Below are 56,232 nucleotides of genomic sequence, written 5' to 3'. Positions count from 1 at the left end.
GTCCCTGACGCCCCTTCTCGTGCCCACCTTTAGCCAGATGTTGACGACGCTTTCGGCCTGGCTCGACAAGGCGCAGGCACAATTGCCCGCCGACGAAGCACAGGCGCTGCTCTCCGCCCGCCTGGCGCCCGACATGTTTCCCCTGGCGACCCAGATCCGCTTCGCCTGCGTCCAGGCGCAGGAAGCCATCGCGCGGCTGCGCGGGGAGGCGTTCCCGGCGTCGCGCGATCTCTTGCTTGAAGAAGGCCGCAATGCCGGTGAACAGCCCGGCTCGCTGGCGGATGCCCAGGCGCGGATCGCGCAGACCGTGGCGCTGCTGGATGCGCTCGCGCCCGACGCGCTCGATGCCGCTGCCGGGTCATCGATCGCGCATGAACTGCCTAACGGCATGGTCTTTGACCTGACCGCGGAGCAATATGCGCGGGACTGGACGTTGCCCCAATTTTATTTTCACCTGATGACCGCCTATGCGATCTTGCGGGCGCACAAGGTGGACCTTGGCAAGGCCGATTATGTGTCGCACATGTTTGCCTATCTGCGGCCAGGGACGATGCCTCAGGGTTGACCCTGCGGCCCTGTATTGATCGAATAAGCGTCGCGCAGCGCTTGTGGCACGATGGCCGCGAGACTAGATGTGCGGCGACGCAGCATGGAAGGCCAACAGCGTGCTAGAACTTCTTAACGCCCTCAACGGCATCGTTTATATCGTGCTGGAAGCGGTGTGGTGGATCATCATCGTGCAGGCGGTGCTGAGTTGGCTGATCGCCTTCAACGTCATCAACACGTCCAACGAATATGTGCGCAACGGCCTCTATGCGCTCGATCGCATGACCGAGCCGCTCTACCGCCCGGTGCGCAAGATACTGCCGGACCTCGGCGCGCTCGACCTGTCGCCCATGGTCGTTCTGCTCGCGGTCATCATCCTGCAGGGGCCGGTGCGCGAAAATCTGTTCGGCGCGCTGATGCGCGCGGCGGCCTGACCGCGGTCTGGTCGCAGGCGGGCGACGATCTGCTGCTCGCCATCCGGCTGACGCCGGGCGCGGCGAAGGACGCGATCGGCGGATGCTGGACCGACGAAAAGGGCGCGGCCTGGCTATCGGCCCGGGTGCGCGCCGTACCCGAAAAGGGCCGTGCCAATAGCGCGCTGATCGCGCTGCTGGCCAAGGCGCTCGATTGGCCCAAAGGCGCGATTTTACTGGAATCGGGCGACACCAACCGGCTAAAGCGGCTGCGGATACGGGATGGGGCGCACGCTGCGGCGCGCCTCACCACCATCATCGACATATGGGTGCAAGCGACATGACCATCGGCAAGATCATCGACGGCAAGGCTTATGCGGCGGGGCTGCGCGACACGGTGGCCGACGGCGTCGCCGCCTTCTTGGCGCAGACGGGGCGCAAGCCCGGCCTCGCCGTCGTGCTGGTGGGCGAAGACCCGGCCAGCAGCGTCTATGTCCGGTCCAAGGGCAAGATGACCGTCGCGGTCGGCATGGAAAGCTATGAATTCAAACGCCCGGTCACCATCGGCCAGGACGACCTGCTCGACCTGATCGCGGAACTCAATCAGGACGACCGTATCGACGGCATCCTGGTTCAGTTGCCGCTCCCTGATCATATCGACGAAGCCAGCGTCATCGCCGCGATCAATCCGGCCAAGGATGTCGACGGCTTCCATGTCGTCAATGCCGGCCGTCTTGCGACCGGGCAGGAGGCGCTGGTCCCCTGCACGCCGATGGGCTGCATCATGCTCCTGAAGGATGAACTGGGCGACCTGTCGGGGCTGGAGGCGGTCGTGGTCGGCCGCTCCAATATCGTCGGCAAGCCGATGGCGCAGTTGCTGCTCGCTGAAAGCTGCACCGTGACGATCGCGCACAGCCGCACCCGCGACCTTGCCAGCATCGTCCATCGCGCCGACATCGTCGTCGCCGCCGTGGGCCGGGCCGAAATGGTCAAGGGCGAATGGATCAAGCCCGGCGCGACCGTGATCGACGTCGGCATCAACCGCGTAACCGATACCGAGGATGGCAAGAGCCGGATCGTCGGCGACGTCGCCACCGCCGAAGCGCTCGCCCATGTCCGCGCGATCACGCCTGTCCCCGGCGGCGTCGGCCCGATGACGATCGCGGTGCTGCTGCGCAATACGCTGGTCGCCGCCCATGCCCGCGCTGGGCTGGCCAAGCCGGAGGGGTTGTGAGGGCGCGCGTCGCCCTCCTGACGCTCAGCCTGCTGGCGCTGGTCGCGGCCCCTGTGTCGGCCCGCCCGCCGCTGCGCTTCCAGCCCGACCCCAGCTCGGTCATCGCGACCGAAATCGCCTTCAACCGGCTGGCAAAGCAGAAGGGGCAGTGGACCGCCTTTCGCGACACCGCCGCCGATGACGCGGTGATGGTCGTCCCGCAACGGGTGCTGGCAAAGGATTGGCTGAAAGGCCGGGACGATCCGCCCGCGCCGATGAACTGGTCGCCTTCGATCGTCTATGTCGGCTGCGACGGCAATCTCGCTGCCAGCACCGGCAACTGGACCGCCACGGACGGATCAGTCGGCTATTTCACCACCATCTGGCGGCGCGACAAGAAGGGGCGGTGGAAATGGATCTTCGATCATCGTGCCCCACTGGCCAGCCCCCGCGCCGCACCCGAATTTCTGACCGGCAAGGTCGCGACCTGCAAGCGGCCGCCCCGGCCCGATGGACCGCCACCTGGGAATAACGACCTGCCGCCACCGCCCGACGACAGCCTGCTCTGGAGCGCTGACGTCGCCGCCGACGGCAGCCGCACCGTCAACGTGCAACTATGGAATGGCAGCGGCTATGATGCCGTCATCACAGACAGGGTAGGGGCCGGATCATGATCGAATTATTCCTGTCGGCCTTCGTCACGCTGTTCGTGGTGATCGACCCGCCGGGCTGCGCGCCCATCTATGCCAGCCTGACCGGCGAGGCGAGCAAGTCCGAACGGCGCGCCATGGCGATCCGCGCGGTCGGCATCGCGGCGGCCATCCTGCTGGTCTTCGCTTTGTGGGGCAAGCAGCTGCTGGGCGTGCTGGGCATCGAGCTCGATAGTTTCCGCATCGCGGGCGGCATCATGCTGTTCATGATCGCGATGGACATGGTCTTCGAAAAACGCACCCAACGCCGCGAGGACCGGGCGCAAAAGCTCACCGACGAAGAGCCCCATGTCGAGGATGTCTCGGTCTTCCCGATGGCGATGCCGATGATCGCCGGGCCGGGATCGATCGCCACGGTGATGCTGCTCATGTCGCGCGCGCACGACCTGACCGAGCGTATGGTCGTGCTGGGCGCGGTGGTGCTGACGCTGGCGCTGATGCTGGGCGCGCTGCTCGCGGCAGGCCCGCTGATGGCGCTGCTCGGCCGCAAGATCGAAGCGGTGATCACCCGGCTCCTGGGCGTCCTGCTCGCCGCCCTGGCCGCCCAATTCGTAATCGACGGCCTGAAAGCGAGTTTCTAGCCACCGATAGAAATACGTCATCCCAGCGAACGCTGGGATCTCCCTTCTTCTGTCGCACATAAGTCGAGAAAAGAGAGATCCCAGCTTCCACTGGGATGACGATGACGCTTTAGCTCCGAACGTCAGCCTCGGTCACCGGCGAAATCTTGATTTCGACGCGGCGGTTGGCGGCTTTGCCTTCTTCGGTCGCGTTCGACGCGATCGGCTGGGTTTCGCCGAAGCCGCGCGTGCCTATGCGAGCGGACTGGACGCCACGGCTCACCAGATAGCTCGACACCGCCTGGGCGCGGCGTTCGGACAGCGTCTGGTTATAGGCGTCGGCACCATCGCTGTCGGTATGGCCGAACACGTCGATATAGGTTTTGGGATATTGCGCCAGCACGGATGCGACGTCGTTCAGCGTCGGCTGGAACTGGGGCTGCACATCGGCGCGGTCGTAGGCGAAGGTGATGCCCGATGGCATGCGCAGCAGCAGATCGTCGCCATCGCGAATCACATCGACGCCGGTGCCTGCGGTCTCTTCGCGCAGCTTGCGTTCCTGCGCATCCATATAGGCGCCGATGCCTGCACCAGCGACCGCGCCAATGCCCGCGCCCAGAATCTTCTCGGTCCGATCGCTCCGTCCGCCGACCAGGTCGCCCAGCAGATAGCCACCCAGCGCGCCGCCGATGCCACCGATCGCGGCCTTCGAAATGGTGCGCTGGCCCGTGGTCGGGTCGGTGGTGCAGGCGGTGGTGGCGAGCATGGCGGCCAGACCGGCAGCGCCGATGATGCGATGTGAAATCCTCATGAAACTATTCCCTTATCTTATTCGCCCTGTGGAGCGGATGCCCCCAAAATCATTGAGCTGGCATCTTTGTTCCACAAGCGAACTGAACTGGTGATGATGGGACGGTTGTGCAAATGAAAGAATAGAGGGTATAGCCTTCTCCCGACCACCATGGCCACGATCCCTCTCCCCAATCCGACGCCCTTTCCCTGGGCCGATCTTGTCATTATCCTCGCGCTGGTGGCGTTGAACGGCGTCTTTGCGATGTCCGAGCTTGCCATTGTGTCCGCGCGCAAGCCCCGGCTGCAGGGCTTGGAGAAGGCCGGGCGCAAGGGCGCGACGACGGCGATCGCGCTGGCCAGCGATCCGGGCAAGTTTCTTTCCACGGTTCAGATCGGCATCACCCTCATCGGCATCATCGCCGGTGCCTATTCCGGCGCGAGCCTGGGCGGGCCGGTGGGCGAGCGGTTGCAGTGGGTCGGCTTGTCGGCCGAAGCCTCGCAGACGTTGGGCTTCGCGGTCGTGATCGGCCTGACGACCTATGCGTCATTGATCATCGGCGAACTGGTGCCCAAACAATTCGCCCTGCGCGCGCCAGAGCCGATCGCGGTGTTGGTTGCAACGCCGATGCTGTGGCTGTCGAAGATCACCGCGCCGGTCGTCTGGATACTCGACGGGTCAAGCAGCCTGATCTTCAAGCTTTTGCGGATGGACCGCGAATCGGAAAGCCATGTCACGGCCGAGGAACTGCATCTGATCGTCGCTGAAGCCAGCAAGTCGGGCGTGATCGAGGAAAGCGAGCGGGCGATCATTTCGGGCGTCGTGCGCTTGGCCGACCGCCCGGTGCGCGAAGTGATGACCCAGCGGATGGACGTCGACTGGATCGACATCGCCGCCGACGAAGACACGATTCGCGCCCGCTTGCTTGAAACGCCGCATACGCGCTTGCCGGTCGGGCGCGGATCGGTGGAGGATATTATCGGCATCGTCCAGGCCCGCGACATCATGAGTGCGCTGTTCCGGGGCGAAGCACTCAATGTTGGCGCGCTGATGCGCAAGGCGGAGGTCGTGCCCGATCAGGTCGATGCCATGGACGCGCTGGAAGTGCTGCGCCGCTCCGACGTGCCGATGGTCATGGTCCATGACGAATATGGCCATTTCGAAGGAATCGTGACCCCGGCCGACCTGCTGTCGGCGATCGCCGGTCATTTCGCGTCGGACCGCGATGCGTTCGACGAACCCGATCTGGTCGAACGCGAGGATGGCAGCCTGTTGGTATCGGGACAGATGGCCATGGACCAATTGGCCGAACGCATCTGCATCGACCTGTCCGAAGACCGCGACTATGCCACCGTCGCGGGCCATGTCCTGTGGCTGATGAAACGCCTGCCCGAAGTCGGCGACTATATCGACGATCAGGCTGGCGGTTCGAGATCGTCGACATGGACGGCCGCAAGATCGACAAATTGCTGGTCGCCGAGCGCTAAGCAAGATTGCGTTCCTCCCCACGAAGCAGCCATGTCCCTTGCCCTCTCCCGTCTTCACGGGAGAGGCTACGGAGACTTGGCAGCTTGCTGCCTAGTCGATGTCGGTGAGGGTCTTTTCTTCCAGATGCCAGTAAGACCCTCACCCTCCCACGCCTGCGGCGCTCGCCCCTCCTTCTCCATTGAAGACGGGAGAGGTGTAAACTGGTTGCCACCTTCCGCCACGCCCACACCACCAACGAAACGGGCGCGACAACCAGTGCCGCGCCCGTCAAATCCGCAATGCGGATCGTGTCACCTATGCCGGATTATTCCGCAGCGTTGGCCGCGTTCTCGTCCGGGGCTTCCGCAGCGTTGGCGGCATTGTCTGCCTCTGCGGCCGGTTCGGCGTCGGCGGCGGGCAGGGGCAGGTTCGACCCCTGCGTATTGAGCCAGGCGATCAGGTTGGCGCGATCGACCGGGTTGCCAAGGCCAGCGAAGGTCATCTTGGTGCCCGGCGCATATTCGCGCGGGCTCTTGAGCCACTTGTCCATCGCTTCGAACGTCCAGTCGCCCGGAACCGACTTGAGCGCTTCGGAATAAGCGAAACCGGCGACATGGCCATGCGCCTTGCCGACCGTGGCCCACAGATTGGGGCCGATGCCGTTCGCGCCACCCTGGTTGACGGTGTGGCAGGCGGCGCACTTGGCGAACACCTTCTGACCCGCTGCGACGTCCGCGCTGGCCAGCAGGGTGTTGAGGCTGGGACCGGCAACGCCGCCTTCGCCCTCGGCTTCGACGCCCTCGATCGCATAGCCCATGGTTTCGGGCCGCGCGTCATGGAAAACTTTGGAACTGACGATCGCGCCGCCAAGCGCGATAATGCCCGCGAACAGTGCCCAGCCCGCTACGGTATTGAAACGATCGCCCATTTCGCTCGATTTCCCTTGCGTATCTTATCGGGCGGCTATCTTCCGCGCCCCCTCTTGTGCGCTGCCATAATGGCGGACACGCCAAGGTGCAACCCGGGTTGACGCGGGAAATATGTCAGTAGTGTTCACTGCCGCCCCGCCGATGCTTGCGCAGGCGCAAGCAAATGCATAAGCGCGCAGCCACCGATGGAAAATTACCCCGCCCCCGCCCGCATCATCGTCGCTGACCTTGCTGCCAAGGCCGCCGCCGATCCGGCCCGCGCCGTCGCCTATCAGGCGCGCCGGGCGCCAATTCGCATCTGGCCGCGCTTGGCTATGCGCCGGACTGCGTGCCCTTGCCCTGCTTTGCGTTCGAAGATGCCATCGACGCCGTGCGTAATGGGCTTGCGGCGCGCGCGATCATTCCGATCGAAAACAGCCTGCACGGTCGCGTGGCGGACATGCATTTCCTGCTGCCCGAATCGGGGCTGTCCATCGTCGATGAATATTTCCTGCGCATCCGCCATTGCCTGATGGCACCCGACGCCAGCCCGGTGAAAAGCGCGATCAGCCATCCCCAGGCGCTCGGCCAGTGCCGCCATTATCTGCGCGAACGCGGCATTCAGCCGGTCGCCTATGCCGATACGGCGGGCGCGGCCGCGCTCGTGGCGGAACGCAAGACGCCCGGCGAAGGCGCGATCGCGCCCTATCTGGCGGCCGAACTCTATGGCCTGCGCCTGATCGCCGAGAATATCGAGGATAGCGACGATAATATGACGCGCTTCCTGGTGCTGGCGCGCGAACCCAAGATGCCGGTGGCCAATGTCGGCCCGGTCATGACCACTTTCCTGTTCGAAGTGAAAAATGTGCCCGCCGCGCTCTACAAGGCGATGGGCGGCTTTGCGACCAACGGGGTCAATATGACCAAGCTGGAAAGCTATCAGCGCGGGGCGAGCTTCGCTGCGACCGAGTTTTTCTGCGATATCGAAGGGATGCCGGGCGATCCGGCGATCGACCGGGCGCTCGCCGAACTGGAGTTCCACACCAAATGGGTGCGGGTGCTCGGCAGCTATCGGCAGGCACGCCCCCGCACTTAAGTGCAGGCTCCCGCTTTCGCAGGCGCGTAATCCCGCCTATAGGCGCTTCATGGTCGCAGCTATTCTTTTGTCCGCCCTGGCGATGAGCGCCATTGTCGGCGTGCGGTATCTGCTGGCGAGCGGCGGATTCGCGCTCGCGACGCGGATTCGCCAGCCGGGCCTGTATCGCGGCCTGGAAAAGCAGATGGGGCGAGAGATCGCCTGGTCGCTCGCCTCCGCGCTCATCTATGGCGTACCTGCGGGCGTGGTCGCCTGGGGCTGGCAGGCGCACGGCTGGACGCGTATCTATACCGACGTTGCGGCGATGCCGCTCTGGTATCTGCCGGTGTCGGTGCTGCTTTATCTCGCCGCCCATGACACCTGGTTCTACTGGACCCATCGCTGGATGCATCAACCCAAGCTGTTTCGCGTCGCCCATGCGGTGCATCATGCCAGCCGCCCGCCGACAGCCTGGGCGGCGATGAGCTTTCATCCCTGGGAAGCGCTGACCGGCGCGGTGGTGATCCCCGCCCTGGTGTTCCTCATTCCCATCCATGTCGGCGCGCTCGGCGTCGTGCTGACGATCATGACCGTGATGGGGGTCAGCAATCATATGGGGTGGGAGATGTTCCCGCGCTGGATGGTGCGCGGGCCGATCGGCGGCTGGCTGATCACCGCGACCCATCATCAGCGGCATCATGACCGCTATAATTGCAATTATGGCCTCTATTTTCGCTTCTGGGATCGGCTGTGCGGCACCGATCAGGGGCTGGGCAATTTCACGACGAAGGCGCGCGCATGATCGCGCGGTCGGCAATGGCAATCCTGGCGCTGGCGGGGTTGAGCGGGGCGGCGCCGCTGGATCAGCCCCAGTCGGTCAGCATGGCGCTGGAAGGCCTGCGATCTGACAAGGGGCAAATCCTGGTGTGCGTCACGCGGATGCCGCAATATTTCCCCGACTGCACCCAGGATCCCGACAAGCGCCATTTCGCGGTGGCGGCGCAGGGCGGGGCGGTAACCTTGGGCGCGATGGCACCGGGCCGCTATGCCATCGCCATCATCCATGACGAAAACGCCAATGGCAAATTGGACACCTTTGCCGGGATACCGCGCGAAGGGGTGGGCTTCTCGCGCAACCCGGCGTTGCGCTTTGGCGCGCCCAGCTTTCAGGCGGCGAGCTTTCCGGTGGCCGGTGCCCCGGTCGAGCAGGACATAAAGCTCAAATATTTCCTGTGACCTGATCGGTTGGTCGCATCGATGGGAACCTGCCACCCGCCCGAAACATTCAGAACCCTGAACGCACGTTAAAAAACAACAGGGTCATTCATGCCATTTTTCCGCTGCTCGCTGGCCGCGACCGTTGTCGCGACCCTTTCCCTTGCCGCCCCTGCGCTGGCGCAGGAAGAGGAACAGCATAGTACGCTGACCATCGGTGCCGGTGCCGCCATGATCCCCAGCTATGAAGGGTCGGACGAATATCGCGTCCTGCCGATCGCGCAGGCGCGCGGCAAGGTGAACGATATCGCCTTCTGGACGCGCGGTACCGCCCTCTATGTCGATGCCATCGCTGATCCGACGGGGCCGGGTGTCGATGTCGAGCTTGGGCCGGTGGTCAATCTGCGCTTTGACCGGACCAGCCGAAAGGCGATCAAGGATGACGCGGTGCGCCTGCTCGGCAAGCGGGACTTTGCGTTGGAAGTCGGCGGCTTTGCCGGCATCGGCAAGACCGGCGTGATCACCAGCGATTATGATAATCTGGCAGCACGGGTCGCCGTGACCAAGGATGTCGCAGGCGCGCATGGCAGCTACGTCATTACGCCATCGGTCGAATATTTCACGCCGCTGTCGATGACGACCTTCGTCGGGCTGGGCGTGTCGGCCGAATATGTCGGCAAGAAATATGGCCGCTATTATTTCGACATCACGCCGCAGGACAGCTTGGCCAGCGGCTTGGCCACCTACGACCGGGCCGGGCGCGGCTCCGGTTTCCGGCGGATGAACGTCAACCTGTCGGCGGGCAAGTCTTTGTCGGGTGATCTGCGCACAGGCTGGGCGATCTTCGGCGTGGCGGGCTACACGCGCTTGCTCGGCAAATATGCCGATTCGCCGATCGTATCCGATGTCGGCTCGCGCAACCAGTTCATCGGCGCGGTCGGCGTTGGCTACACCTTCTGACAGCCGATCTTGCGCCGAAAGGGTGACGCGCCCCATATGGCGATATATGGAGGCGGCGACACACCGCATTGGCAGGAGATGAAAGCGTGGCAACCCTGGGACTGAGCGAAGCCGACAAGGCGGCGATTGAGGCATTCCGCCAGGATGTGGTGGAGCCGTCGCGCACCCAGTTGGTGATCGTCGATTTTTGGGCCGAATGGTGCGGCCCCTGCAAGCAACTGACCCCGATCATCGAAAAGGTCTGCGCCGACTATGCGGCCAAGGGCGTCAAGCTGGTCAAGGTCAATGTCGATGAGAATGGCTTCATCGCCAGCCAGTTCCGGGTCCAGTCCATCCCGACCGTCTATGCCGTGTTCCAGGGTCAGCCCGTCGCGGACCTGACCCAGGCGCGGACCGAAGGCGCACTCAAACAATATCTCGACCAATTGCTCTCGCAACTGCCGATCGAATCCGAAGAAAAGTCGCAAGTCGAGGAAGTCGCGCCGCTGATCGCCATGGGCGAGGAATTGCTGGCCGAGGGCGATGCCGAGCGGGCGCTGTCCATATTCACCCAGATTGCGCAAATGGCCCCTGACATGGCCGAAGTGGTCGCTGGGCAAGCGCGCGCGCTGGTGATGCTGGGCCAGCTGGACGAGGCGGAAGCGGTATTGGCGGCCTTGCCCGCTGAGATCGCCCGCCACGGCGCGGTCGATCAGGCGCGCGCGGCGATCGCGCTGGCGCGCGACGTGAAGCCGTTGGCAGACCTCTCGGCGGTCGAGGCGAAGGTCGCGGCCGATCCCGATGATCATGAGGCCCGGTTCGAACTGGCGGGCGGGCTGATGGCGAATGGCGATCGCGACAGTGCGGCTGATGCGTTGCTGGAAATCGTGCGGCGCGACCGGACCTGGAACGACGGCGCGGCGCGCGCGCAACTCGTCACCATCTTCGAAGCCGTGGGACTCGAAGATCCCTGGGTATCCGCGCAGCGCCGCAAGCTGTCGCAAATTCTCTTCGCCTGATGCCCCTCGCGCGCGTCTCGATCTTTCCGCTCTCCGGCGCATTGCTGCTGCCGGGCATGGACCTGCCGCTGCATATTTTCGAACCGCGCTACCGGGCGCTCATCCATGACGCGATGGCGCGCGACCGGCGGATCGGCATGATCCAGCCGCGCGAAGGCGGGCCGGTACCTGCGCTGTTCGACATGGGGTGCCTGGGCCATGTCAGCCATATCGAGGCGATGGAGGATGGGCGTTTCAACATCATCCTGACCGGCCTCGCCCGGTTCCGCTTGGTGCGCGAATTGCCGGTGGCGACGCAGTTCCGCCAGATTGAGGCGGACATCGAGCAGGCCCCACAGGAAGACGAGGTGCTGCACGCAGTCGAACGCGCCGCGCTGGAGCAGGAATCGCGGCGCTTTGCCGATGCGCTCGGCTATGTCGTGGACTGGACGGCGGTATCGCGGCTGGACGACACCGCGCTGGTCAACGGCATCGCCCAGATCGCGCCGTTCGACCCGGCCGCCAAGCAGACCTTGCTGGAGGCCGACACCCTGTCTGAACGGTCGGAACGCATCATTCAGTTGATGCAGATCGTCGGCCGCGCCGACCGCGATGGCGGCGCCACGATGCAATGAGCGACGATGCAGAGAGCGACACCGCCCCGATCGACCCCTGGCTGCTCGCCAAGCTGGTATGCCCGGTAACCCGCACGCCCTTACGTTGGGACGCGGCGCGGGGCGCGCTGGTGTCCGATGCAGCAGGCCTGGCCTACCCGGTCCGCGATGGCGTCCCAGTGCTGTTGCGGCGCGAGGCTGCGCCCATCGCATGATGCCTTTCACAGTCCCCCGTTCGTCCTGAGCTTGTCGAAGGACGCGCACAGCGATGGCCTTCCACGCCTATCTTCTTCGATGCAGCGACGGCAGCTTCTATGCCGGGCATATTGATGACCTGGAGAGCAGGATTGCGGCGCACCAGATGGGTGCGATCCCTGGCTATACTTCTGCGCGAAGACCGCTCTACTTGGTTTGGTCCGAAAGTTTSGCACCCGCGACGAAGCCTTGACAGCTGAGCGACGGATCAAGGGCTGGAGCCGTGCGAAGAAACAGGCGCTGATTGATGGTGACTGGGCGCGTTTGAGCCTGTTGGCACGCAATCGACAGGATCAGGGATAGGTTGGCGCGCGTCCTTCGACAGGCTCAGGACGAACGGCAGTTGGTGAAGTATAAGCCGCGATACATTCCACTTCCAGCGGCGCGCCGAGCGCAAGGCCGTCCGCGCCGAAAGCGCTACGGGTGGGCAGGCGTTTCCCCGCGAAATAGGGCGTATAGGCGGCGTTGAAGCGGGGCCAGTCGGCCATGTCGTCCAGCATGACCGTGCATTTGACGACGTCGCCAAAATCGAGACCATTATCCTTGAGGATGCCGCCGATCGCATCCATCGCCCCCCTGACGGCCGCGTCGAATCCCTCCTTATGCGCGTCCAAGCCTTCCGGCACCTGGCCGATCTGCCCCGACATATAGAGAATGTCGCCCACCCGGATGGCGGGGGAGAAGGGCAGGCTGGCGGGCATGGGCTGCGGCGCGGGGGCGGGTTGCGCCCATGCAGGCGAGGCGGCGAGCAGCAGGGCGGCGGGGATCAGGCGGACCATCAGTCTCTCCAAATATCAGGCGCGGGGCAGGGCGGCGAGCAGCCGTTCGACATCTGTCGCATCGTTGAACACCGATGGCGAGACGCGCAGATGATGATCGTGCAGCGACACACGCACCCCCGCCTTGGCCAGCGGGTCCGACAGCCGCGCTTTGGCACCGGGCAGCAGCGCGCTCAGCAGCGGGGTTGTAGTGCCCGGCGGGGTGACGATCGCATAGCCCTTGGCGCGCAGGCCGTCGCGCAAGGGGGCAATCAACTGTTGGGCGTGCGCCTGGATGGCGGGCACCGACAGGCGGCCGATATAGTCGAGCGAATGGTCGAGCGCGGCAACGATCGCCTGCGCGTAGGTGCCGGTCGCAAAATGGCCGAGCGCGCCTGTGCGGATGGCATAGCTGACCGGCGCGTTGCCCGGCGGATCGAGCGGATAGGCATGGGTCTGCGGCGGCGAAAGCCCAATGCCCGGCGGAGCGTCGGGTGCGGCAAAGCCATAATAGCCATATTCGGTACGGGGCAGTTGGTCCCACACGCCGCGCCGCGCGTAGAGGAAGCCAAGCCCGAAATCCCCCATCAGCCATTTATAGCTGGCGCAGGCGGCGAAATCGACGCCGCTGGCGTGGAGATCGAGCGGGACGGCCCCCGCCGCATGGATGATGTCGGCATAGACCAGCGCGCCGACCTTGTGCGCCAGGTCGCACACCGCCTTCAGGTCATGCTGGAAGCCATTATAGGTCGACACGAGCGAAAGGCTGACGAGTCGGGTGCCGGGCGTGATGGCGCGCGCCATATCGTCCAATTCGATACGCCCCGCGCGCGCCTTGACCCAGGCGACATCGACGCCCTGTTTGGCCATTTCCAGATACATGGGGAAGGCGGCGTAGAAATGCAGCGTGTCGGTGACCACGCGGCCCTTGTTGGCGGGAAAGCCGAGCGCGCGCAGCACCGCCTGCTCGCCCATGGTGGTGGATTCGACCCAGGTGATTTCGTCCGCGTCGGCGTTCACAAGGCGCGCGAATTTGGCGATGACTCCGGCCCGATCTACCGGCTTGCGGGCGGCGGCGGTGGGGTCGAGCGTGCGGGTCGCGACATAGGCGTCCATCGCCGCGCGCGCGCCCAGGCTGATCGGATGGGTCGAGGCACTGTCGAGATAGGCGACCGGCGTGGCGGCAAAGCCGGCCTTATCGGGCAAGGTCGGCGTGGCCGCGCGCGCTGCCTGCACAGCCAACGGCAGCGCCACCGCCGCACCCAGCGCCTCGCGACGGCTAAGGCTCATGCCAGCGCTTTGAGCAGCGCAGCCTTGAATGCCTGCATTTCGGCCGGTGTGCCGAACGAGACGCGGACCCAGTCGTCCATATATTTGCGCGGGCCGCCAATATAGATTTTCTGCGCTGCGAGCGTGGCAGTCACATCGGCACCGGGGCGGCCGACATGGATCATCGCGAAGCTCGCCTGCGAGGGGAGGTAGCGCAGCCCCTGCGCGTCGAGCCAGCGGTAGAGATCCTCGCGCACCGCCTTGTTCTCGGCCTTGCGCGCGGGCAGCAGCGTGGGGTCGAGCAGGCTCGCCTCCGCCGCGATCACGGCGGGCATGGGGGTAATGTTGGTGCCATAGCGGGCCATGCCGTCGAGCAGATCCTTGCGCCCTGCGATCAGGCCGCAGCGCAAGCCCGCAAGGCCGTAAATCTTGGAAAAGGTCCGCGTCACCAGCACGTCCGCGCCACTCGCGACCAGATCGAGGCAGGTCCGGGCATCGCTGAAATCGATATAGGCTTCATCGATCAGCAGGATCGCGCCTTTGGGCTTGTTGGCGAGCAGCCAATCGATGTCGGCCCGCGCCGTGACGAGGCCCGTCGGGTTATTGGGATTGCACAGATAATAGACGCCCGCATTCGGTGCAGCGGCGAGCAATTTGCGTGGGTCTGCGGCGAAATCGCCCGACAGCGGCACGGCGACCGATCGCGTCACGCTCTGGTTGCCAAGCCCCAGGAAACCTTGGTCGAAGGTCGGCTCGAAATAGGCGATGGGGCGATCGGTCGAGGAATAGGTGAGCGCGACCGAGCGGAGCGGCATGAAGGAGCCGGGATGGACCTGCACCTGTTCGGGGGACAAGCCATTCTGCCGCGCGAACAGGCTTTCCAGCTTGGCGGCGAACGCCATGCCATAGCGCCCCGACAAAGGCGGCAGCTTGGCCAGTGCGGCAAGCGCCGCAGCGCCGGGGCCGACGGGATGTTCATTGCTGTTGAGGAAGATGCCATCGGTCAGGCTCGCGACCATAGCGGCCGGATCGTCGGGCAGATCGACCTTGCGCCCGCGCTGGGCCAGGGCAGGGGCGGCGGTGGTCAGGGCAGTGGCCCCAACCGCGCCGCGCATCAACATGCGGCGGGACAGGCTGTCGGACGATCCGGTCATGCAGGCACCCTCCATAGGAAAAGGGCCGGTTCGTTCCCGAACCGGCCCTCCTTCGTGACGTGATTTAGAATTTGAAGTCGATGCGTGCGTAGTAATAGCCGCCCGCCGTGCCGTAAGCACCATGGCCATAGGGGCTGTTATAGGAACCCGCACCATTTTGGTAAGGCGACACGCCCGGATTGACGACTACGCCAGCGCCCGTCACCATCTTGGGTACTTCAGGCACCTTGTCGAACAGGTTGTTCGCACCGAGCGAGAAGGTCACATTGTCGGTGAAGTCATAGCCGACTTCGAGATCGGTGATGACCGCCGCCTTGACCACGCCATTGAAATACAACTGGTTCGCGTTCACGCCATTGACCAGAGCACCATCGGCGATCAGGAAGCCGCCTTCCGGCACTACGCCGCTGCCTACACCCGGCCGAACCAGGACGCTCGTCTTGGCATAGAGGGTTTCGCGCAGGTTGACGCTCAACTTGCCCGCCTTGAGCAGAGCGCCGAAGCCGACCTTATATTTCGGCGTCGTATCTTCGATGTTGCTTTCCGACGCCGCGTTGAACAGCGGATAGCCGACCTTGTTGTTGGTGATCTTCGTCTTGTTGTAGTTGCCGTTGAGCGACAGGGCTAGCGAGCCGAAGTCCAGCGCCACCGGGTAGCTGATCGAGAAATCGACGCCAGTCGTCCGGGTATCGATACCGTTGGTGAAGCTCTGAACGCCCACAGTCTGCAAAGCGGTATCAAGGACGATGCCTGCTGCTGCAAGCGCGTCGAAGATCGCAGCAGCGCCTGGCTGGACGACGCCACCCTGGACAGCGTTACGCGATGCCGTGGCGGCAATGCGATCCTTGATCTTGATCATATAGGCATCGACCGTGATGGCCAGTTTGGGCACAGGCCGCAGCACGATGCCCGCCGAGAAGTTTTTGGACTTTTCAGGGCCAAGCGAGTCGAAGCCAAGCAAAGCCGCCGCCGGGCTGCCCGCAGGCAACTGGGCCACGGCGCTGGTTGGCCCCACGTTGATCGTCGAATATTTCTGTTCGGCGAGCGACGGTGCGCGGAAGCCGGTGCTGGCGGTGCCGCGGATGGCGATGGCGTCCGAGAAGTCGTAGCGCGTGGTGATCTTGCCGATCAGAGTGTCGCCAAAGTCGGTATAATCTTCATAGCGGCCGGCCAGATCGACCGTCCAGCCTTCGACCGGCTGGGCGATGAAGTTGACATAGCCGGCACGCGAACTGCGCTTGAAACGACCAGCGTCGGTCGCCTTGTAGCCGGGGAAGGACTGCACGCCCGTCTTGTAGGTCGAATAGAAATCGCCCTGGACGATTTCATAGGTGTCTTTGCGATATTCACCACCAAAGGCAAAGGTCAGTGGCGCGGCCATGCCGACTTCGAATTCCTTGCGGATGTCGGCGGTCACGGTGGTCTGGCTCAGACGGAAGCCGCCATCATAGGCCTTGTCGGGCGTGTTGGGGGTACCGATCCCGGCCAGCGATGCGGCATAGCTTTCCTGCCATACCTCGCGATGGGCGGAATTTTCGGTCCAGATATCATTCTTCTGATTGGCGTAAGTGGTGCTGAGGTCATAGTTCCAGCCGCCGCCAAATTCGCCCCTGGCACCGACCGTGAAGCTATATTCATCTTCGATCACATGCTGCAGCGGGACCATGCCGTTAACGCCGGTGTCACTGTAGCAGATGCTGGGGTCGTAGGCCGCCGGGGTCACGCCGCCGCCCAGGTTTCCGGCCTCGTAACAGATGCGCTTGGGATGACGGTAGCCCTGCTTGGCCCAGCCTTCGCGACGGGAAAGATCGCCAAAGCTATACACTTCGACGCCGCCGAAATCATAGCCAGCATTGTAGAACAGCAGGTTCAGTTCGGTCTTGGGTTGACCGCCATTGATATTGGCGAGCGCGTCACCGGCCAGATTGGCCCATTGCGCAGGCGCATTGGGTTGAAGCGTGCCGTCCGGCTTCGTCACCTGGACCTGGCCCTCACCCAGGGTCGTATAATCCTGGCGGCGGTGGAACAGGCTTACGTTGAGAAAGCCATCTTCGCCCAGTTTGACGCCATAATTGCCCGAGACCGAGAACAACTCGCCCTGGCTGTCATAATATTGACCACCGGTGACCTTGAAAGAGCCGCCTTCGGCTTCGTCCTTGAGGATGAAGTTGATGACGCCCGCAATCGCGTCCGTACCATAGACGGCGGCCGCGCCTTCCTGGAAGACTTCGACCTGCGATACGGCATCTGGCGGAATGAGGTCGATGCTAGGTGCGGCCGAACCGGAGAAGGCGCCGAGAACCTGCAGAATGGCGTTACCGTGACGGCGCTTGCCGTTGACCAGAACCAGCGTGTGGTTCGGGCTGAGGCGCGCAGGCGAGCGGACAGCGAGAAGCTGGAAAGATCGGTGCCCTGTGTCTGCGCCGTGAAGCTCGGGACGATCTGGGTCAGAACTTGGTTGAGGTTCGGTTGGCCGACCCGTGCGATCGCATCCTGACCTAACACCTGGATCGGCGCAGCACTATCTGTGGCCTGCATGCCCACGGCGCGCGTGCCGGTGACGATGATGGCGCTGCCCTCATCGACCTGTGGTTCCTGCGGTGCTTCCTGAGCCAGCGCGCAAGCGGACCAAGACGAAGCGAGAATCAATGAAAGTTTAAGCGCTGACAAGCGTGTCATTCATGCCCCCTGTTATTGCATTGTTGATGACAGGGGGTTTGACGATTGGTCTAGGCAAAGCCTCTACTGCGCCGCACAATTTTTTAAGTAAAAGTGCAATATTTGCTGTCGCTTGTCCGAACGGCGAATCATCAGAGTAATTGTCTTCTACGATTTTCGGCAATTGCCAATTTTGCATTGTAGATAATGCACTTTGCATGCAACTGGCATGGTGGATTATGTCGATCCGTTCGTTCTAGCGCCGCTTTACTGTTTGCGTTCAGGAGCCATGGCGGCGTCGATCAGCGCCTTGGCTTCGGCCCCTTCCCAGTCCATCGCGCCGATCACCCGGACCATTTCCTTGCCCTGCGCGTCATAGAGGACGGTAGTGGGCAACAGGCCGGTGGCATAGTCGAAGCCGAACTGATTGTCGGGGTCGGCCCAGCCCTTGAGATGGGGCAGGTCATGCTTGGCGAAAAAGGGCTTTACCGCCTTTTCGCCCTGATTGTCCTGCGAGATGGTGAGGACGGCTAGCCCCTTGGGACCATAGGTGGCCGCGATCCGGTCGAGCGTCGGCATTTCCGCGACGCACGGCGTGCACCAGGTCGCCCATAAATTGACCAGCATCGGCCGTCCGGCAAAATCCTGCAGCGTCGCCTCGCCGCCATCGGGGTTCTGGAAGGCAAAGGTCGGCGCGGCCGTCCCCGCCTTGCTGCGATCGAGCCGATAGTTGAACGCTTCGCTGTCCGTCGTCGCATTCCCGGATGCGGGAACCTCGCCGCTCATGCTTGCATTGGCTTGCCCAGCGGGCGGCGATTGCCTATCGCAAGCCGCCAGACCGGCAGCCAGGAGCAGTATCATTAGCGCGCGCGAAACAGGTTCCAAGGGAGAAGGCTCCAACAGCATGTGGGGTGGCCGGTTCGCGGCCGGCCCCGCTTCGATCATGCGCGAGATAAATGCCTCCATCCCTTTCGACAAGCGTTTGTGGCAACAAGATATCGCCGGGTCCAAGGCGCATGTCGCGATGCTGGCCCAGCAGGGCATCGTCGAGGGCGAGGATGCACAGGCGATTACCGAAGGTCTGAACCGGATCGCGGCGGAATATGAAGCCGATGGCGTGCCCGTCGACCTCGACCTCGAAGACATTCATATGGTCACGGAGTCGCGGTTGGCGCAGCTGATCGGGCCGATTGCCGGGCGCTTGCACACCGCGCGCAGCCGCAATGATCAGGTGGCGACCGATTTCCGCCTGTGGGTGCGCGATGCGATCGACGAAGTGGAGGCGGGCCTGCTTGGTCTCCAGCGCGCCCTGCTCGCACGGGCCGACGAGCATGCCGATGCGGTGATGCCGGGCTTCACCCATCTGCAATCGGCGCAGCCGGTGACGCTCGGCCATCATCTGATGGCCTATTATGAAATGGTGCGGCGCGACCGCAGCCGCTTTGCCGATGCGCGGGCGCGCGCCGATGAATGTCCGCTGGGTGCAGCGGCGCTTGCCGGCACCGGCTTTCCCATCGATCGCCAGGCGACGGCGGAGGCTCTGGGCTTTGCCCGGCCGACCGATAACAGCCTGGACAGCGTATCCGACCGCGACTTCGCGCTCGATTACCTGATGGCGGCGACGCAGGCATCGCTGCATCTGTCCCGGCTGGCGGAGGAGTTCATCATCTGGGCAAGCCAGCCCTTCGGCTTCGTCAAGTTGCCCGATGCCTATTCGACCGGCAGTTCGATCATGCCGCAAAAGCGCAATCCCGATGCGGCCGAACTGGTGCGCGGCCATGCCGGGCGGATCATGGGCTGCATGACCGCACTCTGCGTGACGATGAAGGGCCTCCCGCTCGCTTATTCGAAGGATATGCAGGACGACAAGCCGCCGGTGTTCGAGGCGCATGACCTGCTCGGCCTGTCGATCGCGGCGATGACCGGCATGATCGAAACGGTGACGTTCCGCACCGACCGGATGCGCGGCCTGGCCGAAAGCGGTTTCGCCACCGCGACGGACCTTGCTGACTGGCTGGTGCGCGAGGGCGGCATTCCGTTCCGCGAGGCGCATCATATCACCGGGCGCGCGGTGGCGGCGGCGGAGGCAGCGGGCGTGCCGCTGGACCAGCTGCCGATCGCGACACTCACGCAGATCGACGCGCGGATCGACGCGCGCGTCTATGCCGTGCTGACGGTCGATGCGTCGGTCGCGAGCCGGACGAGCCATGGCGGAACGGCACCCGCTCAGGTGCGCGCGCGGATCGCGCAGGCGAGAGAGGAACTGGGATCATGAGGATGCGGACGCTCGCCGCACTGTCCATCGCAGCGCTGGTGTTGACGGCCTGCGGCGGTCGCACGGCACTCAAACCGATCAAGGACCAGCAACGGCCCGCCGTGCCGGTGGGCGCGGCGACGGCCCCCACCAGCGGCGAGCTGATGACCCCGTCGATCCAGGCGCGGCCGGAGCGCAACGTCGAATTGCTGACCCAATCGCGCCAGCGGGGCGACGACCCGTTCGACCTGCCGCCTGAAAAACAGCCGCAATAAGCCTGTAAGGATCCGAAATTGGACCATTTCGACTATGTAGACGGCACCATGCATGTGGAGCAGGTGCCGATGGCAGCGATTGCCGATGCCGTCGGTACGCCTGTCTATGTCTATTCGACCGCGACGCTGGAGCGCCATGTCGACGTATTCCGCGCCGGGCTGGCCGCGCTCGACAATCCGCTGATCGCCTTTGCGGTCAAGGCCAACCCCAATGCCGCCGTGCTGGCGACGCTGGCGAAGCTGGGTCTGGGCGCGGACGTGGTGTCGGGCGGCGAGTTGCTGCGCGCGGTGGCGGCGGGCATCCCGGCCGACCGCATCGTCTTTTCGGGCGTGGGCAAGACCGCCGAGGAAATGCGGCTGGCGCTGGAGCATGGCATTTTCCAATTCAACCTGGAGAGCGAACCGGAAGCCGAAATGCTGTCGGAGGTCGCGCTGTCGATGGGCAAGCGGGCACCTGTCGCCTATCGCATCAATCCTGATGTCGATGCGGGCACCCATGCCAAGATTTCCACCGGCAAGTCGGAAAATAAGTTCGGCATCCCCTATGACCGGGCGATCGCCAGCTATGCCGCCGCGCGCGACCTGCCGGGGTTGGATGTGCAGGGCGTCGCCGTCCATATCGGCAGCCAGTTGACCGATCTTGCGCCTCTGGAGGCCGCCTTCACTAAGGTTGGCGCGCTCATCACGGCGCTGCGCGAAGCAGGCCATGATATTCGCACCGGCGACTTGGGCGGTGGCCTGGGTGTTCCCTATGATCCGTCCCAGCCGTTGCCGCCCAGCCCCGCCGATTATGGCGCCATGGTGTGCCGCGTAACGCAGGGGTGGCCGGTGCGTCTGATGTTCGAACCCGGCCGTGTGATCGTGGGCAATGCGGGCGCGCTGCTGTCGCGCGTGGTACGGGTGAAGCAGGGGGCCAAGGCACCCTTCGTCATCGTCGATGCCGCGATGAACGACCTGTTGCGCCCTAGCCTTTATGACGCCTGGCATGATATTCGCGCGGTTGCGCCATCGGGCCAACTGGCGGCGGCCAATGTCGTGGGGCCGGTGTGCGAGACGGGCGATACCTTCGCCATGGGCCGCGATATGGACGTGGTGGAGGCGGGCGATCTGGTCGCCTTCATGACCGCAGGCGCCTATGGCGCGACGATGGCGGGCACCTATAATAGCCGCCCGCTGACGCCCGAAGTCCTGGTGTCGGGTGACCGGTGGGCCGTGGTGCGCGCACGGCCGCCGATCGAGACGTTGATCGAGGGCGATTCGATTCCCGACTGGCTGGCCGACTGATGCACAGCCTGCCGGTCTTTCTGCGCCTGACGGGCAGGGCCGTGATCCTGACCGGAGAGGGCGAGGCGGCCGACGCCAAGCGCCGTCTGTTGGAGCGCGCGGGCGCGCGGATCGTCGGCGAAGAGGATGGCGAGGCGCGGATTGCGATCGTGTCGGATGGCGACGCTGTCACCGCCCAGCGGCTGCGCGCGCGCGGGGTGCTGGTCAATGCGACCGACAATCCCGATCTGTGCGACTTCACGCTGCCCGCGATCGTGGATCGCGATCCGGTGCTGATTGCGATCGGCACGGGGGGCGCATCGGCGGGATTGGCAAAGGCGTTGCGGCAAAGGCTGGAGACGCTGATGCCTGCGGGTCTTGGCGCTTTGGCGAGCACATTGTCGGCAGCGCGGGCAGCGATCCGCGCGCGCTGGCCCGATGGCGGCGATCGACGCCGGGCGATCGATGCGGGGCTGGCGGCGGGCGGGATGATCGATCCCCTGCGTGCCGGTGCGGCGGACGCCGTGCCCCGCTGGATCGAAGGGCAGGGCGATGCGGATGCGACTCGGCTGGAGCCGATCATCCTGCTATCCAACGATCCCGACGACCTGACGCTGCGGGTCGCGCGGCTGTTGGGTGAGGCTGACCGGGTCTATCACCAGCCACAGGTCGCACCTGCGATCCTGGACCGGGCGCGGGCCGATGCGGTGCGGATCATGGTGAATGCGCCGCCCGTGCAGCCGGGCGAGGGACTGTCGCTCTGGCTGGCCCTGGGCTGACGCTTACCCCCGTCGGGCGGTCACCCGTTCGAGTTCGTCGTGCAAAGCCTGGATCGAAGAGACGAGCCGGGCGCGATCGACCTGCAATTCGCGCAAGGTTTCGCGGGTTTCGCCCAGTTCCACGGCACGGCGCGCGATCCGCGCGTCGAGTTCGGCATTGTGGCGGGTCAGCGCCCCAATCTGTTCGGCGCGTTGGCACAGATGGCGCAAACGGGCATCGAATATGTCGAAATCAAAGGGTTTGACGACATAGTCGTCCGCGCCTGCGTCCAGCGCCTCGACCGTTGACTGGCTGTCCATCCGCCCGGCGATCATGACGAAGCAGGCGGCACCGGCAAGGTTGGCGGCGCGGATCTTCTTCATGGTGGCAATTGCGGGCAGCATTGTCAGCCCCATGTCGATGAGGATGATGTCGGCTCGATGTGTCAGCAGCAGGTTGAGCGCGCTGAACCCGTTTTCAGCCAGTGCGACGTCGTAATTGAGGTGCGACAGGCGGCGCGCGACGACGGCGCGCGCCGTAGGGTTTTCGTCGATCAGCAGGACGCGCAGACGGCGCTGGGATCGCAGGCGACCGCTCTCGTCGGTCCCATTGATCCGCCGGGTCTCGTTGCGCTTGAAAAATGGCATCGTGCGTCCCTTTTATCTTGGCAGAAGCATAGGAAGACTGGACAAACAAATGGTTAACATATTGCCCGGTCAGCGCGCCATTATGGCGCGGATGCCGGCGATGCCGCGTCGGGCGCATAAGCGCGCAGGAACAGATCGACGCCAAGCGACACGTCGGCCTGTATCTGGGCGGGCACGGGTTCGGTAATCTGACCGATCATCAACTGTTGATGGGTGCCCGCCATGATCAGCGCCAACAGCATGCGGGCCGCGTCAGCCGCATCGGCCTGTCGCAACTGGCCGCGATCCATGGCGTTCTGGATGAAGCCCGCGAGCAGGGCGCGGGTATGCCGGGGGGCGAGTTCGAAGAAGATGCGGCTGAGTTCGGGAAGTCGCGCACTTTCGGCATGGATCAATCGGTGCAGCGCGATCGCTTCGGCCGAGCAGACCCGGTCGAGCAGGCTTTCACAGGCGCGGATCAATGTGGGTTCCAGCACGCCGCAGGGATTGAGGACTTGCGAAAGCTGGGCGCGATAGGCCGTGGCCACCCGGTCGATGACGGCGGAGAAAAGCGCTTCCTTCGATGGAAAATGGTTCCATAACGTGCCCTTGGACCCGCCCAGGGCAGCGGCGATGCCGGACATGGTGGTCCCGGCATAGCCATGTTCCAGGAAATACGTCTCCGCGACCGTCAGAATGGCATCGCGCCGGTCGAGACGGCGGGCTTCCCTTCGGCTGGGGGGCTGGGCAGTGTAAGTAGCTGTCATGAAACCGTACCATAGAGTATGATAAAAATCTTGACAAGGCGGTGTCGCGACGCCAGATGCGATTTGCATACTAGATGGTACGGTTTTTCATGTTGGTGAGTCGCCTTTCCCTGCCTGTTCGCCCGCTGCTTCTCGCTGCGACATTGTCGTTGTTGGCGGGATGCGCGGCGGTGCCTGACCTGGGTGCCAAGCCTGAAATCCGCGCGGCAGAAACGATTGCCGCGCAGGCAAGCCTGGCAGCACCGCAGGCGGCCTGGCCAGCGGCGGATTGGTGGCGCGCTTATGGCGATCCGCAATTGACCGCGCTGATCGAGGAAGGCTTGCGCAACGCACCCGACATGGCGATCGCCGCCGCCCGGTTCCGGCAGGCGCAGGGCATGGCGCAGCAATCGGGCGCCGCATTGCTGCCCTCGGCCAATCTCGACGCCAGCGCGGCCGCTACCAAGCAAAGCTATAATATGGGGTTGCCTAAGGAATTTGTGCCGCAGGGCTGGCTTGGCACCGGGCGGCTCGCGTTGGACTTGGGGCTTGATCTCGACCTGTGGGGCAAGAACCGCGCGGCGCTAGCGGGGGCGACGTCGCAGGCGCGCGCAGCCGAACTCGACGCGCAACAAGCGCAGCTGGCGCTGACCACCGGCATCGCCGACGCTTATGCCGACCTCGCCCGGCTATATGACGAGGCGGACATCCAGCAGCGCACGCTCGACATCCGCATGGCCAGCCAGAAATTGGTTGCGGATCGGCGGCAGAACGGACTGGAAACGCGCGGCAGCGTGCGGCAGGCCGACGCCACGGTCGCATCCGCACGGGCGCAACTGGCTGGCGCGCGCATGGCGATCGAACTGCGCCAGCATCAGATCGCGGCACTGATCGGCGCGGGGCCGGACCGGGGGGCAGCGATTACGCGGCCCACGCCCGGCGCGCTGGCACCGCTTGGGCTTCCTGCCGACGTTACCACCAATCTGGTCGCACGCCGTCCCGACATTGCGGCGGCCCTCGCCCGTACCGAGGCGGCGGCCAAGCGGATCAAGGTCGCGCGCGCCGATTTCTTCCCCGCCGTGCGGCTGAGCGCGCTGATCGGCCTGCAGTCGCTGGGCTATAACACGGTCTTCGCCAATGGCGGCGCGATCGGATCGGCCCAGCCCTTCACCAATAACCTGTTCCAGAAGGACTCGATCTTCGGCAATGCCGGGCCAGCGATCAGCCTGCCAATCTTCCACGGCGGCGCGCTGCAGGGCCAATATCGCGGTGCGCGCGCGACCTATGACGAAGCGGTGGCAAGCTATGACAAGGCCGTGCTGACGGCTTATCAGGAAGTGGCCGACGCCGTCACCAGCCGCCGCACGCTGGACGCGCGCTTGGTCGATGCCCGTGCGGCTGTCGCTGCGTCGCAGGATGCCTACGGCATTGCCAAGAAACGCTATGATGGCGGCCTGTCCACCTATCTGGACGTGCTGAATGTCGAGGATCAACTCCTCGCCGCGCAGCGTACCGTTTCCGCGCTGGAGGCCAGTGCCTTTTCGCTCGATATCGCTCTGATCCGGGCGCTGGGGGGTGGTTTCACCCCCGGCGCTGCAATGCCCAAGGACGCACCCCATGGCTGACGCCACTCCCGAATTTTCCGCCACCACCGACGAAGGCCAGGCCGACCGCAGCAGTGCGCGCAAGACCTGGCTGACCCGGCTGGCGCTCGCGGTGATCGTCGCCGGTCTGTTATGGACAGCATGGTATTTCCTGGTCGGTCGCAACTATGTCAGCACAGACAATGCCTATGTGAATGCCGAGATGGCGCAGGTAACCCCGCTTATCTCCGCGCAGGTGTCGCACGTCCTGGTCAGCGACACCCAGACGGTGAAACGCGGCGACATATTGGTGAAGCTCGACCCCACCAACGCCCGCATCGCGATCGCGCAGGCGCAGGCGGATCTGGCAGAGGCGCAGCGCCGCTTCCGCCAGACATCGGCCACCAGCGGCGCGCTGTCGGCACAGGTTGATGCGCGCGGCGCGGATATCGTGCAGGCGCGGGCACAACTCGCCAGCGCGCAGGCCGATGTCGAAAAGGCGCGGGTCGATCTGCAGCGGCGCGAGGCGCTGGTCAGCGGCGGGGCCGTGTCGGGCGACGAAGTGACGAGCGCGCGCACCGCCTATGCCGCCGCCCGCGCGCGCTTGATGTCGCCCGTGCAGGCGTGACCACCGCGCAAGCGACGCGCAGCGCGGCAAGCGGACAGTTGGCGGCCAATGATGCGCTGGTGCGCGGATCGCAGGTCGATACCGACCCGGCCGTAATGGCAGCGCAGGCGAAGCTCGACGCGGCGAAGCTCGATCTGGAGCGCACGACCATCCGCGCGCCGATCGACGGCGTGATCACCAAGCGACAGGTCCAGGTCGGCCAGCGCGTGGCGCAGGGTAGCCCAATCATGACGATCGTCCCGCTGGCCCAGGTCTATGTCGACGCGAATTTCAAGGAACGGCAACTGGGCCAGGTGAAGGTCGGCATGCCCGCCACCGTGACCGCCGATATTTACGGCGGGGATGTCGTCTATCATGGCAAGGTCGCCGGCTTTTCCGGTGGCACCGGCGCATCGCTCTCGCTGATCCCGGCGCAGAATGCGACCGGCAACTGGATCAAGGTGGTTCAGCGCCTGCCCGTCCGCATCGCGCTCGACCCTAAGGAACTGGCGGCGCATCCGCTGCGCGTGGGTCTCTCCACGGAGGTCGAGATCGACCTTTCCGGTCGCTGAAAGGTCGGCACATGAGCGACGAGGACAGCATCTTTTCCCGGCTGACGCCGCGTCAGCGCACGTTGGCCGGGCTGGTGCTGGCGCTCAGCAATTTCATGGTCGTGCTCGACCTGACCATTGCCAATGTCTCGGTGCCCCATATTGCGGGCAATCTGGGTATCACGCCCGACCAGGGAACGTGGATCATCACCTCCTATGCCGTTGCGGAGGCCATCTGCGTACCGCTGACCGGCTGGCTCGCCCAGCGGTTCGGCGTGGTGAAGATGTTCATCTGGGCGATGATCGGCTTTGGCATCTTCTCGGTGCTGTGCGGCCTGTCCATGTCGCTCACCATGCTGGTGGCGTGCCGCATCGGCCAGGGGCTGTGCGGCGGGCCGATCATGCCGATGTCGCAGACGCTCTTGCTGCGCATCTTTCCGCCTGACCAACGCGCGCGGGCGATGGGGCTATGGGCGATGACCACGCTGCTCGGTCCGGCGATGGGGCCGATCATCGGCGGCTATATCAGCGACAATTGGAGCTGGCACTGGATCTTCTTCATCAACGTGCCGATCGCCATTCTATGCGTGACGGCGGCGATGGCGCTGCTGCGCCCGGTGGAAACCGAAACGGCGCGCCTGCCGATCGACCGGATGGGGCTGTTCCTGCTGGTGTTCTGGATCGGCTGCCTGCAGATCATGCTGGATATCGGCCGCGACCATGACTGGTTTAGCGATCCGTTGATCGTGATATTGGCGATCTTGGCCGCGATCGGCTTTGCGGCCTTCATCATCTGGGAATTGACTGAGGAGCATCCGATCGTCGATCTGCGGGTGTTCCGCCATATCGGCTTTACGTCGGGCGTCTTTTCGCTGGCGCTCGGTTTTGGTGCCTATTTCGCGGGTATCGTCATCATTCCGCAATGGCTGCAAACATCAATGGGCTATACCGCTACCGACGCCGGAATATTGACCGCCTTCACCGCCATGGCCGCACTGATGGCCGCGCCGATCGCGGCGCGGCTGACGGGCCGGGTCGATCCGCGCATCATGATTTCGGGCGCGCTCTTCTGGCTGGGACTGATGACCTTGTGGCGGGCGCATTGGACCAGTTCGATCGATTTCTGGTCGATGGCCGCGCCGCAATTTATCCAGGGCTTCGCCATGCCCTTCTTCATGATCCCGCTGACCACGCTGACGCTGGGGTCTGTACGACCCGATGAGACGGCGTCGGCGGCAGGTCTGCAGAATTTCCTGCGGACCATGGCGCTGGCGATTGCGACCTCGCTGGTGCTGACGGGATGGGGCAATGGCCAGCGCGTTTCTCGCAGCGAGATAGCGGGAACATTGCAACCGGCGGACACGCAGGCGCAACTCAGCGCTATGGGCATGTCCTTCGAGCAAGCGCGGCAAGTCATCTCCAATCTGGTCGATCAGGAAGCATTGGCGATCGCGGTGGATCATGTCTTCTTCCTCTCCGCGCTCGTCCTGTTCCTCGCCACGGCGATCGTCTGGCTCGCGCCCAAACCGACCGGACCCGTGGACACGTCCGCCGCCCACTAAAGCGGCAGGGCGATCCGCCGGGTAATGCCGATCGCATCCAGGAAAGCCGCGTCATGGCTGACCACCAGCAGCGCGCCGTCATAGGCGTTCAACCCCTGTTCGATCGCCGCGATCGAATCGAGGTCGAGATGATTGGTCGGCTCGTCCAGCAGCAAAAGGGGCGGCGGCGCGGCTCCACCCAGCACGCAGGCCAGCCCAGCGCGCAATCGCTGCCCGCCGCTCAACGTCCCCACCTGTTGCAGCGCCAGGTCGGCGCGAAACCGGAAGCGGGCCAGCGCTGAATGCACCGCGTTGCGGGTCGTGCCGGGATGCAGCCGGGCGAAATTGTCGGCGATGCTGCGCAGGGGGTCGAGCAGGGCAACGTCCTGATCGAGTAGCGCGCAATCGACAGGGCGGTGAACCTGGCCCGCCATGGGCGACAGATCACCCGCGATCAGGCGCAGCAATGTCGATTTGCCCGACCCATTCGCCCCGGTGATCGCCACCCGCTCCGGCCCGCTGATCGTCAGGCTGATGTCGTGCAGGATCGGGCGATCCGGCACATGGCCCGCCGTTACCGCGTCGAGCGTCAGGATGATGCGGCCCGGCGGCACGTTGGCGGAGGGCAGGGCGATGCGGATCGGCTCCAATATCTCAATCCGTGCGCGCGCCGCATCGATCGCCTGCCGCGCTTCGTCCTGTTGCTGCCCGGCGCGGCGCACCGCATCGCCGCCCGATTGTTCGGCCTGCTGCTTGCGCTGGCCCATCAGGATGCGGGGCATCCCGCCCTTGGCCGCGTCGCGCTTGCCTGCGCCGTCGCGCCGCTGCTTGCGCTCGGTCATTTGCTGGGTCTTGCGCGACAGGGTCGAGGCCTGCTTTTCGGCATGGTCGAGATCATGATGCGCGGCGGCCAGTTCTAGCGCCTTGCGCGCCGCATAAGCGAACCAATTGCCGCCATAGCGGGCGATGCCGAGCGTTGTGAGTTCTGCGATGGCGTCCATCGTCTCCAGCAGCGCGCGGTCATGGCTGACGACGATCGCCCCGCCGCGCCAGCGCGCGAGCAGCGCGATGACTGCGTCCCGGCCTTCGGCATCCAGATGGTTGGTCGGCTCGTCCAGCAGCAGGAAATCGGGCTGGGTAAAGAGCGCGGCGGCGAGCGCGGCGCGGGTGCGCTGGCCCCCTGACAGGGTCGCGAGCGGCGTTGCGGGATCGATGCTCAGCGCCACGTCCGCCAGCGCATCGGCGATGCGCGCGGGCAATGTCCAGTCGCAGGCATCCAGTTCATCGAGCGTCGCGCTGCCCACCTCCGCCCGGTCGATCACCGCCAAAGCTTCACGCGCATCGAACAGGTCGGCAATGGTCGCGCCTGGCGCTGGCTCAAGATTTTGGCGCAGCACGGCGATGCGCCCGTCGATCGTGACATGGCCGTGCGTCGGGGTGCGTTCCCCGGCGATCAGCGCGAGCAGGCTGGATTTGCCGACGCCATTGCGACCGATCAGGCCGATGCGTTCGGGGGCGAAGCGGAAATCGAGACCGGCCAGAACGGCGGTGCCGTCGGGCGCGGACCATCCAAGGGTCGAAAGGAGTATGGCAGGCATGGACACAGGCTTTCCTGAAGGCAGAGCGGGCGGGCTAAGCGGTCAGGGCGATGTCCATGGCGGGTTCCTTTTCGTGGGTCGGCAACGCGATCATAGACCGAGTTGGCCACTCTCGCAACAGCCGGGCGCCGACGTCAGTCGTCTTCCGCCCAATGCGTCAGGTCTTCCGGGCGGTTGATGTTGGGCAGCGCCAGCCACGGCATATCCACCACGCGCGCGCCGATGCGGTCGAGCCAGCCATGGATGGAGCGGCTATTGTCTGCCGCCAGATGGGCGTCGAGATCGGGCGCAAGCGTAGCGGGCCACCAGCCAAGCAGTTGCTGGCCCTTGAGGATCGCGGCGCCCTCGCCGATCAAGGCGGCGGGCAACTCTGCCGGATAAAGCGGCATATCACAGCCGGTGGTCAGCACCCCGTCAAAGCCCTGGACCAGCGCATGATGCAGCGCGGCATTGAGGCCGCCCAATGGTCCCATGTCCGGCGCGGGCCGATCGGGCAGGCCGCCTGCGCGCCCGCAAATCACCACCTGCGCGACATGGGGGGCAAGGCCCGCCATCGCATGGTCGATCAGGGTGCGGCCATCGGGCATCTGCGCCATCGCCTTGTCGCTGCCGAAGCGGCTGGACCGTCCCCCCGCCAGCACCGCGCCCAATATCCGTCCTGCCGCCATAGCGCTTCCTTGATAGCTCCGCTCTATAAGGACTATAGCAAAGCGATGCAGACCCGGCTTGTCGAATATTTTCTGGCGCTGGAGCGCGAAGGCCATTTCGCGCGGGCGGCGGCGCAATGCCATGTGTCGCAACCCACGCTGTCGGCGGGGATCGCCACGCTGGAGGCGCAATTGGGCAAGCGCCTCATCCGCCGCGACCGCAAATATGGCGGATTGACGCCGGAAGGCGAAGCGATCCTGCCCTGGGCGCGGCAATTGGTGGCGGCGGCCGAGGCGCTGGGACAGGCAGCGGAAACCGCGCGTGGACCATTAAAGGGCGAGTTGCGACTGGGGGCCATCCCCGCCGCCATGCCCGCCATCGGTTGCCTGGCGACGGCGATGCTGGAACGCTATCCGGGGCTGAACATTTCGGTGCGGGCGCTGACATCGCGCCAGATCGAGCGCGAACTGGCGGCGTTCGAACTCGATGCAGGGCTGACCTATCTCGATTTCGAGCCACCCGCCCATGCGCTGTCGGTGCCGCTCTACGCCGAGCGCGCGATGCTGGTAAGCGCGGTGGGCGGCGTGCCGATCCCTGCCGTCATCGACTGGGCGCACCTGGCCGATTTGCCGCTGTGCTTGTTGCATCAGGGGATGCAGAACCGGCGGATATTGGACGCGCGGCTGGCCGAGCGCGGGCTGGCGCTGCGGCCGCTGGTGACGGCGGACAGCTATGTCGCGTTGCTGGGGTTGGTGCAGCAGGGACGGCTCTGTTCCATCATTCCCGACAGCCATGCCGCGCTATTGGACGGGCTGCGCTGGGCGCGCATGGCTCCGCTGCCGGACATGGGGGAGGGCAGCCGGGTCGGCGTCATCGTATCCGACAGCGCGCCGATGGGACCATTGGCGCAGGCGGTGCTGGCCGTGGCGCGGGAACTGCGCCTGCCGCCGGGCTTTGCGATTATTTAGGGTAGCAATAATCCTCCCCTGTAAGGGGAGGTGGCTGCGCGAAGCGCAGACGGAGGGGTGTCCCCCTCTCGATAGCGCGACACCCCTCCGTCAGGGCGTGTCATATACTTGATAGACAATCTCTATCAAGTATCGCCTGCTTCGATTTGACCGACACGCCCCGCCGCCGCACTATGGCGCAAAATTACGGCCAACCAGGCAGGGTATGGACATGGACGAGTTTATCGAAGGCTGGACGGCGCAGCATGGCGCGACGCGCGACCAGCTATTGCCGCTGCTCCATGCCGTGCAGGAAGAGGCCGGGCATATCGATGATGCGGTCGTGCCGGTCATCGCCAAAGCGCTGAACCTGTCGCGCGCCGATGTGCATGGCGTCGTCACCTTCTATCATGACTTCCGCCGCACGCCGCAGGGCCGCCATGTGGTGAAATTGTGCCGCGCCGAAAGTTGCCAGGCGCGTGGCGGCGCAGCGATCGAGGCAGCGGCGGCGCAGCGGCTGGGCGTGGCCATGGGGCAGACGCGCGGCGATGGCGCGGTCAGCCTGGAGCCGGTCTATTGTCTGGGCCTCTGCGCGATCGGGCCGAATGCCTTGGTCGATGGCCGCCCGGTGGCGCGGATCGATGGCGCGGCATTGGAGCGGATCGCGGCGGCGGTGGCGGCATGAAAATCTATGTGAGCCGCGACATGGCATCGGTCGCGCTGGGCGCGGATGACGTCGCGCAGGCCTTTACCGAAGCCGGGTGCGACGTCATCCGCACCGGATCGCGCGGCCTGTTCAGCATCGAGCCGCTGGTCGAGGTCGAGACGGCGGACGGCCGCATCGGCTATGGCCCGGTGGGGCCGGGCGATGTGGCGGCGGTGCTGGACGGCAGCCACGCCAACCGGCTGGGACGCATCGACGCGCTGCCCTTCTTTGCCGGGCAGCAGCGCTTCACCTTCGCCCGCTGCGGCGTGATCGATCCGGTTTGCCTGGACGATTATGCGGCGCAGGGTGGGTGGAAAGGCCTGGACGCGGCGCGTGCGCTTGCCCCCCAGGCGGTGGTCGATGCGGTCAAGGCGTCGGGCCTGCGCGGGCGCGGCGGCGCGGGTTTCCCCACCGGCATCAAATGGCAAACTGTGCTGGATGCATCCGGCACGGAGAAATATATCGTCTGCAACGCCGACGAGGGCGACAGCGGCACCTTCGCCGACCGGATGCTGATGGAGGGCGACCCCTATTGCCTGATCGAGGGCATGGCGATCGCCGCCCATGCCGTCGGCGCGCACCATGCTATATCTATATCCGCTCCGAATATCCTTTCGCCATTTACACGATGCGGCTGGCGATCGAGCGCGCGGTGCAGCGGATCGCGCCCTTCACGCTGGAAGTGCGCGAGGGCGCGGGTGCCTATGTTTGCGGCGAGGAAACGGCGCTGCTCGATTCGATCGAGGGCAAGCGCGGCCAAGTGCGCGCCAAGCCACCCTTGCCCGCGCTCAAGGGGCTGTTCGGCCAGCCGACCGTCATCAACAATGTGCTCAGCCTCGCCGCCGTGCCGTTCATATTGGCGGAAGGGGCGGAGGCCTATGCGGGCGTCGGTTTCGGCCGATCGCGCGGCACGATGCCGGTGCAACTGGCCGGCAATGTTCGGCATGGCGGCCTCTATGAGATCGGCTTCGGCATCACGCTGGGGGAACTGGTGAACGCCATCGGCGGCGGCACCGCCAGCGGCCGCCCGGTCCGCGCGGTGCAGGTGGGCGGGCCGTTGGGTGCTTATTTCCCGCCCGGCATGTTCCATCTGCCGTTCGATTATGAAGCCTTTGCGGCCGCGGGTGGCCTTATCGGCCATGCCGGGATCACGGTGTTCGATGACAGTGTCGACATGGCGCATATGGCGCGTTTCGCGATGGAATTTTGCGCGGTGGAAAGCTGCGGCAAATGCACGCCCTGCCGCATCGGATCGACGCGCGGGGTGGAGATTGTCGATCGGATCATCGGGATGCGGCCACCCGCCGTCATGCCAGCGAACGCCGGCATCTCACTTCTTGCAGGCGGCGCAGAAGAAAAGAGAGATACCAGCCTACGCTGGGATGACGGGGTGCTGGGCAAGGCCCTCTATTCCCGTTCCCCCGCCCGCATCGACACCTCGCTCGACGCGCAATCCGACCTGTTGCGCGATCTGTGCGACACGATGAAATATGGCTCGCTCTGCGCGCTGGGGGGCTTCACCCCCTATCCGGTGCTGAGCGCGCTCGATTATTTTCCAGAGGATTTCGGCTTGGCCAAGTCCGTTCAGGAGGCTGCGGAATGACCTACACCCGCGAAACCGATCATGGCACACCGGCGGCGATCGCCACGGGCAAAAGCGTATCGCTGACCATCGACGGGCAGGCCGTGACCCTGCCCGAAGGCACCAGCATCATGCGCGCCGCCTCGCTGCTGGGCGGCTCCATCCCCAAGCTATGCGCGACCGACAATGTCGAGAGTTTCGGCTCCTGCCGCCTCTGCCTGGTCGAGGTGGAGGGTCGCAACGGCTATCCCGCCTCCTGTACCACGCCGGTCGCCGAAGGCATGGTGGTCCGCACCCAGACCGAGCGCCTGAAAAAGCTCCGGCGCGGGGTGATGGAACTCTATATCTCCGACCATCCGCTCGATTGCCTGACCTGCGGCGCGAACGGCGATTGCGAATTGCAGGATCAGGCCGGCGCCGTCGGCCTGCGCGAGGTGCGCTATGGCTATGATGGCGCGACCAATATGGGGCAGGCGAAGGACCAGTCGAACCCCTATTTCGATTTCGATCCCAGCAAATGTATCGTCTGCTCCCGCTGCGTCCGCGCCTGCGACGAAGTGCAGGGGACGTTCGCGCTGACCATCGAGGGGATGGGTTTCGACTCCAAGGTTGCCGCGTCGCAGGGCGAGGGATTTCTGGGGTCCGAATGCGTCTCCTGCGGAGCCTGCGTTCAGGCCTGCCCGACCGCGTCGTTGATCGAAAAGAAGGTGGTCGAGGTCGGCACACCCGATCGCGCTATCGTCACCACCTGCGCCTATTGCGGCGTCGGCTGTACCTTCCGCGCGGAAATGCGTGGGCAGGAACTGGTGCGCATGGTGCCGTGGAAGGATGGCAAGGCCAATCGCGGCCATAGCTGCGTCAAGGGCCGCTTCGCCTGGGGCTATGCCCAGCATCAGGACCGCATCCTCAACCCCATGATCCGCGCCTCGGTCAGCGAACCGTGGCGCGAAGTGTCGTGGGACGAGGCCATCGCCCATACCGCATCCGAATTTCGCCGCATCCAGGCGAAGTACGGCACCCGCTCCATCGGCGGCATCACGTCCAGCCGCTGCACCAACGAAGAAACCTTCCTCGTGCAGAAGCTCATCCGCCAGGGCTTCGGCAACAATAATGTCGATACCTGCGCCCGCGTCTGCCACTCGCCGACCGGCTATGGCTTGAGCAAAACCTTCGGCACCTCGGCGGGCACGCAGGATTTCGACAGCGTGATGCAGGCCGATGTGATCCTCGTCATCGGCGCGAACCCGACGGACGGCCACCCCGTATTCGCCAGCCGCATGAAGAAGCGGCTGCGGCAGGGTGCGAAGCTGATCGTCATGGACCCGCGCCGCACCGATCTGGTAAAATCCCCCCATGTCGAGGCGGATCACCATCTGCCGCTGCGCCCCGGCACCAATGTCGCGATGCTGACTGCGATGGCGCATGTGATCGTCACCGAGAAACTGTACGACGAAGCGTTCATCCGCGAACGCTGCGATTGGGATGAGTTTGCCGACTGGGCCGAGTTCGTGTCGCAACCCGCCCGCTCGCCCGAAGCGATCGAGCCGCTGACTGGCGTGAAGGCGGACGAGGTGCGCGCGGCCGCCCGCCTCTATGCCACCGGCGGCAATGGTGCCATTTACTATGGCCTTGGCGTCACCGAACATAGCCAGGGCAGCTCGACCGTCATGGCGATCGCCAACCTCGCCATGGCGACCGGCAATGTCGGGCGCGAAGGCGTGGGCGTGAACCCGCTGCGGGGCCAGAACAACGTCCAGGGCGCTTGCGACATGGGCAGCTTCCCGCATGAATTTTCGGGCTACCGGCACGTGTCCGACACGGCGACGCGCAGCCTGTTCGAACGGGCCTGGGGCGTGTCACTCGATGCCGAGCCGGGCCTGCGCATCCCTAACATGCTCGACGCCGCGACCGACGGGACGTTCAAGGGCCTGTTCGTGCAGGGCGAGGACATCCTTCAGTCCGACCCCAACACCCATCATGTCGCGGCGGGCCTCGCGGCGATGGAATGCGTGGTGGTGCAGGATCTGTTCCTCAACGAAACCGCCAATTACGCGCATATCTTCCTGCCCGGATCGACCTTCCTGGAGAAGGACGGCACCTTCACCAATGCCGAACGCCGCATCCAGCGGGTGCGCAAGGTCATGGCCCCGCTCAACGGTCATGCCGATTGGGAGATTGTGCAACTGGTCGCCAACGCCATGGGCCTCAATTGGACCTATGATCACCCTTCGCAGATCATGGACGAGATCGCGGCGCTGACCCCGACCTTCGCGGGCGTCCATTATGACCGGCTGGAGGCGGAAGGGTCGCTGCAATGGCCCGCCAATGACGCAGCGCCGGACGGCACGCCGACCATGCATGCCGACGGCTTCGTGCGCGGCAAGGGCAAGTTCGTCGTCACTGACTATGTGCCGACCGACGAAAAGACCGGCCCGCGCTTCCCGCTGCTGCTGACCACCGGGCGCATATTGTCCCACTATAATGTCGGCGCGCAGACGCGGCGGACGGCCAACACCGCTTGGCACCCGGAGGACAGGCTGGAAATCCATCCGTCCGACGCGGATAATCGCGGTCTCAAGGATGGCGACTGGGTGACCTTGCGCAGCCGCGCGGGCGAAACGACATTGCGCGCGCAAGTGACCGAGCGGGTCGCGCCCGGCGTCGTCTATACGACCTTCCACCATCCAGAGACGCAGGCGAACGTCATCACCACCGACTATAGCGATTGGGCCACCAATTGCCCCGAATATAAGGTGACGGCGGTGCAGGTGATGCCATCCAACGGCCCCAGCGACTGGCAGCAGGATTACGCCAGCCAGGCGCGGATGAGCCGTCGCATCGCACCCCTGGAAGCGGCGGAATAGGACCGGGTCGATGAACGACGAACCCCAGATCATGTCCACCGCCGATCGGCTGATCTATATGGCGCATCAGATCGCCCGCAATCTGGAGACGATGGGCGACGCCAAGGCGGTCGAGGCGTTGGCGGAGCATCTGGCGAGCTTCTGGGATCCCCGGATGAAAGAGCAGATCATCGCCATGGTAAGCGAGCAGCCCGGCCGCTTCTCGCCCATCGTCGCGGCGGCCGTTGCCCGGCTTGCAGGCACCAGGCCGGTGCCGCAGGACCAGGCGACGCCATTCAACGCGGTGAATGAGGCGGGGCATTGCGACGCAGGCTGACCATCGCTACCCCGCGATGATGGGCAGGCAAGTGGACAATGTGACGATGCGGTTCGACCGGCTGACGCCCGATGGTGCGACGCAGCCGATCGATCGCGCGCTGGCGCAGGAAGTCCCGATCGCAATCGAGTTTAGCGGCATCGGCTATGCGGTGCTGATGGCGACGCCCGCCGACATCGATGACTTGGTGCTGGGCTTTGCCATGGCCGAACGGCTGATCGAGCCGGGCGACGGGGCGTTCGATGTCGATGTCCATGCAACGGCGCAGGGGCTGGTGGCCCGCGCCACCCTGCCGCCCGAACGGGTTGAGCGGCTGCTGAATCGAGTGCGGCATCGCGCGTCGGATTCCTCCTGCGGCCTGTGCGGCATCGAAAATCTGGAACAGGCGATCCGGCCGCTGCCGCGCGTGACGGCGCAGGGCAGGGCCGACCGGGCGGCGATCTTCTGCGCGCTGGCAGACATGCGCGATCACCAGCCCTTGAATGCTGCGACCGGCGCGGCCCATGCCGCCGCCTGGGTCGGCGCGGACGGGATCATCCGACTGGTGCGCGAGGATGTCGGGCGGCATAATGCGTTCGACAAGCTGATCGGCGCGATGGCGCGCATGGGGGTGGATTGGGACGGCGGCTTCGCGCTGCTGTCCTCACGCTGCTCCTATGAACTGGTGGAAAAGGCGGTGCTGGCCAACTGCCCCCTGCTCGTCACCATCTCCGCCCCAACCCAGCTGGCCGCCGAACGCGCGGCCGCGGCGGGCCTGCCGTTAGTGGTCTTGGCGCGGGACGATGCGGTGCTGGCGCGTGGCTTAACCACTGACCTTTAATCCGTCATCCCCGCGAAGGCGGGGACCCATCTCCCAAGGCTGATGTCGCCTCCACACTGGCGCAACACCACGATAATCCTCCCCTGCCAGGGGAGGATTATAGATTTTGGACAGGCTCGGTGTGATATGCGACGCCCCTCCTCCCTTTGAGGGCAGGATCACCGAAATACCCATTGCCGATTGAGCACGAACACCAAGGCCGGTGTCACGAACAGCATCGCCGGGATCGGCGACCAGGCGGGCCAGCCCATATGGGTGACGCATAGCCAAACCCACAGCGCATTGAGCGCATAGCTGACCAACGACACGGCAACGAATTTCGCCCCGCGCGCGGCGTGGCTATCATTCGCCCCCTGGCCGCGAAAGGTGAAGGCGCTGTGCGCGACATAGCCGATGACGACTGCCGCCCCATAGCCGATCAGATTGGCGAGCTGGACATGCAGCCCGGCATAGGTGGCGAGCGACCAGTAAATCGCGGCCTGGCAGGCGGTGACGAACAGGCCGGTGACGCCATAGCGCAGGATCTGCCAGAACAGCGCCCAATGTTCCGGCGACAGGCGTTGCGCGAATTTCATGGCTGGCCCCCGTTGCGCTTTGATGCGCAGCCTCTAATCCACGCACATGACCTTGCATAGCGGCGAAACCCTGCGCGCCCGCGCCTGCCACATCGCGACACTTCTGTCGGTCCATGGCGCACGCCATTGGAAATGGCTGACCTTTCTGATCTGGATCGCCATTGCGGTGACGATGGTGGTGACGCGCTGGTCCGCCATCCACTGGTTGGTGTTGGGCGATACCGACGACAATATCCGCTATGTCCAGGTCAAGGACTGGCTGGCGGGGCAGGCTGGTACGACCTGCGCCAATATCGGCTCGACCCGCCGGGCGGGGCGAATATCCACTGGTCGCGGCTGGTCGATGTGCCCCTGGCCGGCCTGATCCTGTTCTTCCGCGCCTTCGTCGATCAGGACATGGCCGACCGGCTAGCCTGCGGAATCGCGCCCTTGCTGCCGCTGTTGCTGCTGATGCTCAGCCTCGGCTTCATCGGCCGGCGGCTGGCGGGGCCGAATGGCTGGCTGATCGCCGTGCTGGCACCGCTGGCGGCGCAAATGGGCTTTGGCATGTATGCGCCGATGCGGATCGACCATCATGGCTGGCAATTGGCGCTGGCGCTGACCATGCTGGCCGGGGTGATCGACACCAACCGGCTGCGCGGCGGCATCATGGCCGGGGTCAGCAGCGCGCTGTCGATCGCGATCGGGATGGAGATGATCGTCTATCTGGCGGCTGGCGGCGGGCTGATCGCGCTGCGCTGGGTGTTTCGCGACGGCGCCGAGCGGCGGATGCTGCCCTATGCACTCAGCCTCGGTGGCGCGACTTCGCTGTGCTATGTGATCTTCGCCAGCTACGCCAATCGCGAACAGGTCTGCGATGCACTCTCGCCCATCTGGGTGGCCGTGTTCGGTGCGGCGTCGGCGGGCATGGTGCTTCTGGCGCTCGCCCCGCTACGCGGCTGGATGGCGCGGCTGGGCGCGGGGTTAGCCGTGGGCGGCGCAGTGGCGCTCTTCTTCTGGCTCAACTGGCCCCAATGCCTCAGCCCCTATCAGATTTCGCCCGAACTGGAACGGCTGTGGCTCGCCAACATCCGTGAGGCCAAGCCGATCACGGCGCAGGCGCAGTCGATGGTGGTGCCGCTGCTGGCGATCCCGCTTGCCGGGCTCATCGGGCTGCTCTGGGCCTTGTGGGATGCGCGCCGCGACGCCGAGCGGCTCTGGGCCTGGGCGACCGTGGGGCTGATGATGATCTTTGCGATCGCGCTGCTTTTCTGGCAGCTGCGCGCGGGTCCGGCCGCGCAGCTGCTGGCGATCCCGCCCGCCGCCTGGGCCGCGCATCGTCTGATCGTCGCAATCCTGACCGGGTCGCGCCGGGCGAAGATCGCGGCCGGGGCAGGGGTGGCGCTGCTGACGGCGATCGCCTGCGCCTATCCGCTCTATCCGCAGGCGATGAAGCTCTATCAACAGGCGACCGGAACCGTGCCGCGCCCCTGGCGGCCTTCCGCCGTCGCGCGCACGGACGCGATCAAGAAAGCAAATGGCCGGTGCCGGACCCAGCCCGCGCTGGCGGTGCTCGACCAGTTGCCGCCCGCGACCATCTTCACCATGGTCGATCTGGGCCCGCGCCTGATCGCGACGACGCATCATAGCGCGCTCGCCGGACCCTATCACCGCAACGGCGCAACGATCCTGGACATCCATCACGCCTTCGACGGCCCGGCGCGCGACTTTCGCGCCATCGCGGCGAAGCATCATGCGACCTATCTGCTGGTCTGCCCCTGGTTCCCCGAAGGCACCATCTATCAATCGCGCAATCCTGCGGGCTTCTATGCCGACCTGATGCGCGACAAATTGCCCGACTGGCTGGTGCCGGTCACGCTCAACACGGGCATGACCTTGCCCTATCAACTCTACCGCATCGATTATTCAGCGCCGGGCGGCGAAAAAAGTCCCGCAACAGCGTTGAGGCCTCCGCCTCGGCCAAGCCGCCATAAACGTCGGGGCGATGCAGGCATTTTGGCTGGGCAAAGAGGCGCGGCCCCTGTTCGATCGCGCCGCCCTTGGGATCGGCCACGGCATAATAGAGCCGGGCGATTCGCGCATGGGATATCGCGCCTGCGCACATCGGGCAGGGTTCCAGCGTCACCCAAAGGTCGCAGCCGGTCAGGCGGAAGTCGTTCAGATGTTTGGCAGCCGCGCGCATCGCCACGATCTCAGCATGCGCCGTAGGGTCGCAATCGCGGCGGTTGCGATTCTCGCCCTCGCCGATGATCGCGGCATCCTTGGTCACGACCGCACCGATTGGCACTTCGCCCGCCGCCTCGGCCAAACGGGCAAGATCGAGCGCGCGGCGCATGGGGGCGGGCAAGGGAAAGGGCGGAGCCATGGCTCCGCCCGTTACAGGATCAAGCAGGGGAGGGGAAGAATCAGGGCTTCTTGACGTCCACAGTCGGCACTTCGACGGTTTCGGTGCGGCTGCCGACATCGACCTTGGCGACATTGGCCTCATATTTGGGCAGCGTGCCTTCCTTGACCGCGATTTGCGGCAATTGGCCGTCGCGGGTCTTTTGCAGGTCGATAAAGCCCGTGGCGATGCCCCCGGCCAGGACCAACAGGATAATGACGAGTAGACCACCAATGAATCGCATTTCGACCTCCCTTAGGATAACAACGGCTCAACGCAGGGTCGGCCCAAAGGGTTGCATGGTGCGCGCGCGGGTTGACGGGACGAGAGAATCCCATTATCGGCGCGACTTTCCGAACGAACCCGAATTACAAGGTTGATTGACTATGTCGCGCATTTGCGAGCTGACCGGCAAGGGTCGCCAGGTGGGTCACAATGTTTCCCACGCTAATAACAAGACCAAGCGGGTATTCCTGCCCAATCTGCAGAATGTTTCGCTGATCTCCGAAACACTGGAATCCAGCGTCAAGCTGCGCGTGTCGACCCATGGTCTGCGTTCGGTCGAACATAATGGCGGCCTGGACAACTGGCTGGTCAAGACCAGCGACGACAAGCTGTCGCTCAAGGCTCGTCGCCTCAAGCGCGATATCGTCAAGAAGCAGGCTGCCACCGCCGCCTGATTTCCGCGATTCGTTTCGGCATAAGAAGCGGCCCCGCAACGGGCCGCTTTTTTGCGTTCGAATTGGGCGCAGGATGGCCCGCGAACTGCGCTTTGATCCGTTCGTTTCGAGCGAAGTCGAGAAACGGGGCGCACAGGTTTCTCGACCTCGCTCGAAACGAACGGAGGTTGGAGCAGGTGAGAGGTCAATTCAGCCCGAACTTCAGCAACAACGTCCGCTGGAAAAATTCGTGATTGTCGTCGGAGATTACCCACAGGATCGTCCGTCCGCCTTCGCGACTGACCGCTATCCCCTCGAAATTGTCCGCCAGCAGCGGCGGCGCGAGGCGCGCTAAGGTGCGGGCCTTGAGCGTCATGCCCGGCTCCAGCGTCGGCGGCAGGTCGACGATGGCAATGGTGGCGGTGAAGAGGTTTTGCAGCGTGAGGCGGCGATTGACCACGAGCAACCGCCGCGCGTCCAGCGCCACCGCATCGGTCGGGCGGTATCCCTGCGGCGGTGTATAGCGCAGCGCAATGGGGGCAGGCGTTCCGATATCGGCCGGATCGTCCGCAAACAACAGCGCCTGATGCTGTCCGTCGGGCGTCATGCCCATTTCGGCAATCGCGATGAACCGGCCATCGGGCAGGCGGGCGAGCGATTCGATCGATCCGGTGTCGGGCCACCCCATAATGGCGGGCCAGGTGCGGCACGCCTCCACGCGCGCAAAGCCGGGCGCATAGCGGCAGATCGACTGTTGCAGTTCAAACCCCACCCAATGGCGGTCGGTCGCCGGATCATGGGCCAGGGCTTCGGAATCCCATGCCCACCAGGGCAGATGCCGGTCCTTGGGGCGCACCGGTAGCGGGGCGATGAACGGCCGCCGTGCCGCTTCGCCCGGCCCGACATGAAAGCCCGTCAATATGCCGGAATCGCTGAGCGCCAAAATGTCGCCCGCGCCCGTCGCGCGCAACGCGGAGATGCCGCCAAAGCCTGGATTGCCACTGCGCAATTCCCAACCGCCCAGATAATCCAATGTCCCCACCCGCCGCAATGCAGGGTCGATGCTGCTGAGCGGCAGGGCGCGTGCCGATACCAGCAAAGCCCCTGCCTGCACGGCCTTTGGCTTGCTGGGATGCGGGGCTGGCAACAGCAGGACGGCCAGCGTCAGCACGATCAGGATTCGCGTCATGCCGCCCGCCATAGCCGCTCCGGCGACTAAGCGCAGCAGGCCAATGCCAAGCCGAGGTCAGGTGAACGGCGGCTGTCAGCGCCATTCAGGGATGGCTCAAACCGAATCGGCCATAAAGACGTCAATCGATGGGCAATCCCGTAACTGGACGTCGCCTTTTGATGCTGACACAGGAAGGAGAAGCGCGATGAAGATGAAGTTTCTGGTGAATTTGGGCGCAGCCCTGGCGATGGGTGCGGCTTCCCTCGCGGTAACCGCCACGCCGGCGATGGCGCAAAATGGCTATTATCGCGGTTACGACCGTGGCGGCTATGATCGCGGCGATTATTATCGTGGCGGGGATCGTGGGTTCCGCGACAACCGTGGCTATCGCGGCAACCGCAACCAATATTATCGTGGCGACCGTTACTATCGCAACAATGGCTATCGCGGCGGTTATCGCTGCCGGGACAATGGCACGGGCGGCACCATCATCGGCGCGATCGCCGGTGGCCTGCTTGGCAACGAAGTCGGCAAGGGCTCGGGTCGCTATGGCCGTCGCGGTGACGGCACGACCGGCGCGATCATCGGTGCAGGCGTCGGCGCACTGGCCGGCCGGGCGATCGACCGCAACTGCTGAGCCAGTCGCTCGAAGCGAAACAGAAATAGGGCCGCGCCGTAAGGATGCGGCCCTTTTTCATGGCGCAGGGGGCTCCGTCGGGGCCACGCGGTTACGATAAGCGCGCGCGGCCGTCGTAGCGGCCGGGTTGAGACCTGCGTCGCCCACTTGTGCCGCGCCGGACCGTGCGTCCAGCATGGCGGCGGCATCGTTGAGCGCTTCCGCCTCGCTGGCGCTGACCCCGCCAACGCCGTCTTCGGAGGCCGAGCCGCAGCCGCCCAATAGCATCAGGCCGATCAAAAGGCCGTTCAAACGGGCCATTCTCTGCTCCTCATACGGAAAAGGGGCCGCGCCGTTGCCGGTGCGACCCCCAATCACATAGTTCAACGAACTGGCGGGTTCTTACATCGCGTTGGCGACGTCGTTGGTGGCGTTCGACGCCGCGTTGGCGGCCGCGTCGGCAGAATTCATCGCCGCGTTCATGGCGTTGTCGGCAGCGTTCGATGCGTTCTCGGCCGAGTTGGCAGCCGCGTTGGCGGTGTTCTCGGTTTCGGCGCCCGAGCAGGCAGCCAGGCCGAGCGAAGCGGCAAGAACGAGCGAAAGAGCGATAGACTTGGTCATGGGTAAAAACCCCTCTCTGAGAAAAAAACGGTGCAGACCACTCTCGGAGAAAAGCTCACCCCCCATTGCGCCTGCGGGGCGATTCGTAATGCCTTGGGCAGGGCAAGGCAATCCCATTCATGCAACAGCAAGGCGATAGGCCCCTGCTTTTGCCGGTCAAATGCCCAAAAACCGAGAATTGTTGACGCATATAAAGATTTCTTTATATGATGGGTTCATGGCCGCTTCACTCGACATTTTCCGTGCCCTTGGCGATCCCACACGGTTGCGGATCATCCATTTGTTGCGCGCGATGGAATTGGCCGTCGGCGAAATCGCGCAGGTGGTGGGGCAAAGCCAGCCGCGCGTGTCGCGCCATGTCCGCATCCTCGCCGAAGCGGGTCTGGTCGAACGGCGCAAGGAAGGCAATTGGGTGTTCCTGCGTCTGGGCAAGGGCGATGGCCTTGCCCCGTTCATCGCCCTGTTCGATCATCTGACGCCATCCGACACGGAAAAATTATGGCAGCAGGCTGATCTGGCGCGGCTCGCCGCCGTGCGCGCCGACCGGGCGCGCGCGGCCGAAAGCTATTTCGCCGACCATGCCGAGGAATGGGATGCGATCCGGTCGCTCCATGTTGCCGAAGTGCAGGTGGAAACGGCGATGACCGCGCTGCTGGCCAGCGCCCCGATCGGCCATCTGCTCGACGTCGGCACTGGCACCGGGCGGATGGTCGAACTGTTCGGCCCGGCCGCGCGCGCCGTGACGGCGATTGATCGCAGCCCGGACATGCTGCGGCTGGCGCGCGCGAAGCTACCCGAAGATGCAGGCGATAAATATGCGCTGCTGCTGGGTGATTTCCTGGACCTGCCGCTGGAAGCGGGCAGCGTGGATACCGTCGTGCTGCATCAGGTTCTCCATTATGCGCAAGCGCCGGAACAGGTGATCGCCGAAGCGGCGCGCGTGACTGCACTGGACGGCCGCGTGCTGATCGCCGACTTCGCCCCCCATGAGCGCGAGGAATTGCGGTTGCGCGATCAGCACGCACGCCTCGGCTTTTCCGACGATCAGATCGACGGCTGGTTCGCGGCGGCAGGGCTGGCGCTGGAACGGGTGGAAACTTTGCCCGGCCAGGAACTGACGGTGCAACTCTGGCTGGGACGGCGCAAGGGCGCCCGCATCCTGCCCATCGAAGGACGGATTTCCGCATGACCCTGAACGATCCTGTCGCCCCGCTTTACGCGGATCTTGCAGGCGACTGCCATGTCAGCTTCGAATTCTTCCCGCCCAAGTCGGAAAAGATGGAAGCACAGCTCTGGTCCGCGATCGAGACCTTGACGCCGCTCGCGCCCAAATTCGTGTCCGTAACCTATGGCGCGGGCGGCTCGACCCGCGAACGCACCCACAACACGGTGGCGCGGATCGCCAGGGAAACGCCGCTCGCCGCTGCCGCCCACCTGACCTGCGTCGGCGCGAGCAAGGCCGAGATCGGCGAGATCGCTGATGCCTATTGGGACGCGGGCGTGCGCCACATCGTCGCACTGCGCGGCGATCCACCCGAAGTCGGTGGCAGTTTCGAACCGCACCCGGACGGCTATAAGGGCGCGGCCGAACTGGTCGAAGGGCTGGCGCAGCGCCACCCGTTCGAAATCTCAGTGTCTGCCTATCCCGAAGTCCATCCTGAAGCGGCCAGCGCGCAGAGCGACCTCGACAATTTGAAGCGCAAGCTGGACGCCGGGGCGATCCGCGCGATCACCCAATTCTTCTTCACCCCCGACGCCTATTTCCGCTTCCTCGACAAGACATTGGCGGCCGGCATCACCGCCGACATCGTGCCGGGCATCATGCCGGTCAGCAATTTCGCCGCTACCCAGCGGATGGCGGCGATGTGCAATACGCAGGTGCCCAACTGGATGGCCCGCCTGTTCGAGGGACTGGACGATCACCCCGCCTCGCGCCAACTGGTATCGGCAACGATCGCGGCGGAACTGTGCCAGAAACTCTATACAGGCGGCGTGCGCGACTTTCATTTCTACACGCTCAACCGTTCGGAATTGAGCTTTGCCATCTGCCATTTGCTGGGGCTGCGGGCGAAGCCAGCGGCGAACGCTTAGATATTTCACCACTCCCTCCGTTCGGTTCGAGCTTGTCGAGAACTGGTTGCGTGGGGGTTCTCGACAGGCTCGAACCGAACGGTACGAGAGGACATGATTATGACGGCCGAAGCACAATTACGCGCCCTGGCGGCGGACAAGATCCTGATCTTCGACGGCGGCTATGGCACGTCGATCCAGAAGCATGGCCTGACCGAAGCCGATTATCGCGGCGACCTCGATTTGCCCAAGGATCAGAAGGGCAATAACGACCTGCTGTGCCTGACCCGGCCGGACATCGTGCAGGGCATCCATGCCGCCTATCTGGCGGCGGGCGCGGACATGATCGAAACCAACACCTTCTCGTCCACCAAGATCGCGATGGCCGATTATGGCTGCGAACATCTGGTGTGGGACATCAATATCGCAGCCGCCAAGCTGGCGCGCAGCGCCTGCGACGCGGCGACGGCGGCGGATGGCAAGCCCCGCTTCGTATGCGGCTCGATCGGGCCGACCAACAAGACGTTGTCCATCTCGCCCGACGTCAACGATCCCGCCTATCGCGAAGTCGATTATGATACGCTGAAAGCCGACTATCGCGAACAATGCGAAGCGCTGATCGCGGGCGGCGTGGATTTCCTGCTGGTCGAAACCTGCTTCGACACGTTGAATGCCAAGGCCGCAGGCATGGCCGCGCGCGAGGCGGAGGAAGCGGCGGGCCGCCCGGTCCCGCTGATGCTCAGCTTCACCATCACCGACATGTCGGGCCGCAACCTGTCGGGCCACACCATCAACGCCTTCTGGTATTCGATGCGCCATTTAAAGCCGCTGACCATCGGCGTGAACTGCGCGTTCGGCGCGGACCTGCTGCGCCCCTATCTCGCCGACCTGTCGAAAAATGCCGACACGCTGATCCTGGCCTATCCCAATGCAGGCCTGCCCAACGAACTCGGCCAATATGACGAACTGCCCGAAACCACCGCGAAACTGATCCGCCAGTGGGTGGACGAAGGGCTGGTCAACATGGTCGGCGGCTGCTGCGGCACGACCCCTGAGCATATCGGCGCAGTAGCCAGGGCGCTGGCGGGCGAAAAGCCCCGCATGGTGCCAAAGCTGGAAGTCGTCACGCGCCTCGCCGGCCTCGAACCCATGCACATCGCCGCGTAATGGCAAGGAGGAAACACCTCCCCCCGTTCGCCCTGAGCCTGTCGAAGGGCTCCACCGAACATAGTGAGGTGTCTTCGCCTCCGCTCAGACAAGGGCTTCGACTTCGCTCAGCCCGAACGGAATTGAGATCGACCAGATGACCCAGAAATCCACCGCCACCTTCGTCAATATCGGCGAACGCACCAACGTCACGGGCTCGGCCAAGTTCAAGAAGCTGATCATGGCAGGCGACTATGCCGCCGCGATCGACATTGCGCGCGAGCAGGTGGAAAATGGCGCGCAGATCGTCGACGTCAACATGGACGAGGGGCTGCTCGACGCGGTCGAGGCGATGACCACCTTCCTCAAGCTGATGACGTCAGAACCCGACATCAGCCGCGTCCCCGTCATGATCGACAGCTCCAAATGGGACGTCATCGAAGCGGGCCTCAAATGCGTCTCCGGCAAGCCGATCGTCAACTCGATCAGCATGAAGGAGGGCGAGGAGGCCTTCCTCTTCCACGCCCACAAATGCATGGCCTATGGCGCCGCCGTCGTGGTCATGGCCTTCGACGAAACCGGCCAGGCGGATACCAAGGCGCGCAAGGTTGAAATCTGCGCCCGCGCCTATGATCTGCTGATGGGCATCGGCTTCCCGCCCGAAGACATCATCTTCGACCCCAATATCTTCGCGGTGGCGACGGGGATCGAGGAGCATAATAATTACGGCCTGGACTTCATCGAAGCCTGCCGCGAGATCAAGGCGCGCTGCCCGCATGTCCATATCTCCGGCGGCCTGTCCAACTTCTCCTTCTCCTTCCGCGGCAACGAACCCGTCCGCCGCGCGATGCACAGCGTCTTCCTCTACCACGCCATCCCCGCCGGGCTCGACATGGCGATCGTCAACGCAGGCCAACTCGACGTCTATGACGCGATCGACCCCGCGCTGCGCACCGCCTGCGAGGACGTGCTCCTCAACCGCGATCCCGAAGCGGGCGACCGCCTCGTCACCCTCGCCGAAAGCTATCGCGGCAAGGACGCGGCAGTCGAAAAGGCCGCGCAGGAGTGGCGCAGCTGGCCCGTCGCCCGTCGCCTCGAACATGCCCTCGTCAAGGGCATCGACATGTATGTGGTGGAGGATACGGAGGAATGCCGCCTCACCGCCGCCCGCCCGATCGAAGTGATCGAAGGCCCGTTGATGGACGGCATGAACGTCGTCGGCGACCTGTTCGGCGCGGGCAAGATGTTCCTGCCCCAGGTCGTCAAATCCGCCCGCGTCATGAAGAAGGCGGTCGCCCACCTGCTCCCCTATATCGAGGCCGCCAAGGAACCCGGCGCCAAGGGCAAGGGCAAGATCATCATGGCCACGGTCAAGGGCGACGTCCACGACATCGGCAAGAATATCGTCGGCGTCGTGCTACAATGCAACGGCTTCGACGTGATCGACATGGGCGTGATGGTCCCCTGGCAGGACATCATCAAGGCCGCGAACGAGAATGACGCCGACATGATCGGCCTGTCGGGCCTCATCACCCCCTCGCTCGACGAGATGGTGACGGTGGCGACCGAAATGCAGCGCGCGGGCATGACCATGCCACTACTGATCGGCGGCGCGACCACCTCGCGCGTCCACACCGCGCTGCGCATCGACCCGGCCTTCACCGGCCCGGTCGTGCATGTGCTCGACGCCAGCCGCGCGGTCGGCGTCGCCACCGCCCTGGTGTCAGACACGCAAAAGACCGATTTCGTCCAGAAGACCAAGGATGATTATGAGCATGTCCGCGTCGCCCGCGCCAACAAGGGGCAAAGCGCTCTCGTCAGCATCGAGGACGCCCGCGCCAACGCCTTCGAAATCGACGAAAGCCTCAAGGCCCCGCGGCCGCGCCTGCCCGGCGTCCATCGCTTCCCCGACTGGGATCTGAAGGATCTGGTCCACTATATCGACTGGACGCCCTTCTTCCGCGCCTGGGAACTGGCGGGCAATTATCCCGCCATCCTGACCGACGAGGTCGTCGGCGAAAGCGCTTCAAGCCTGTTCGCCGATGCGCAGGCGATGCTCGACAAAATAGTCAACGAAAAATGGCTGACCGCGCGCGGCGTCGCGGGCTTGTGGCCCTGCCGCCGTCAGGGCGACGACATCATCGTCCATGTCGAGGATGAGAAACACTATACCCTCCCCATGCTGCGCCAGCAGATCCAGAAGCGCGAAGGCCGCGCCAATATGTGCCTCGCCGATTTCATCAGCCATGATGGCGACTGGATGGGCGGCTTTGCGGTCGGCATCCACGGCATCGAACCGCATCTGGCCCGCTTCAAGGCCGCGATCGACGATTATTCCGACATCCTCCTGAAAGCCCTGGCCGACCGTCTGGCCGAAGCCTTCGCCGAACGCCTCCACCATTATGTCCGCACCGCGCTTTGGGGCTATGCCGAGGGCGAGCAGCTGACCAACGAAGCGCTTATCAAGGAACAGTATCGCGGTATCCGCCCCGCACCCGGCTATCCCGCCTGTCCCGAACATAGCCTCAAGACGATCCTGTTCGAGATGCTCGACGCCCATCACGCGACCGGCATCACCCTGACCGAGAGCTTCGCCATGCTCCCCACGGCCGCCGTCAGCGGCTTCTATTTCGGCCACGCCCAATCCGAATATTTCGGCGTCGCCCGCGTCGGCCGCGACCAGTTGGAGGAATATGCCGGACGGCGCGGCATCGATATCGACACGGCGGAACGGTATTTGCGGCCAAATCTGGATTAAGCGCCCCGAAACAGACGCTTGTTACGGTCAGCGCACTATCTTACACGGTCCCCGCGCCGATGACATGCATCGGCACGGGGGGGATTATTCACGAAACCGATTGCCATCATCCTGGGCGCCTGCGCCCTGTTTCTCGCCGCGCCCGCCATCGCCGGGGACCAGAACTTCACCCTGTTCAACAAGACCGGCAACGACATCGCCGAAGTTTATGTCTCGCCCGCCTCGGCCAAGGCCTGGGGCGACGACGTGATGGAAGACGAAGTGCTGGAAGACACCGCCTCGGTCCCATCACCTTCAACGCCAAGAACGCCGTCTGCAACTACGACCTCAAAGTCATCTTCACCGATGGCGACGAAGCCCAGTGGACCAATTTGACCTCTGCACGATCAGCAAAATCCAGATCTTCTGGAACGCCAAGACGCAGAAGGCGACGGCTAAGTGGGAGTGAGCGGAACAGTTCGGTAGGGAGCGGTTGGCGTTGGTGGTTTATCCTCCTTGGTGTGCGGCAGCGCGGATGCACTTTGCTCGTCCCGCCCGTTGCGGAGAGGCGCTAGCGCTCAGGCCTTTCTGCCACTCTCTACCGTCATGCTGAACTTGTTTCAGCATCCATCGTGCGCCCAAAGCCGCGGCTTGTAGGTGCCGATCTGTCGGCTTCTACATAGCTCATAAATCGAAGATTGAGGTCATCAGGGTAGTATCATAGCGCTTGTCGAGTTGCGCCTGCCGCGCAAGATTCACGAATTGCTTTTCCGCGACGACTACGTCTGCCAGCGGGAGGGCGGTCATAAAAGCCATCATGTCTCGCAGGTCGTTCTCGGAAATAGTTCTGGCTTGATCCTCAAGTCGGACAACCAACTCACGCTCGACGTTGAACACTGGGATATCTACAATCATACTACGCACTAGCGAAGATCCGATGTCGCTGACGGTTGACCAAGCAAGACCAAGAAGACGCGCCGTCGCCAAAATGAAGTCTAGCTCGTTAATGATCATCCTAGCGGCGTACGCTCGCTTTCTCAATGCGAGCGTTTCATTTGCTACAATACCGCGTCGGACCTCAATAAGGGCGAGGAGGTCAGCGGAGCCTCGGCTGTAGCGCTTTACGGCTTCAAGCCGCATCGCTTCGTCGTTGAACGCGAGATAGTCGAACATCGCGCGTGCTGGGTCTTTCCTAATAAATTCAATCACCCGATCTGAAATCTCGAACCCATAGCGATCTGGAGAATAGTCTCCGGCCGATTCAAACCACAAATCGGAAATAAACCAATATGGCGGTAGCTTTTTCTTCGGTATCGAGCATTTATCGGCGATATAGGCCGAAAGCGTTTCCGCAAGAATCCGGCGTCGATCGCGAAACACAGTGCCACCGCTAATTAGTGCTTGCACTCGCGCCATGTTAGCACGCCGATACGGGACATTGATTTTCGAGGTCTCGTAGAGATTGGTGAAGGTCAGCGGAACGACGATATGGTTGCGCTGAACCGTTTCCACTACCTTGGTAAGAGTGGCGTGCTCTCTAGGATATCGTACCTTATCCCACGATCCACGCGCGAGGCTTACCCAGGCGTTCTGATCGAGATATACGATCTGGGTCATAGCTATTCACTAACTGCTCTTGGGCTGTAAATTGATTGAACGTCCGTTCGCGAGTGTACCGCAATTAGCCTTGAAAGACTTATAAGCGCCAAGCCAGACATTCCAACGTTTACTTTGCTACCCAAAACCCCCCTTCCAAAATAGGAAATCCTCTGGTCTATCCTCATAGATGGACCAGCACACCACCCCTCATCCGCCCGCGCCCGCCGCGCCCGCCGCGCCCGCCTCCACCGATCGCGCCCGTTGGACGCCGGACAAGCAGCGGCTTTTCCTCGCCACGCTGCTCGCCACCGGCAATGTCACGCACGCCGCCCGCAATGCAGGCATGTCGCGCGCCAGTGCGCATCGGTTGCGGCAGCGCCTCGCGGGCACGCCGTTCGACCGAACCTGGGAGCGCGCGCTGGCGCTTCATGCGCAAAGCCTGGCCGATCCCTTCGCCCCGCAACCCGCCCCCAGGGCGGCGCGTCGCTGACGCGTGGGTGGCGCGTCTCTGTCGCGTCATTGTGACCCAACAGGCGCGTCACTGTCGCGTCGCGGCGGCTTTACCGGCACTTTACGCCCAGATTCGGCCGAAAATACGGTGCTGCAACGGTGTGAACTTCCCCGCCGTCGCGTGGCTGTGACTCTGATGGGCGCGCGGACGGGCAGGGGACCGGCAACCACCACCCCCGCTCGCAACCTTTGCCCTCCCATCTGTCCCATAGCGGGGCAGCGCGCCATTAACCCCCTTCTCACCTTGGTCGGCGCGTCGCCCGCGCCTATCGTGCGCGCCATGCGCATCATGTCCACCAGCCTGCTCGTCTCGCTCGCCATCGCCTCGACCGCGCTGGCACAGGGCAATCCCGCCCCTTTCACGCTCGCCGAATCGGGCCGCGCCTTCGGGTCGCTGGCCGATGCGCTGAGCGCGATCGGCGACGGGCGCGGCACGGTGGTGGTGGCGCCGGGCACCTATCGCCAATGCGCGGTGCAGCAGGGCGGCGACGTCACCATCCGCGCCGCGACGCCGGGCAGTGTCATCTTCGACGGCGTGCCGTGCGAGGGCAAGGGCGCGTTCGTGCTGCGCGGCCGGGCGAGCGTGGTCGATGGCATCATCTTCCAGAATATCCGCGTGCCCGACGGCAATGGCGCGGGCATCCGCCTCGAAAGCGGCACTCTCACCGTCCGCAACAGCCTGTTCCGCAAAAGCGAGGAAGGGATTTTGACTGGCGATTATAACGGTGGCCAGGTCAGCATCGACAAGTCGACCTTCCGGCACCTCGGCCGCTGCGACCGCGATCTGGATTGCGCGCACGGCCTCTATATCGGGCGGCTGGACAGCCTGACCGTCACCAACAGCCGCTTCGACCTGGGCGATGGCGGCCATTATCTGAAAACCCGCACCGCCCGCGTCACCATCACCGGCAACAGTTTTGACGACAGCGGCGGCACACTGACCAACTATATGATCGACCTATCCAACGGCGCGAGCGGCCTCATCCGTGGCAATGAAATGGTGCAGGGTAAGGACAAGGATAACTGGTCCGCTTTCATCACCATCGCCCCCGAAGGCCGCGAACATGACAGCAGCGGCTGGTAATCGAGGGCAATAAAGCCGGTTTCGTGCCGGGCCTGGAACGCGGCTCCACCTTCGTCGCCAACTTCACCGACGACGCGGTGAAGATCGGCGCGAACGAACTGGCGCCATCCATGAAAGTGAAGGACCGGCGGTAAGAGTTTTCCCAACCTCCGTTCGGGCTGAGCCTGTCGAAGCCTTGTCCTTCTCGGGCAGAAGGACGGCCCTTCGACAAGCTCAGGGCGAACGGGACAGGGGTTGTCTTGAAGAACCGATCGTCGGATACTGGCACGATGCGCAGCACCTATGACGATGCCACCGTCCGCCTCTATCATCTGGGCGATGACGGCGCGGCCATGACCATTATGTATGGGCCATTGAGCCAGGCGCTCCACGTCGCGGACCAGCAGCCGACGGAGATGCAGGATGGCCTGTATCTGGCGACCGACAATGATGTGGTCGCCTATCTGGATTTGATCGACGGCTAACCATCGGCAAAGCCGAACGGCGCGCGCGTCCCGCGATAATCGTCGGGCAGCATGTCCCGGCCGATCGGCGGGGCGGAGCGGGCGAGGCAGTGGGGCCGATGGCACAGGCGGCAGGTAACGCCGATGGGGGTCGGGTCCGGGGACGGGTTGCCCTGGGTGTAGATCAGGCGATGGGCATGGTCCGCGGCGCAGCAGAGTGCGATGGCGCGGTCGACCTTGGGGGATTCCCAACCACCGCCGCCCGCCGTGACCGTGCGCGCGATCGAGAAGAAACGCTGGCCATCGGGCAGTTCGAGCCATTGGGTGACGACCTGTCGGGGCGTCTCGAAGACGCGATGCACCGACCACAGCGGGCAGGAGCCGCCATGCCGGGCAAAGGGGAAGCCCGCGCCGTCGAGCCGCTTGGAGACATTGCCCGCCGGGTCGACGCGGAGGAAGAAGAAGGGGACGCGCTCCTGTCCCGGTTTTTGCAGGGTGGTGAGGCGGTGGGCGACCTGCTCGAAACTGGTGCCGAACTGGCGGGCGAGCGCCTCGACATCATAGCGGCGCGCCTCGACCGCTTTGGCAAAGGCGGCGTAGGGCATCAGGATCGCCGCGGCCCCATAGTTGGCGAGCGCGCGGCGGGCGAGGCGACGGCTGCTTTCATTGGCGAACTGGCCGTCCTTGAGGATGGCGTCGAAGGCCTTGCGCATTTCCAGATAAGCGATCTGGAGCGCGAGCTGGAATTGGGCGCTGGCGGTGTCGAGCGTGTCGTCGAGGAGGATCGCATCGCGGTGGCGATCGTAGCGGCGCAGCGAGCCTGCCATCACGTCGGAAGGCAGGCGGCGGACGCGGAGGCTATGCCGGGCGCGCAGCCAGCCGACAAGGCCGCCTTCCGTCTCGGCATCGGCGGCGAGTTTTTCGGCGATGTCGTCCAGCATCGGAAAGCTGTTGCGGCGGGCGGCGAGGAAGCGGCGCGATTCGGCGACCGGATCGGGCGCGTCATCGGGGGCGACGCCCTGGTCGGCGAGCGCCAGATGCTCTTCACGATAGCTGGTGTAGAGGCGCAGCAGGGCTTCGGTGACACCGGGATAATTGACCGCGACGTCGCCGGTGGCGAGGGCAGGCAGGTCGAGGTCGGCGAACATCGGGTCTTTGAGGACGGCGTGAAGCCGTGCGGTCTGTTCGGTGCCGCCGTCGCCAGCGACCTCCGCCATGTCGAGCTTGTAGGTGCGCGCGAGGCGCAGGAGCATGTCGGCGGTCAGCGGCCGCTGGTTGCGTTCGAGCAGCGCGACATAGGAGGGAGAAATGTCGAGATCGGCCGCCATGTCGGCCTGGGTAAGGCCAAGGTCACGGCGAAGCCGCCGCAGGCGCGGCCCCATATAGACCGGGCTGTCTTTACGCATCGGCTCGACTCCTGTGCAGGCTTTACAACTTTACAGCAGATTTTTGTAAAGATCGACAACTGAACTTCACAAGGGCTGCCCCGCCGTGCGGGCGGGGGGTAGAGGCTGTGCATCAAGCCCATAGCTCACGAGGGAACGGCCCATGTCCTACCAGGAAAATATCGCAAAGGCGCAGGCGTTGATCGGCAGCATCCCGGCACATGGGATGGCATCAATGCGGAATCGGTTGCGCGCATGCAATTGCAGAACCGGTTCAACACGGGTCTCGACATTGCCAAATATACGGCGGGCATCATGCGCCGCGACATGGCCGCCTATGACGCCGACCCGGCCAACTATACCCAGTCGCTGGGTTGCTGGCACGGTTTCATCGGCCAACAGAAGATGATCGCGATCAAGAAGCATTTCGGCACGACCAAGCGCAAATATCTCTATCTGTCGGGCTGGATGGTCGCAGCGCTGCGCAGCGACTTCGGCCCGTTGCCCGACCAGTCGATGCATGAGAAGACCAGCGTTCCGGCGCTGATCGAAGAGCTTTACACCTTTCTGAAGCAAGCCGACGCCCGCGAATTGGGCATGTTGTTCCGCGACCTCGACGCGGCGCGCGCGGCCGGTGACGAGGTCAAGGCGCAGAAGGCGCAACATGCGATCGACAATTTCGAAACCCATGTCGTCCCGATCATCGCAGATATCGATGCGGGTTTCGGCAATGCGGAAGCGACCTATCTGCTCGCCAAGAAGATGATCGAGGCGGGGGCGTGCGCGCTCCAGATCGAGAATCAGGTGTCGGACGAAAAACAGTGCGGCCATCAGGACGGCAAGGTCACGGTGCCGCATGAGGACTTCCTCGCCAAGGTTCGTGCCTGCCGCTACGCCTTTCTGGAACTGGGCGTCGATGACGGCATCATCGTCACGCGGACGGACTCGCTGGGCGCTGGCCTGACCAAGCAGATTGCGGTCAGCAAAGAGCCGGGCGATATCGGTGATCAGTATAACAGCTTCCTCGATTGCGAGGAGATCGACCCGGCGACGGCGAAGAATGGCGACGTCATCCTGAACCGCGACGGCAAGCTGTTGCGCCCCAAGCGGTTGCCGAGCAATCTGTTCCAGTTCCGCGAAGGGACCGGGGCCGACCGCTGCGTGCTGGACTGCATCACGTCGTTGCAAAATGGCGCGGACCTGCTGTGGATCGAGACGGAGAAGCCGCATATCGAGCAGATCGCGTCGATGGTCGATCGCATCCGCGAGGTCATTCCCAACGCCAAGCTGGTCTATAATAATTCGCCCAGCTTCAACTGGACGCTGAATTTCCGTCAGCAGGTGTATGATGCGTGGGTCGATGCTGGCAAGGATGTCAGCGGCTATGACCGGGCGCGCCTGATGAGCGTCGATTATGATGCCACCGATCTGGGCCGGGAAGCCGACGACCGCATCCGCACCTTCCAGAAGGATGCGGCGGCGCGGGCGGGCATTTTCCATCACCTCATTACCCTGCCAACTTATCATACGGCGGCGCTCAGCACCGACAACCTGGCCAAGGACTATTTCGGAGAGGCCGGGATGCTGGGCTATGTCGAGGGCGTCCAGCGCAAGGAAATCCGTCAGGGCATCGCCTGCGTTAAGCATCAGAATATGTCGGGCAGCGACATTGGCGATGATCATAAGGAGTATTTCGCGGGCGAAGCGGCGCTCAAGGCCGGTGGCGCGCATAATACGATGAACCAGTTTGCGGCCTGACACTCTCTCGCGTGATTGCCGCAACGGCGGGCTTCATCTCCGACGCCCCGTTAGGGGGCGATGTTGGGAGATGGGTCCCCGCCTGCGCGGGGATGACGGCCGCTTTACGGGCCAGCTCACGGGGAATTCGACACTCCCTTCGCGGGTTTGGGTGGAAGGACTGGACGTCCGGCAGGAGACTGCCGGACCGTTTTTACGTTGAAATCCTCCCCTGGAAGGGGAGGGGGACCGCGCCCGAAGGGCGTGG

General features: G+C 64.3%; 52 protein-coding genes and 7 pseudogenes (1 of these 59 only partly in view). 39 read left to right on the top strand and 20 right to left on the bottom strand.

The genetic code is table 11. The features are described from left to right. The 6 genes from BF95_RS13725 to BF95_RS13700 all read left to right on the top strand — a co-directional run. Positions 1–565 carry the 3' portion of a DUF1993 domain-containing protein gene (locus BF95_RS13725; protein WP_043151968.1) on the top strand. The gene continues 2 nt to the left of window position 1, outside the view, so the window shows 565 of its 567 coding nt (coding positions 3–567); its start codon straddles the left edge of the window (only 1 of its three bases is visible, at position 1); it ends in the stop codon at positions 563–565. Positions 566–665: 100 nt separating this feature from the next. Then, complete coding sequence (locus BF95_RS13720; protein WP_043151990.1) at positions 666–980, top strand: YggT family protein; 315 nt, start codon at positions 666–668, stop codon at positions 978–980. Continuing rightward, a complete protein-coding gene (locus BF95_RS13715) occupies positions 977–1,303 on the top strand; it encodes a DUF167 family protein (RefSeq protein WP_043151989.1) in 327 nt (108 codons plus the stop codon). Before BF95_RS13720 ends, BF95_RS13715 begins: the two co-directional genes overlap by 4 nt. Beyond that, positions 1,300–2,193, top strand: a complete 894-nt coding sequence (gene folD / locus BF95_RS13710) for a bifunctional methylenetetrahydrofolate dehydrogenase/methenyltetrahydrofolate cyclohydrolase FolD (protein ID WP_043151988.1) — start codon at positions 1,300–1,302, stop codon at positions 2,191–2,193. Before BF95_RS13715 ends, folD begins: the two co-directional genes overlap by 4 nt. Then, on the top strand, positions 2,190–2,846 hold the full coding sequence (locus tag BF95_RS13705) for a YybH family protein (protein WP_043151967.1): 657 nt from the start codon (positions 2,190–2,192) through the stop codon (positions 2,844–2,846). Before folD ends, BF95_RS13705 begins: the two co-directional genes overlap by 4 nt. Beyond that, positions 2,843–3,463 (top strand): MarC family protein, encoded by a 621-nt coding sequence (locus tag BF95_RS13700; protein WP_043151966.1) that lies wholly within the window; start codon positions 2,843–2,845, stop codon positions 3,461–3,463. Before BF95_RS13705 ends, BF95_RS13700 begins: the two co-directional genes overlap by 4 nt. A gap of 109 nt (positions 3,464–3,572) precedes the next feature. On the opposite strand, the gene BF95_RS13695 is transcribed toward BF95_RS13700, so the two are convergent. Then, positions 3,573–4,253, bottom strand: coding sequence for an OmpA family protein (locus BF95_RS13695; RefSeq protein ID WP_043151965.1), 681 nt, complete (start codon positions 4,251–4,253; stop codon positions 3,573–3,575). A gap of 150 nt (positions 4,254–4,403) precedes the next feature. Here BF95_RS13695 and BF95_RS13690 point away from each other — a divergent pair. Further along, a pseudogene (locus BF95_RS13690) lies at positions 4,404–5,719 on the top strand (hemolysin family protein). Between the two features lie 305 nt (positions 5,720–6,024). Here BF95_RS13690 and BF95_RS13685 read toward each other — a convergent pair. After that, complete coding sequence (locus BF95_RS13685; RefSeq protein ID WP_043151963.1) at positions 6,025–6,627, bottom strand: c-type cytochrome; 603 nt, start codon at positions 6,625–6,627, stop codon at positions 6,025–6,027. Between the two features lie 186 nt (positions 6,628–6,813). On the opposite strand from BF95_RS13685, the pseudogene BF95_RS13680 reads away from it, so the two are divergent. The 8 genes and pseudogenes from BF95_RS13680 (at position 6,814) to BF95_RS26455 (ending at position 11,896) form a co-directional block, all read left to right on the top strand. Then, positions 6,814–7,703 (top strand): annotated as a pseudogene (locus BF95_RS13680) (prephenate dehydratase). Positions 7,704–7,752: 49 nt separating this feature from the next. Continuing rightward, positions 7,753–8,484, top strand: coding sequence for a sterol desaturase family protein (locus tag BF95_RS13675; protein ID WP_043151962.1), 732 nt, complete (start codon positions 7,753–7,755; stop codon positions 8,482–8,484). After that, a complete protein-coding gene (locus BF95_RS13670) occupies positions 8,481–8,918 on the top strand; it encodes a DUF2141 domain-containing protein (RefSeq protein ID WP_043151961.1) in 438 nt (145 codons plus the stop codon). Before BF95_RS13675 ends, BF95_RS13670 begins: the two co-directional genes overlap by 4 nt. Before the next feature lie 90 nt (positions 8,919–9,008). Next, positions 9,009–9,857, top strand: coding sequence for a MipA/OmpV family protein (locus BF95_RS13665; RefSeq protein WP_043151960.1), 849 nt, complete (start codon positions 9,009–9,011; stop codon positions 9,855–9,857). An 86-nt stretch (positions 9,858–9,943) separates the two neighbouring features. Continuing rightward, the gene (locus tag BF95_RS13660) at positions 9,944–10,855 is read left to right on the top strand and encodes a tetratricopeptide repeat protein (RefSeq protein WP_043151959.1); all 912 of its coding nucleotides are present in this window, start codon (positions 9,944–9,946) and stop codon (positions 10,853–10,855) included. Then, the gene (locus BF95_RS13655) at positions 10,855–11,469 is read left to right on the top strand and encodes an LON peptidase substrate-binding domain-containing protein (protein WP_043151957.1); all 615 of its coding nucleotides are present in this window, start codon (positions 10,855–10,857) and stop codon (positions 11,467–11,469) included. The genes BF95_RS13660 and BF95_RS13655 overlap by 1 nt, the downstream gene beginning before the upstream one ends. Then, positions 11,466–11,663, top strand: coding sequence for a Trm112 family protein (locus tag BF95_RS13650; protein WP_043151956.1), 198 nt, complete (start codon positions 11,466–11,468; stop codon positions 11,661–11,663). Before BF95_RS13655 ends, BF95_RS13650 begins: the two co-directional genes overlap by 4 nt. Positions 11,664–11,716: 53 nt before the next feature. Continuing rightward, complete coding sequence (locus BF95_RS26455) at positions 11,717–11,896, top strand: GIY-YIG nuclease family protein (protein WP_327195462.1); 180 nt, start codon at positions 11,717–11,719, stop codon at positions 11,894–11,896. A gap of 100 nt (positions 11,897–11,996) precedes the next feature. Here BF95_RS26455 and BF95_RS13645 read toward each other — a convergent pair whose 3' ends face one another. The 6 genes and pseudogenes from BF95_RS13645 to BF95_RS13625 form a co-directional block, all read right to left on the bottom strand. Next, positions 11,997–12,482, bottom strand: a complete 486-nt coding sequence (locus BF95_RS13645; protein ID WP_051520020.1) for a RidA family protein — start codon at positions 12,480–12,482, stop codon at positions 11,997–11,999. Between the two features lie 15 nt (positions 12,483–12,497). Continuing rightward, a complete protein-coding gene (locus BF95_RS13640) occupies positions 12,498–13,751 on the bottom strand; it encodes an aminotransferase class V-fold PLP-dependent enzyme (protein ID WP_043151955.1) in 1,254 nt (417 codons plus the stop codon). Continuing rightward, positions 13,748–14,884 (bottom strand): aminotransferase class I/II-fold pyridoxal phosphate-dependent enzyme, encoded by a 1,137-nt coding sequence (locus tag BF95_RS13635; RefSeq protein WP_043151986.1) that lies wholly within the window; start codon positions 14,882–14,884, stop codon positions 13,748–13,750. Before BF95_RS13635 ends, BF95_RS13640 begins: the two co-directional genes overlap by 4 nt. A gap of 64 nt (positions 14,885–14,948) precedes the next feature. Then, positions 14,949–17,563 (bottom strand): annotated as a pseudogene (locus tag BF95_RS13630) (TonB-dependent receptor plug domain-containing protein). Further along, positions 17,541–17,762: a hypothetical protein gene (locus BF95_RS27405; RefSeq protein WP_152542725.1), complete on the bottom strand. Its 222-nt coding sequence runs from the start codon at positions 17,760–17,762 to the stop codon at positions 17,541–17,543. The pseudogene BF95_RS13630 and the gene BF95_RS27405 overlap by 23 nt, the downstream one beginning before the upstream one ends. Positions 17,763–17,809: 47 nt before the next feature. Further along, positions 17,810–18,403, bottom strand: a complete 594-nt coding sequence (locus BF95_RS13625) for a TlpA family protein disulfide reductase (protein ID WP_043151953.1) — start codon at positions 18,401–18,403, stop codon at positions 17,810–17,812. A 43-nt stretch (positions 18,404–18,446) separates the two neighbouring features. Here BF95_RS13625 and argH point away from each other — a divergent pair, with 43 nt between their 5' ends. The 4 genes from argH to BF95_RS13605 are packed head-to-tail and all read left to right on the top strand — an operon-like array spanning position 18,447 to position 22,113. Then, entirely contained in the window at positions 18,447–19,817 is a 1,371-nt protein-coding gene (argH, locus tag BF95_RS13620) for an argininosuccinate lyase (RefSeq protein WP_043151951.1), read from the top strand. Then, positions 19,814–20,071 carry a hypothetical protein gene (locus tag BF95_RS13615; RefSeq protein ID WP_043151950.1) on the top strand — a complete coding sequence of 86 codons (258 nt, stop codon included), beginning with the start codon at positions 19,814–19,816 and terminating at the stop codon, positions 20,069–20,071. The genes argH and BF95_RS13615 overlap by 4 nt, the downstream gene beginning before the upstream one ends. Before the next feature lie 18 nt (positions 20,072–20,089). Further along, positions 20,090–21,355: a diaminopimelate decarboxylase gene (gene lysA, locus BF95_RS13610; RefSeq protein WP_043151949.1), complete on the top strand. Its 1,266-nt coding sequence runs from the start codon at positions 20,090–20,092 to the stop codon at positions 21,353–21,355. Continuing rightward, positions 21,355–22,113 (top strand): precorrin-2 dehydrogenase/sirohydrochlorin ferrochelatase family protein, encoded by a 759-nt coding sequence (locus BF95_RS13605; RefSeq protein WP_043151948.1) that lies wholly within the window; start codon positions 21,355–21,357, stop codon positions 22,111–22,113. Before lysA ends, BF95_RS13605 begins: the two co-directional genes overlap by 1 nt. 3 nt (positions 22,114–22,116) lie before the next feature. On the opposite strand, the gene BF95_RS13600 is transcribed toward BF95_RS13605, so the two are convergent. Together BF95_RS13600 and BF95_RS13595 are read right to left on the bottom strand one after the other, a co-directional pair. Beyond that, positions 22,117–22,740, bottom strand: coding sequence for a response regulator transcription factor (locus BF95_RS13600; RefSeq protein ID WP_043151947.1), 624 nt, complete (start codon positions 22,738–22,740; stop codon positions 22,117–22,119). 80 nt (positions 22,741–22,820) lie between these two features. Next, complete coding sequence (locus BF95_RS13595; protein WP_043151946.1) at positions 22,821–23,486, bottom strand: TetR/AcrR family transcriptional regulator; 666 nt, start codon at positions 23,484–23,486, stop codon at positions 22,821–22,823. Between the two features lie 89 nt (positions 23,487–23,575). Between BF95_RS13595 and BF95_RS13590 the strand changes: the two genes are divergently transcribed. From BF95_RS13590 to BF95_RS13580, 3 genes and pseudogenes are all read left to right on the top strand, one after another. Further along, positions 23,576–25,090 (top strand): efflux transporter outer membrane subunit, encoded by a 1,515-nt coding sequence (locus tag BF95_RS13590; protein WP_043151985.1) that lies wholly within the window; start codon positions 23,576–23,578, stop codon positions 25,088–25,090. Beyond that, positions 25,083–26,227, top strand: a pseudogene (locus BF95_RS13585) (EmrA/EmrK family multidrug efflux transporter periplasmic adaptor subunit). The gene BF95_RS13590 and the pseudogene BF95_RS13585 overlap by 8 nt, the downstream one beginning before the upstream one ends. Positions 26,228–26,238: 11 nt before the next feature. Beyond that, complete coding sequence (locus tag BF95_RS13580) at positions 26,239–27,768, top strand: DHA2 family efflux MFS transporter permease subunit (RefSeq protein ID WP_043151944.1); 1,530 nt, start codon at positions 26,239–26,241, stop codon at positions 27,766–27,768. Here BF95_RS13580 and BF95_RS13575 read toward each other — a convergent pair. Further along, complete coding sequence (locus BF95_RS13575; protein WP_043151943.1) at positions 27,765–29,345, bottom strand: ABC-F family ATP-binding cassette domain-containing protein; 1,581 nt, start codon at positions 29,343–29,345, stop codon at positions 27,765–27,767. The two genes, BF95_RS13580 and BF95_RS13575, sit on opposite strands and share 4 nt — an antisense overlap. 134 nt (positions 29,346–29,479) lie before the next feature. Further along, the gene (mobA, locus tag BF95_RS13570; RefSeq protein ID WP_043151942.1) at positions 29,480–30,013 is read right to left on the bottom strand and encodes a molybdenum cofactor guanylyltransferase; all 534 of its coding nucleotides are present in this window, start codon (positions 30,011–30,013) and stop codon (positions 29,480–29,482) included. A 45-nt stretch (positions 30,014–30,058) separates the two neighbouring features. Here mobA and BF95_RS13565 point away from each other — a divergent pair, with 45 nt between their 5' ends. From BF95_RS13565 to fdhD, 6 genes and pseudogenes are all read left to right on the top strand, one after another. After that, a complete protein-coding gene (locus tag BF95_RS13565) occupies positions 30,059–30,961 on the top strand; it encodes a LysR family transcriptional regulator (RefSeq protein WP_043151984.1) in 903 nt (300 codons plus the stop codon). Between the two features lie 211 nt (positions 30,962–31,172). Next, complete coding sequence (locus tag BF95_RS13560) at positions 31,173–31,625, top strand: formate dehydrogenase subunit gamma (protein ID WP_043151983.1); 453 nt, start codon at positions 31,173–31,175, stop codon at positions 31,623–31,625. Next, positions 31,622–33,249, top strand: a pseudogene (locus BF95_RS13555) (formate dehydrogenase beta subunit). Before BF95_RS13560 ends, BF95_RS13555 begins: the two are co-directional and overlap by 4 nt. Continuing rightward, a complete protein-coding gene (fdhF, locus tag BF95_RS13550) occupies positions 33,246–36,092 on the top strand; it encodes a formate dehydrogenase subunit alpha (RefSeq protein WP_043151941.1) in 2,847 nt (948 codons plus the stop codon). The pseudogene BF95_RS13555 and the gene fdhF overlap by 4 nt, the downstream one beginning before the upstream one ends. A gap of 10 nt (positions 36,093–36,102) precedes the next feature. Further along, the gene (locus BF95_RS13545) at positions 36,103–36,408 is read left to right on the top strand and encodes a formate dehydrogenase subunit delta (protein ID WP_081764157.1); all 306 of its coding nucleotides are present in this window, start codon (positions 36,103–36,105) and stop codon (positions 36,406–36,408) included. Between the two features lie 19 nt (positions 36,409–36,427). Then, the gene (gene fdhD / locus BF95_RS13540; protein ID WP_043151981.1) at positions 36,428–37,228 is read left to right on the top strand and encodes a formate dehydrogenase accessory sulfurtransferase FdhD; all 801 of its coding nucleotides are present in this window, start codon (positions 36,428–36,430) and stop codon (positions 37,226–37,228) included. A gap of 158 nt (positions 37,229–37,386) precedes the next feature. Here the strand turns inward: fdhD and BF95_RS13535 are convergent, their stop codons facing one another. Then, the gene (locus BF95_RS13535) at positions 37,387–37,803 is read right to left on the bottom strand and encodes a GtrA family protein (protein WP_043151940.1); all 417 of its coding nucleotides are present in this window, start codon (positions 37,801–37,803) and stop codon (positions 37,387–37,389) included. A 46-nt stretch (positions 37,804–37,849) separates the two neighbouring features. Between BF95_RS13535 and BF95_RS31065 the strand changes: the two genes are divergently transcribed. Further along, positions 37,850–38,167 carry a hypothetical protein gene (locus BF95_RS31065; protein ID WP_443018367.1) on the top strand — a complete coding sequence of 106 codons (318 nt, stop codon included), beginning with the start codon at positions 37,850–37,852 and terminating at the stop codon, positions 38,165–38,167. A 1,494-nt stretch (positions 38,168–39,661) separates the two neighbouring features. Here BF95_RS31065 and BF95_RS26450 read toward each other — a convergent pair. Together BF95_RS26450 and BF95_RS13520 are read right to left on the bottom strand one after the other, a co-directional pair. After that, positions 39,662–40,168 carry a nucleoside deaminase gene (locus BF95_RS26450; RefSeq protein WP_081764159.1) on the bottom strand — a complete coding sequence of 169 codons (507 nt, stop codon included), beginning with the start codon at positions 40,166–40,168 and terminating at the stop codon, positions 39,662–39,664. A gap of 40 nt (positions 40,169–40,208) precedes the next feature. Further along, positions 40,209–40,430, bottom strand: coding sequence for a hypothetical protein (locus BF95_RS13520; protein WP_043151936.1), 222 nt, complete (start codon positions 40,428–40,430; stop codon positions 40,209–40,211). Positions 40,431–40,572: 142 nt separating this feature from the next. Between BF95_RS13520 and rpmB the strand changes: the two genes are divergently transcribed. Beyond that, positions 40,573–40,866: a 50S ribosomal protein L28 gene (gene rpmB / locus BF95_RS13515; RefSeq protein WP_043151934.1), complete on the top strand. Its 294-nt coding sequence runs from the start codon at positions 40,573–40,575 to the stop codon at positions 40,864–40,866. 184 nt (positions 40,867–41,050) lie between these two features. Here the strand turns inward: rpmB and BF95_RS13510 are convergent, their stop codons facing one another. After that, positions 41,051–42,034 carry an esterase-like activity of phytase family protein gene (locus BF95_RS13510; protein WP_043151980.1) on the bottom strand — a complete coding sequence of 328 codons (984 nt, stop codon included), beginning with the start codon at positions 42,032–42,034 and terminating at the stop codon, positions 41,051–41,053. 187 nt (positions 42,035–42,221) lie between these two features. On the opposite strand from BF95_RS13510, the gene BF95_RS13505 reads away from it, so the two are divergent. Then, positions 42,222–42,653 (top strand): glycine zipper 2TM domain-containing protein, encoded by a 432-nt coding sequence (locus BF95_RS13505; protein WP_043151933.1) that lies wholly within the window; start codon positions 42,222–42,224, stop codon positions 42,651–42,653. A 57-nt stretch (positions 42,654–42,710) separates the two neighbouring features. Here BF95_RS13505 and BF95_RS13500 read toward each other — a convergent pair whose 3' ends face one another. Next, on the bottom strand, positions 42,711–42,953 hold the full coding sequence (locus BF95_RS13500; protein ID WP_043151932.1) for a hypothetical protein: 243 nt from the start codon (positions 42,951–42,953) through the stop codon (positions 42,711–42,713). 81 nt (positions 42,954–43,034) lie between these two features. Then, entirely contained in the window at positions 43,035–43,253 is a 219-nt protein-coding gene (locus BF95_RS13495; RefSeq protein WP_043151931.1) for a hypothetical protein, read from the bottom strand. Positions 43,254–43,470: 217 nt separating this feature from the next. Here BF95_RS13495 and BF95_RS13490 point away from each other — a divergent pair, with 217 nt between their 5' ends. The 4 genes from BF95_RS13490 (at position 43,471) to metH (ending at position 49,227) form a co-directional block, all read left to right on the top strand. Further along, complete coding sequence (locus BF95_RS13490) at positions 43,471–44,442, top strand: ArsR/SmtB family transcription factor (RefSeq protein ID WP_043151979.1); 972 nt, start codon at positions 43,471–43,473, stop codon at positions 44,440–44,442. Beyond that, a complete protein-coding gene (gene metF, locus BF95_RS13485) occupies positions 44,439–45,344 on the top strand; it encodes a methylenetetrahydrofolate reductase (protein ID WP_043151929.1) in 906 nt (301 codons plus the stop codon). Before BF95_RS13490 ends, metF begins: the two co-directional genes overlap by 4 nt. Positions 45,345–45,443: 99 nt before the next feature. After that, positions 45,444–46,490 (top strand): homocysteine S-methyltransferase family protein, encoded by a 1,047-nt coding sequence (locus tag BF95_RS13480; RefSeq protein ID WP_043151928.1) that lies wholly within the window; start codon positions 45,444–45,446, stop codon positions 46,488–46,490. A gap of 136 nt (positions 46,491–46,626) precedes the next feature. Then, a complete protein-coding gene (gene metH / locus BF95_RS13475; RefSeq protein ID WP_043151927.1) occupies positions 46,627–49,227 on the top strand; it encodes a methionine synthase in 2,601 nt (866 codons plus the stop codon). A gap of 663 nt (positions 49,228–49,890) precedes the next feature. Here the strand turns inward: metH and BF95_RS13470 are convergent. Further along, the gene (locus BF95_RS13470; protein WP_043151926.1) at positions 49,891–50,823 is read right to left on the bottom strand and encodes a hypothetical protein; all 933 of its coding nucleotides are present in this window, start codon (positions 50,821–50,823) and stop codon (positions 49,891–49,893) included. Between the two features lie 169 nt (positions 50,824–50,992). Between BF95_RS13470 and BF95_RS13465 the strand changes: the two genes are divergently transcribed. From BF95_RS13465 to BF95_RS13455, 3 genes and pseudogenes are all read left to right on the top strand, one after another. Next, positions 50,993–51,295, top strand: coding sequence for a hypothetical protein (locus BF95_RS13465; protein WP_043151923.1), 303 nt, complete (start codon positions 50,993–50,995; stop codon positions 51,293–51,295). Positions 51,296–51,595: 300 nt separating this feature from the next. Beyond that, positions 51,596–52,533: pseudogene (locus BF95_RS13460) on the top strand (right-handed parallel beta-helix repeat-containing protein). Between the two features lie 135 nt (positions 52,534–52,668). Further along, the gene (locus tag BF95_RS13455; RefSeq protein ID WP_043151921.1) at positions 52,669–52,863 is read left to right on the top strand and encodes a hypothetical protein; all 195 of its coding nucleotides are present in this window, start codon (positions 52,669–52,671) and stop codon (positions 52,861–52,863) included. On the opposite strand, the gene BF95_RS13450 is transcribed toward BF95_RS13455, so the two are convergent. Continuing rightward, positions 52,860–54,248: a helix-turn-helix domain-containing protein gene (locus BF95_RS13450; protein WP_043151919.1), complete on the bottom strand. Its 1,389-nt coding sequence runs from the start codon at positions 54,246–54,248 to the stop codon at positions 52,860–52,862. The genes BF95_RS13455 and BF95_RS13450 overlap by 4 nt on opposite strands. A 142-nt stretch (positions 54,249–54,390) precedes the next feature. Here BF95_RS13450 and BF95_RS13445 point away from each other — a divergent pair. Continuing rightward, positions 54,391–55,985: pseudogene (locus BF95_RS13445) on the top strand (isocitrate lyase). The last annotated feature ends 247 nt before the right edge of the window (positions 55,986–56,232 follow it).

The sequence above is a fragment of the Sphingobium sp. Ant17 genome (assembly GCF_000588875.1).
Lineage (GTDB): Bacteria > Pseudomonadota > Alphaproteobacteria > Sphingomonadales > Sphingomonadaceae > Sphingobium.
This window is presented reverse-complemented; position numbering and strand designations above follow the sequence as displayed.

Bases quoted from the DNA above. Each gene is read 5' to 3' on its own strand.
- folD (WP_043151988.1), top strand. From the start codon at position 1,300: ATGACCATCGGCAAGATCATCGACGGCAAGGCTTATGCGGCGGGGCTG.
- BF95_RS13700 (WP_043151966.1), top strand. From the start codon at position 2,843: ATGATCGAATTATTCCTGTCGGCCTTCGTCACGCTGTTCGTGGTGATC.
- BF95_RS13695 (WP_043151965.1), bottom strand. From the start codon at position 4,253: ATGAGGATTTCACATCGCATCATCGGCGCTGCCGGTCTGGCCGCCATG.
- BF95_RS13685 (WP_043151963.1), bottom strand. From the start codon at position 6,627: ATGGGCGATCGTTTCAATACCGTAGCGGGCTGGGCACTGTTCGCGGGC.
- BF95_RS13675 (WP_043151962.1), top strand. From the start codon at position 7,753: ATGGTCGCAGCTATTCTTTTGTCCGCCCTGGCGATGAGCGCCATTGTC.
- BF95_RS13670 (WP_043151961.1), top strand. From the start codon at position 8,481: ATGATCGCGCGGTCGGCAATGGCAATCCTGGCGCTGGCGGGGTTGAGC.
- BF95_RS13665 (WP_043151960.1), top strand. From the start codon at position 9,009: ATGCCATTTTTCCGCTGCTCGCTGGCCGCGACCGTTGTCGCGACCCTT.
- BF95_RS13655 (WP_043151957.1), top strand. From the start codon at position 10,855: ATGCCCCTCGCGCGCGTCTCGATCTTTCCGCTCTCCGGCGCATTGCTG.
- BF95_RS13650 (WP_043151956.1), top strand. From the start codon at position 11,466: ATGAGCGACGATGCAGAGAGCGACACCGCCCCGATCGACCCCTGGCTG.
- BF95_RS13645 (WP_051520020.1), bottom strand. From the start codon at position 12,482: ATGGTCCGCCTGATCCCCGCCGCCCTGCTGCTCGCCGCCTCGCCTGCA.
- BF95_RS13640 (WP_043151955.1), bottom strand. From the start codon at position 13,751: ATGAGCCTTAGCCGTCGCGAGGCGCTGGGTGCGGCGGTGGCGCTGCCG.
- BF95_RS13635 (WP_043151986.1), bottom strand. From the start codon at position 14,884: ATGACCGGATCGTCCGACAGCCTGTCCCGCCGCATGTTGATGCGCGGC.
- BF95_RS27405 (WP_152542725.1), bottom strand. From the start codon at position 17,762: ATGCAAAGTGCATTATCTACAATGCAAAATTGGCAATTGCCGAAAATC.
- BF95_RS13625 (WP_043151953.1), bottom strand. From the start codon at position 18,403: ATGATACTGCTCCTGGCTGCCGGTCTGGCGGCTTGCGATAGGCAATCG.
- argH (WP_043151951.1), top strand. From the start codon at position 18,447: ATGTGGGGTGGCCGGTTCGCGGCCGGCCCCGCTTCGATCATGCGCGAG.
- BF95_RS13615 (WP_043151950.1), top strand. From the start codon at position 19,814: ATGAGGATGCGGACGCTCGCCGCACTGTCCATCGCAGCGCTGGTGTTG.
- BF95_RS13605 (WP_043151948.1), top strand. From the start codon at position 21,355: ATGCACAGCCTGCCGGTCTTTCTGCGCCTGACGGGCAGGGCCGTGATC.
- BF95_RS13600 (WP_043151947.1), bottom strand. From the start codon at position 22,740: ATGCCATTTTTCAAGCGCAACGAGACCCGGCGGATCAATGGGACCGAC.
- BF95_RS13595 (WP_043151946.1), bottom strand. From the start codon at position 23,486: ATGACAGCTACTTACACTGCCCAGCCCCCCAGCCGAAGGGAAGCCCGC.
- BF95_RS13590 (WP_043151985.1), top strand. From the start codon at position 23,576: ATGTTGGTGAGTCGCCTTTCCCTGCCTGTTCGCCCGCTGCTTCTCGCT.
- BF95_RS13580 (WP_043151944.1), top strand. From the start codon at position 26,239: ATGAGCGACGAGGACAGCATCTTTTCCCGGCTGACGCCGCGTCAGCGC.
- BF95_RS13575 (WP_043151943.1), bottom strand. From the start codon at position 29,345: ATGCCTGCCATACTCCTTTCGACCCTTGGATGGTCCGCGCCCGACGGC.
- mobA (WP_043151942.1), bottom strand. From the start codon at position 30,013: ATGGCGGCAGGACGGATATTGGGCGCGGTGCTGGCGGGGGGACGGTCC.
- BF95_RS13565 (WP_043151984.1), top strand. From the start codon at position 30,059: ATGCAGACCCGGCTTGTCGAATATTTTCTGGCGCTGGAGCGCGAAGGC.
- BF95_RS13560 (WP_043151983.1), top strand. From the start codon at position 31,173: ATGGACGAGTTTATCGAAGGCTGGACGGCGCAGCATGGCGCGACGCGC.
- fdhF (WP_043151941.1), top strand. From the start codon at position 33,246: ATGACCTACACCCGCGAAACCGATCATGGCACACCGGCGGCGATCGCC.
- BF95_RS13545 (WP_081764157.1), top strand. From the start codon at position 36,103: ATGAACGACGAACCCCAGATCATGTCCACCGCCGATCGGCTGATCTAT.
- fdhD (WP_043151981.1), top strand. From the start codon at position 36,428: ATGGGCAGGCAAGTGGACAATGTGACGATGCGGTTCGACCGGCTGACG.
- BF95_RS13535 (WP_043151940.1), bottom strand. From the start codon at position 37,803: ATGAAATTCGCGCAACGCCTGTCGCCGGAACATTGGGCGCTGTTCTGG.
- BF95_RS31065 (WP_443018367.1), top strand. From the start codon at position 37,850: ATGACCTTGCATAGCGGCGAAACCCTGCGCGCCCGCGCCTGCCACATC.
- BF95_RS26450 (WP_081764159.1), bottom strand. From the start codon at position 40,168: ATGGCTCCGCCCTTTCCCTTGCCCGCCCCCATGCGCCGCGCGCTCGAT.
- BF95_RS13520 (WP_043151936.1), bottom strand. From the start codon at position 40,430: ATGCGATTCATTGGTGGTCTACTCGTCATTATCCTGTTGGTCCTGGCC.
- rpmB (WP_043151934.1), top strand. From the start codon at position 40,573: ATGTCGCGCATTTGCGAGCTGACCGGCAAGGGTCGCCAGGTGGGTCAC.
- BF95_RS13510 (WP_043151980.1), bottom strand. From the start codon at position 42,034: ATGACGCGAATCCTGATCGTGCTGACGCTGGCCGTCCTGCTGTTGCCA.
- BF95_RS13505 (WP_043151933.1), top strand. From the start codon at position 42,222: ATGAAGATGAAGTTTCTGGTGAATTTGGGCGCAGCCCTGGCGATGGGT.
- BF95_RS13500 (WP_043151932.1), bottom strand. From the start codon at position 42,953: ATGGCCCGTTTGAACGGCCTTTTGATCGGCCTGATGCTATTGGGCGGC.
- BF95_RS13495 (WP_043151931.1), bottom strand. From the start codon at position 43,253: ATGACCAAGTCTATCGCTCTTTCGCTCGTTCTTGCCGCTTCGCTCGGC.
- BF95_RS13490 (WP_043151979.1), top strand. From the start codon at position 43,471: ATGGCCGCTTCACTCGACATTTTCCGTGCCCTTGGCGATCCCACACGG.
- metF (WP_043151929.1), top strand. From the start codon at position 44,439: ATGACCCTGAACGATCCTGTCGCCCCGCTTTACGCGGATCTTGCAGGC.
- BF95_RS13480 (WP_043151928.1), top strand. From the start codon at position 45,444: ATGACGGCCGAAGCACAATTACGCGCCCTGGCGGCGGACAAGATCCTG.
- metH (WP_043151927.1), top strand. From the start codon at position 46,627: ATGACCCAGAAATCCACCGCCACCTTCGTCAATATCGGCGAACGCACC.
- BF95_RS13470 (WP_043151926.1), bottom strand. From the start codon at position 50,823: ATGACCCAGATCGTATATCTCGATCAGAACGCCTGGGTAAGCCTCGCG.
- BF95_RS13465 (WP_043151923.1), top strand. From the start codon at position 50,993: ATGGACCAGCACACCACCCCTCATCCGCCCGCGCCCGCCGCGCCCGCC.
- BF95_RS13455 (WP_043151921.1), top strand. From the start codon at position 52,669: ATGCGCAGCACCTATGACGATGCCACCGTCCGCCTCTATCATCTGGGC.
- BF95_RS13450 (WP_043151919.1), bottom strand. From the start codon at position 54,248: ATGCGTAAAGACAGCCCGGTCTATATGGGGCCGCGCCTGCGGCGGCTT.